The sequence below is a fragment of the Microbispora sp. H11081 genome, from assembly GCF_012999535.1.
Taxonomy (GTDB): domain Bacteria; phylum Actinomycetota; class Actinomycetes; order Streptosporangiales; family Streptosporangiaceae; genus Microbispora.
This window is the reverse complement of sequence record NZ_JABBWV010000003.1, coordinates 540,280-597,023: the sequence shown is the minus strand read 5'-3', so window position 1 is coordinate 597,023 and position 56,744 is coordinate 540,280. Positions and strand designations below refer to the sequence as shown.

Below are 56,744 nucleotides of genomic sequence, written 5' to 3'. Positions count from 1 at the left end.
TCCGCCGTATGATCGCGGCCAATCCCGCGTTCCTGCTGGGGCTGGAGGAGGAACCGGCGTGATCGACGCCGACCGTGTGATCATCAGTACGGCGGTGACGGGATCGGTTCACGTGCCGTCGCAGAGCGACCATCTGCCGATTACGCCGGAGCGGATCGTCGAGGAGTCCCTCGCCGCGGCGGAGGCAGGAGCGGCGATCATCCACCTGCACGCGCGGCATGCCGAGGACGGCCGGCCGGCGTTCGAGCCGAGCGTCTTCGAGAAGATCATCCCGCCGATCGTCGAAGGCTGCGACGCGGTGATCAACATCTCGACCGGCGGGGCGTCGTCGATGACGATCGAGGAGCGGCTCGCGGCGGCGACCCGGTTCAGCCCCGAGCTCGCCTCGCTCAACATGGGGTCGATGAACTTCGTCTTCTCCGGCATCGCGGACCGGATCACCCACTGGAAGTACGAGTGGGAGAAGCCCTACGTGGAGAACACCTACGGGCACCCGTTCATCAACTCCTTCGCGCAGATCGAGTACGCGCTGCGGGAGCTGGGCGAACGAGGCGGCACTAGGTTCGAGTACGAGTGCTACGACATCGGGCACCTCTACACGCTCGCCCACTTCGCCGAGCGGGGGCTCGCCAAGCCGCCCTTCCTCATCCAGGGGGTCTTCGGGATCCTCGGCGGCATCGGGGCCGACCACGCCAACCTCACGCACATGGTCGCCATCGCCGACAAGCTCTTCGGCGGCGACTACCACTTCTCCGCCTTCGCCGCCGGGCGTAACCAGATGCAGTTCTGCACGCACAGCGCCTGGCTGGGCGGTCACGTACGCGTCGGCCTGGAGGACAACCTCTACATCGGCAAGGGCGAGAAGGCGACGAGCAACGCGCAGCAGGTGCGGAAGGCCCGGGACGTGCTCACCGACCTGGGCAAACAGATCGCCACGCCCGCCGACGCCCGCCGGATGCTGGCGCTCAAGGGCGCGAAGAACATCACGCTGTAACGGCTACGAGAGGTAACCACATGACGATGTACGCCAAGGACGACCTCCGGTCCCAGTTGGCGAACGCCCCGGCCGCGCAGACGGCGGTCGATCCGTCCACCCCCATCCGGGCGGCCCAGTATCTGGAGTTCTCCGAGTTCGCGCCCGCCGAGACCGGCCCGGGCGGGAGCCGGACCTGGCTGGCCCGCGGGCAGAACGTCGTGCTGGCGTGGACCGACGCCGTCGCCGGCGATCGTTTCACGCGTGCGGGACAGCCCGACGAGTACGCCGTCCTGCTGTACTCCGACAGCGCCTCGATCCGGGTCATCGCCGGGGACGAGACGCGGGAGGTGGCCGAGGAGGCGTTCGTGGTGGTGCCGCCGGGGGACAGCGTCATCGAAGCGCTGACCGACGGGCCCATCATCCGGGTGTTCTCCTCCGTCGCCGAGGACCTGCGCCACGCGGCCCTCAACGCCGCCGCCTACGCCGGGCCGGACCCCCGCTGCGCCCCGCTGGTGCCGTGGCCGGACCCGGTGGACGGCTTCCGGCTGCGCGTCTACCGGCTCTCGGAGACGCCGATCACCGAGGGGCGGTTCGGCCGGATCTTCCGTACCACCAATCTGATGGTGAACTTCCTCGCGGAAGAGCCCACCCCCAGGGACCCGCTCAAGCTCTCCCCACACTCCCACGACGACTTCGAACAGCTCTCGCTGGGGGTGAAGGGGGAGTTCGTCCACCACATGCAGTATCCCTGGGGGCCGGACTCGACCCAATGGCGGCCCGAGGATCACGGCCGGGTCGGCACGCCGTCGCTGACCGTCATCCCGCCGCCGGCGATCCACACCACGCAGGGCGTGGGCCCGTACCAGCAGCTGATCGACATCTTCTCACCGCCGCGCAAGGACTTCTCCGCCCGTCCCGGGTGGATCCTGAACGCGGACGAGTACCCGGCGCCATGAGCACGGCGCGCACCAGCCGGTTCCGGGCCGCGCTGGCCCGGGCCGGCGGGCCCGCCCTCGGCACGTGGGTGAAGCTGCCGGTGATGGAGAGCGTCGAACTGCTCGCGCTGGCCGGGTTCGACTTCGTGGTCATCGACCTGGAGCACTCGGCGATGAACCTGGAGACGGCGTACCGGCTCATCGGCACCGCGAACCACCTGGGAATGGCGCCGATCGTCCGGATCCCCAACCTGGACGGCGGCATCGCCCAGCGCGTCCTCGACGCCGGGGCCGAAGGGATCATGCTGCCGCACGTGGACACGGTCGGCCAGGCGGAGGCGGGCGTGCGGGCGATCCGCTTCCCTCCGCTGGGCGCCAGGGGCGTCGGCTCGACGAGCCGCGCCGGGGCCTGGGGCGCGATGGACCGCGCCGAGTACCTGCGCTACGGCCAGGAGGAGGCGGTGTTCGTCGCGCAGATCGAGAGCGCCGAGGCGGCCCGGTCGGCGGGCGCGATCGCCGCCGTGCCTGGGGTGGACGCGCTGCTCGTCGGGGCCGCCGACCTGTCCACCTCCGAGGAGACGACGGAGGACGACCCGCATGTGGTCGAGCTGATCAGCCAGACGATCAAGGCGTGCGCCGCCGCCGGCAAGCCGATCGGCAACGCCGGGGCGGCGACCGGGCGGTCGGTGCGGGCCGCGATCGACGCGGGGTACTCCTTCACGATGCTCGGCAACGACGCCGGCCTGCTCGGGTCGGCCGCCGCGGCCGCCGTGCGCGAGGGACGGGCGGCCGGCCAGGAGGGCTGAGCCGCGCGTTCGCCGGTCCGGCGCCGACGACCACCCCTCTCGGCGGGCACTTCCCGCCACCCCGGGGTCAGCGCCGGATCGGCAGTTATGAACCATCTATCCCAATTGCGAAACGGAGAGGGAGAGATCTTGTCCGACAACCCAGGAGCGCGCCCCGCGCCCGGAACCGGGCTGCTCGCCGGGAAGGTCGTCCTCGTGGTCGGTGGGAGCACCGGCATCGGGGCCGACTCCGTGCGGGTCTTCGCCGAGGAGGGCGCCTCCGTCATGGTCGCCGCGCGGTCGCGGGACACCCTCGCCGCGCTCACCGAGGAGCTCAGCGCCGCGGGTCACGACGTCGCCTACACCGTGGGGGACGTCAGCGTCGGGGCCGACGTCGCGCGGTTCGTCGACGACACCCTCGCCCTATACGGCCGGCTCGACGGCGCGTTCAACAACGCGGGCATCAACCAGCTCGGCCGGCTCGACGAGGTGTCCGAGGAGGACTTCGACCGGATCATGGCGGTGAACGTCAAGGGCGTGTGGCTGTGCCTGCGCGAGGAGATCCGCGCCATGCGCGACAAGGGCGGGTCGATCGTCAACACCAGCAGCGTGGGCGGGTTCCGCGGCAACACGGGCCTCGGCGCGTACCAGGCGACCAAGCACGCGGTGATCGGCTTCACCCGTACGGCGGCGCACGACAACGGGCCGTTCGGCATCCGGGTCAACGTGATCGCCCCCGGCCCCACCGAGACGCCGATGTTCGTCAAGTGGCGGCAGGACGACCCCGCGGCCGTGGAGCGCCGGGTCGCCGCCGTCCCGCTGCGGAAGGCCGGCACGACGATCGAGGTGGCGAACGCGGCGGCGTGGCTGCTCAGCGACCGCGCGAGCCAGGTCAGCGGCGTCATCCTGCCGGTGGACGGCGGGTACAGCGCCTAGCCGTTGCACGTTCACGATACGGACACAGTAATTGTGATATGAACAACGGCTTGCTTTACTGACCGCCTGAGCCGTACAAGCTGGAGGGGGACGAGGATGTCCTCGAACAAGATCAGATGGCCGAGTTGGCCCCTGCTGGTACCGGCGCTCGCCCTGCTGGCGGGGATCCTGCTGGTGCCGCTGGCCGACACTTTGATCCGCAGCGTCTCGACCCCCGGGTGGACGCTAAGCAACTACAGCAACCTCTTCACCGACGGCGTGACCCTGACCGTGCTCTGGCGCACGGCGGTGACCGCCGCCACGGTGACGGCCGCCGCCCTGCTGATCGGGTACCCGTACGCGTACCTGATGACCCGGGTGAGCCCACGCGCGCGCGGCATCCTCCTGGTGATCGTGCTGATCCCCTTCTGGACGTCGGTGATGGCGCGGAACTTCGCGTGGATCATCATCCTGCAGGACGGCGGGCCGGTGCAGAGCCTGTTCGAGTTCTTCGGGGCCGACGACGTCGTCTTCTACGGCACCACCGTCGGCGTGACGATCGCGATGACCCAGGTGATGCTGCCGTTCATGGTGCTGCCGCTGTTCAGCACCCTGGGCGCCATCGACCGCAGGCTGCTGCTCGCCGCGCGGGGGCTCGGCTCCTCCCCGACCGCGGCGTTCTGGAAGGTGTACTGGCCGCTGTCCCGGAGCGGGGTGATGGCCGGGGTGATCCTGGTGTTCACGCTCAGCCTCGGGTTCTACGTGACCCCGGCGCTGCTCGGGTCGCCGCAGGAGTCGCTCGTCGCCCAGTTGCTCGCGCAGCGCACCACCCTGCTGCTCGACTTCGCCGCCGCGGGGGCGCTCGGCATCCTCGTTCTCGTCGTCACGCTCGTGCTCGTGGCGTGGGCGAACCGGATGGGTGGCACCATGTCCGCGATCGGTGTGGTCGCGGCCGGTCGAACGGAAGGCCGTCGATGACCAGCACCCCAGAGATGACCAGCAGCCCGGCGACGGCCAGTGGCCCGGCTACCGGACGCCGGCGGTACACGAAGGTCGATCCGATCCCGTGGTGGCTCAAGGCGTTCGGCGGGGTCGTCGTCATCTTCTTCATCCTGCCGACGCTGTTCGTCATTCCGATGAGCTTCAGCGACGCGGCGACGTTCGAGTTCCCGCCGCGGGGCTTCACCTGGCGGCTGTACGAGAACTTCTTCACCAACCCGATCTGGCTGGACTCCCTGGGCAACTCGTTCCTGGTCGCGACGCTCACGGCGGTGCTGGCCACGACGGTGGGGACCGCCGCCGCGGTGGCGCTGTGGCGGATGCAGGGGAGGGTGGCCCGGTTCGTCCGGACGCTGCTGATGGTGCCGATCGTTGCTCCGGCGATCGTCGTCGCGGTCGCGGTGTACATCGCCTTCCTCGGCTGGCAGCTCACCGGCACGGTGCTCGGGTACGTGCTGGCGCACACGGCGATCGCCGTGCCGTACGTGGTGGTGTCCGTCACCGGTGCGCTCGGCGGCTTCGACCTGCAGCTGCTGCGAGCCGCCTCGTCGCTCGGCTCCTCGCCGTCGCGCGCGTTCGTCCGGGTGACGATGCCGCTGATCAGCCGGGGCATCCTGACCGGCGCGATCTTCGCGTTCATCGTCTCGTTCGACGAGGTCGTGCTCGCGCTGTTCCTGCGGTCGCCGGTGTTCCAGACCTTGCCCGTGCAGATGTACAACAGCGTGACCGTCGAGATCGACCCGACGATCTCGGCGGCGTCGAGCCTGATGGTCGTGGCCGTGACCATCATCTTCCTACTGCCCCAGCTGCTCCGCGGCAGGGCTCGCCGCCGATAGGAGAACCATGACGACACCCTCGACGACGGTGAAGGCCACCGGATCGTCGCCCGGGACTCCGAGCGGCACCGAGATCCGCCTGGACCGCGTCACCAAGGACTTCGGGCTCGCGGCCCCGGCGGTGGACGACATCTCGCTGACGATCCGGCCCGGCGAGTTCATGACGTTCCTCGGGCCGAGCGGCTCGGGGAAGACGACCACCCTGAACCTCATCGCCGGGTTCGAGACGCTCACCGCCGGCACGATCGCGCTCAACGGGACCGACGTGAGCGATGTGCCACCGCACCGGCGCAACCTGGGCATGCTGTTCCAGAACTACGCGTTGTTCCCGCACCTGACAGTGGCGCAGAACGTCGCGTATCCGCTGCGGGAGCGCAAGGTCCCCAAGCGGGAGATCGCCCGGAAGGTCGCCGAGGTGCTGGAGCTCGTGCAGCTCACCGGGCGCGACGACAACCACCCCTCGCAGCTGTCGGGCGGGCAGCAGCAGCGGGTCGCGCTGGCGCGGGCGATCGTGTTCGAGCCCAGTGCGCTGCTGCTGGACGAGCCGCTCGGCGCGCTCGACCGCAACCTGCGCTCGGCGCTGCAGGCGGAGATCCGGCGCATCCACCGCGAGGTCGGGTCCACGTTCGTCTTCGTGACGCACGACCAGGAGGAGGCGATGAACCTCTCCGACCGCATCGCGCTGTTCAACAACGGGCGCATCGAGCAGATCGGCACGCCCCAGCAGCTGTACGCCGAGCCGGAGACCCTTTTCACGGCGCGGTTCCTGGGCGACTCGAACGTCTTCGAGCTCGGGCAGGCGGCTCTCGGCAGGAGCATCGTCTGGGACGGCGAGAGCTGGGGCGTCGATCCCGCCACCGTCGCCGCGCATCCCGGCGTGCGCGCGGGCAGCGCGATCGTGGTGCGGCCCGAGGACGTCGAGGTCGCGGCCCGCCGGGACGAGGTGCCGCCCGGGGCCAACGCCGTGCGGGCGGTCGTCCGGGACGTGGAGTACATGGGCTCGTACCGGACGCTGCTGCTCGCGATGGGCCGGCGGGGGCTGCCGGGCCGTACCCGGGTCAGCCCGCTGCGCGGCGACTACGCCATCGGCGACGAGATCGTGGCCTGGTGGCGGCCGGGGGCGCAGCGGATCGTCGCGGCCTGACCGCCGGGGTTTTCCGTCATTCCACTCGCCTGAAGCGCCGGGAAACGCGGCCGCCGTCGGTTTCGCGGCGCGTTTCTTTCGCATGCCCTCTGACGTCCGGTAAGGCCGCATCGTGAACTCACATCGCATCTATCGCACAAACATAAATGATCTAGATGTGGACTCTGTACCTATCGGACGCGACTCGGGTACCGTGTGCGCATCTCGGGGTCTATTGCTCGCATTGCGAACAACTTTGGCGGCTGACTCCTTCTGAGAGGTAAGATCATGAAATCTCGCTCAAGAACCGTCCTCGCGGGCGCCGGTCTCACCGCGGCCATGCTGCTGCTCGCCGCCTGCGGCGGCGGTGGCGACGCGGGCTCGGACGCGGCCGGCGGGCAGGTGCGGCTCACCTACGTCTCCTACGGCGGATCGGGCCAGGACGCGCAGATCAAGGCGTTCCAGGAGCCCTACACCGCGGCGCACCCCAACGTCACCTTCGTCAACTCCTCGCCGGCCGACGTCGCCCAGGTGAAGGCGCAGGTCACCTCCGGCGTCGTCCAGTGGGACGTCGTCTCGGTGGCGCCCGCCGCGGCGACGCAGCACTGCGGGAAGCTGTTCGAGAAGCTGAACCTCGGCGACCTGAACACCAAGGACTTCGTCCCCAACGCGATCGGCGAGTGCTACGTCGGCAACTTCGGGAACGCCAGCCCGTTCGCCTACAACGCCGACAAGTTCCCGGACCCGGCGACGGCGCCGAAGACGCTCGCAGACTTCTTCGACACGGCGAAGTTCCCCGGCAAGCGCGGCGTCATCACCAACCTGCAGAACGGCATCCTGGAGTACCCGCTCCTCGCCGAGGGCGTCGCGCCCGACAAGCTCTACCCGCTCGACGTCGACCGCGCCCTGAACAAGTGGGCCACCATCCGCAAGGACACCCTCTTCGCGCCGAACGTGGGCGCGCTGCAGCAGGCGGCCGCCTCCGGCCAGGTCGACATGTTCCTGCTGTCCGACTCGCGGCTGATCGCGCTGCTGAACGAGAAGAAGAACATCAAGATCGTGTGGGACACGACCGTGGTGTCGGTCAACGCGCTCGCCGTGCCGCTCGGCTCGAAGAACAAGGAGACCGCGCAGGACTTCCTGCGGTCGCTGGTGCAGCCCGGGCCGGTCGCGAAGATCACCGAGATGCTGGGGACCGTGCCGGTCAACCTCAATGCCAAGCCGAACCTGACCGACAACGGCAAGGCCGTGGAGGTCTACGGGCCGGGGAACACCGGCAAGACCGTGGTCCAGGACATCGAGTGGTACTCCCAGCACTGGGACGAGGTCACGACCAAGCTCAACAACTGGCTGGTGAGCTAAGAGTTGTCTCACACGCTCGCCTTGCGCCCAATTTCGAGTTCTCCATGTGAACTAGAGTTCAGCCATGACGAACATTGACGTGAGCGGCGAGGCCTCTGGCTCCGACATCCAGGCGGTCCAGCGGGTCGGGCAGATCTGCGCGCTCTTCGGCCCGCATACGACCGAGCTCACGGCGGCGGAGGTCGCCGAGCGGCTGGGGCTGAACCGGACGACGGCGTACCGGTACTGCGCCTCGCTCGTGACGGCGGGCATTCTGGAGCGTGGGCACCGCAGGGGCACCTTCGTCCTGGGCAGCCTGATGGTGCAGCTGGGGATCTACGCCCTGGGGCGGCGGCGCGTCGTGGAGATCGCGCCGCCGTACCTGGCGGAGCTCACCGCCACCGTGCGCATGACGTCGGTGCTCGGCGTCTGGGGCGCGCGGGGGCCGGTCGTGGCGCTCGTCAACGAGGACCTCAGCCGCACCCTCGTCGTGACGGTCCACTCCGGCACTCAACTCGACCACAACTCCTCGCAACTGCGCGTCTTCCTCGCCTGTAAGGACCAGCAGGCGTTCGAACGCGCCACCGAGGGCATGTCGGCCGCCAGGCGGTCGGAGCTGGAGGCGGGGGTCTATATGGCCCGGCGCAACGGCTACAGCATCACGAGCCACCCCGACGGCCTGTTCGCCGCGGCGGCGCCCGTGTACGACGAGTACGGCATCTGCGCCACCGTGGCGGTGCTCGGAGCCGACCAGATGGCCGATCTCTCCCCCGGATCGCCGGCCCTCACCAAGCTCCTTAGCACCGCCGCCATGCTCAGCGACGAACTGGGCGGCGGCCAAGAGAGGAAACGTATTGCCGAACTATGACGAGCTCGCCGAGGCCGAGGTCGCCGGGTCGAGCTGGGACGTCTTCGGACGCGACGACCAGCTCGGCACCGTCAACCTCCTGACCCCCGAGCGCGTGGCCGCGGCGGCCCGCCTGGTCCGCACCGGGCGCCGGTTCAACCTCGACTACCCGGTCAACGCCTTCGAGCCGTACCCGACCGGGACCAGGCGGCGGACCGAGCACCACATCTTCGCCAACAACGAGTTCCACCGCGACGACTGGCTCGACTCCTTCTACCTGCAGTCCACCTCGCAGCTCGACGCGCTGCGGCACATCGGGCATCCCAGGCACGGCTTCTACGGCGGGCTTCCTGCTGAGGAGAACAACGAGGGCTCGACGGCGCTCGGCATCCACAACTGGGCGCAGTCGGGGATCGCGGGGCGAGGCGTCCTGCTCGACGTACCCCGCTTCTTCGAGCGGGAGGGCCGGCCGTACGACTGCGAGCAGACGATCGCGCTCGACGACGTGGCCCTCGACGCGATCGCCGCGGCGCAGGGCGTCACCTGGCAGGGCGGCGACCTGCTACTGCTGCGCACCGGGTGGGCCGAGAACTACGTCGCCAAGTCGACCGAGGAACGCGTCGAGTTCAACCGGCGCAACAAGTCGCCGGGGCTGGCCCAGCGGGAGTCGATCCTGCGCTGGCTCTGGGACCGCCAGATCGCGCTCGTCGCGGGCGACAACCCGGCCGTCGAGGCCGACCCCGTGCTCGAGTCCGACTTCCGGTCCGAGCACGACCGGCCTCCGGAGCGGGGCGTGGACCACAGCGGAATGCTGCACCGCCCGCTCATCGCGCTGCTCGGCATGGCGATGGGCGAGCTGTGGAAACTCGACGACCTCGCCGCCGACTGCGCCGCCGACGGAGTCTACGAGTTCTTCCTCACATGCAAGCCGCTGAACCTCCTCGGCGGGGTGGGCTCGCCGCCGAACGCGCTCGCGATCAAGTAATCAGCCGGACGTAGGTGGCCGGGCTGGGAGTCCACTCGCCGGCGTCTGCTTCGGCGCGACCGGCACGCACCTTTCGCACGCCCTGCAGTACCCGATCGGCGCGTTCACCAAGACGCCGCACGGGCTCGGCACCGGGCTGCTGCTGCCGTACGTGCTCCAGGCCTGCCTGTCCGAACCCGAGGTCGTCGAGCGGATCGCCGCGGTCGGCGCCGCCCTAGGGTCCACTGCGGCCACCGACGACGGCAGGGCAGGGGACGCCATCTCCTCGATCGTCGCGCTCAACCGCGTGATCGGGGTACCGGCGTCGCTCCAGGAGATCGGGATCACCCGGGAACAGCTGCCGCAGCTCGCCGAGCTCGCGTCGCGCTCCACGCGGCTGATCGCCATCGCGCCGATACCGGCGCCATCGGCCACGCTGCTGGACATCCTCGAACACGCCTACACGGGCGACCTCACCGAACGGGGCGGCAGGGATCCGCGGCGGGTGGCCGCCCCAAGCTCGGCGGTTGCCGGTGAAGGGGCGGCCGGTGTGGCCCGCGGTGCGGCGGGGGTGTTCCGCGCCGCGGGCCACGGGTGCGGGCTACCTGTTCCAGGTCCACTTCTGGTTGGTGCCGCCGTGGCACGAGTAGAGCTGGAGCTTGGTGCCGTTGCCGGTGCCGGCTCCGGCCGCGTCCAGGCAGAGCCCGGACTGGACGCCCTGGATGCTGCCGTCGGAGTTCACGCGCCACTTCTGGTTGTCGCCGCCCCAGCAGCCGTAGATCTGAATTTTGGCGCCGTTGCCGGTGCCGGCCGCGTCCAGACACTTGTTGCCGTACACGCGGATCTCACCGGACGAGGTGGACGCCCAGGTCTGGTTGGTCTGGCCGTTGCAGTCCCACAGCTGCACCTGCGTGCCGTCCGCGGTGCTCACGCCGGTCACGTCCACGCAGCGGCCCGAGGCGACGCCCCTGATCGGCCCGCTGCCGCCGCCGGTGGTCGGGGACGCGGTCGGGCTCGGGCTTGGAGACGGGTTGCCGCCGGACGACGGGCTGGGCGACGGAGACTGGGTGCCGCCGTCGAGCGTGAGGTTCTTCTGCTGGACCTGCCACTGGGTGTTGCACAGGCCGCAGTTGGGGCCGACGAAGTTGGTTCCGGCCGTCGTGTCGCCCTTCAGCCGCCACTTGAGGTACAGCACCGCCACGCGGCCGAACTCGCCGCCGTTGTTCTGGTCGTAGGTGCCGCCGTGTCCGACGTTCAGGTTGCCCATGAACGCGGGCAGCCCCGCCGGCAGCTTGCCCCAGTCGTCCATCGCGTTCGGGTAGGCGATGTCGCTCGGCCCGCCGATGAAGTAGGCGATCGGCTTCGTCAGGCGGCGGAGCTGGTAGTCGTCGGCGTCGTTCAGCAGTCCGCTGCTGAAGATGGTGGTCGTGGTGATGCGCGAGTCGTTGGAGACGGCGTATGCCTCCACCCCGCCACAGGAGAAGCCCCCTACCGCGATCTTGCCGGTGTCGAGCTTACCGAAGTACTTGCTGCCTTGGCGGCTGTTCTCCGCGACCGCCCAGTCGATGGACTGGGTGAGCATCTGGGACGTCGTCGAGCCGGACCCGTTCGGGTTGCCGTTGGCGATGGCGAGGAACCCGTGGGAGGCGATCTCACGGAGGAAGTACTGCTGCGACAACCCGTTGGCGGAGCAGGCTCCGTTGCCCCAGACGAAGATGGGCATTTTCTCGGACGGGAGGTTTCCCGGTCGGAAGATGGTGTGGTTGGGCAGGCCCGACGAGGTCTCGTAATCAGCCGGGTAGGGGCCCGAACCGCCGACCGCGGCGGCGGCCGGCGTCGTGGTGGTGAGCGCCACTAATCCGGCGCACACCGGGGCGATCGCGGCTGCCACGACCGCGCTGATGACCGAGCGTTTTCTCACTTGCCCTCCGAAGTCTCACAACGGCGCTCTATGTGGGATATGGCATGCGCGGCGCACGCCGACGGAGCCTGGACAACGACACGACACATCGCCGCCGGGACCGGCACGGCCCGGCACCTGCGAAATCGCGCCCGCACAAGGCGGCATGACCCGCCGTGAGAGCAGCGTGCAGTTAATATCACTGCGGTGATAAAAAGTGTCAAGCGATCGCATTCGGCGCGGTGAGCGGTGAGCGCGGACCACGAACGCCCCTGCCGCGCGGGGGCCCGTCAATGGGGCTCCCGGCCTTTCCCGATGGCTCGGCCGGTGCCTGCCCCGGAGGCTGCGGCATGACCGGCCAAGGCCGTTCCCGCGCAGGTCACCCCGCCTGACCGCCCGGCACTCCGGCGGGAGCCCGGCGGGCGGCGGCCGGCCGGGAAGCCTGCGCGCCCCTGCCGTACGAGACGCGCGCCGGCGGCCGGGTGATCGCCGGCGTGATTGAAAGTTTCTTCAGCGGCCCCGGCCCGCGGGGACGGAGACCGAGTCCTCCGACACCCGGAAGTGGGTGATCCAGGACGCGGCGTCCGGCCAGTGCGGTGTCGCGACCTGGATGAGCCGCGCCTCAGCGAGCGAGCCGAGAGCGGAATGGATCTCCAGCATGAGTTCCCTTGCGGCCTGGCGGGGCCACGGGGCAGGCAGGAGGTGCTCTGGGAGGTCCGGGTCGATGTCCGCGAACTTCCGCCAGGAGTCCATCACGGAGGTCCTGGCCACCAGCGCCCGGCTCGCGTCGACCTCCCCCTCGCGGACCGCCGCCCGCAGGTCCGCGTACCGCGCGGTGAAAGCCTCGTACGTCGAGGCGAGACCGGCCAGATCGTAGGCGGCGGCCGGACCGTGCGGGCCGGCCTCCTCGGCGAACCGGGTGTGCATCACCGACCATCGGCCGCCCTCGACGTCGTCCAGGATGTCGTGCAGCGCCCGGGTCACCGGACCGGAGTCCGACCCTGGCCGGATCCAGACGCTGTCGTACAGCCGCGCGAAACCGAGCGAGCCGAGAGCCTTGCGCACCGCGTGCCGTGGGGCCTGGCCCGACTGGGGAAGCGAGAAGGAGACGGTCACCCAGTCGCCGGTCCACCGCGGCGGGCGTGCGCCGAAGCTGAGGAACTGATCCATCCGGGACCGGTGCCGGGCGATCGCCTGAGGCGTGAGGTGGTACACCGGCGGCCGTCCCGATCCCCGTACGGCGATGAGGCCACGCCTGGTCAGCCGGGACAACGCGGCCCGCGCGCTGGACTCGCTGATGCCGAACTCCCCCAGCATCGCGACCACCGCCATCGAGGGGAGGCCGGCGTCGGCGGAGTCGAGATACTCGCCGAGCAGGGTCGTCAGCAGGTGCTGCGGGTTGGGGCCGGCCTGCGCCCTCGGGGTTCCGGCATCGTCCTGAGGCAGGTGGGCAGTCACCACATCAGCTTGCCGCACGCCCACGGCGATGCCGAGCGGCTCGCGAGCCGCTCGGATCGTCCGCCGCACCCCCGGAGGCACACGGACCCCGCCCCGGATCTTCGGGTCAGAGCTCCCTGGCGGAGATCTGCTCGGCCGTGGCGAGCAGGCGTCCGGCGGTGGCCTCGACGTCCAGGTCGACCATCGACACGATGCCGAGGCTGGCGTCCAGCGGCTGGCCCGCGCTGTCGTAGAGAGGGACGGCGATGCCGACCGCGCCCGGAGTCAGGTGCCCGCGCGACACGGCGTAACCGACCTCGCGCGCCTTGGCGACCTCGTCCGGCTCACCGGCCTGACGCGGCCGGGCCAGCATGATGGCCAGGCCGCTCGCTCCCTGGTCGAGGGCGTGCCGGGCGCCGCTGCGCTGGGACAGGTGGAAGATCGCGTCGGACGGCTCCACGACGGCCAGCACCACGGCGTCGGCACCCTCCGCCACGACGCACTGCGTGGTGACGCCGAGTTCCTCGGCGAGCGCGCGGAGATAGGGCACGACCGCCCGGCGCAGTTGCGGATTGGCCTGGTGGGCGAGCTGGATCACGCCCAGCCCGAGCCGGTAGCGCCCTGAGCTGCCCTCAGCGGCCAGGCGGTGCATGCGCAGGGTCGTGAGCAGGCGGTAGACCGCCTGCCGGTGCATGCCCAGCGACGTGGCCAGCTCGGCGACGGTCATGTCGCGGTCTTCCGAAGCGAGCAGTTCCAGCAGCTTCAGGCCTCGGTCCAAGGTCTGGGACCCGTTGCCCTGACTCCCGCCGTCTGCGGCGCGATCACCAGCGCTCACGTCAAGTCATCCCTACCGCTGTCGGTGGCCTTAAGGCACACGCTGCCTACGCTGAGCAGTGCTGATCTCATGGAGTGCATGAGATTCGACTTTCGGCGGCCCGGCCGGCCGCGGCGTTGCGGCCAGCTATCCGGCCGAACGCGAGGCATTCGGCGATACTGCCGCCACCGGCCGGATAGAGCAGGCCGTGAATGGATCCTAGCTCACCGGCCGAGTACAGATTGCCGATCGTTTCACCCCGTACGGAGACGACTCGGGCACGCGCGTCGCGGCGTGGACCTCCGGCGGTGTGCGAGCCTCCGGGCCAGAGCGGGATCGCGTAGTAGCGGTCGCCGTCGAGCGGGGTCATCGTGATGGGGTCACGGCCGAAGTCGGTGTCGACGCCCGCCGCGCACTGCTCGTTGTACCGGGCGACCGTCTGCTCCAGCACGGCCGGGTCGAGCCCGCAGGCGCGGGCCAGTTCCGGGATCGAGCCGGCGCTGTGGATCCAGCCGCGCCGCAGTTCCTCCGTGTTGTCCTTGCTCCAGGTGTAGTCGCCCACCGGCCCCGCGGGGCCCGCGTACGTGGACACGAGGGGCGCCCGCTCGAAGCGGGCCTGATCGAAGATCCACCATGTCGGGATGCGCGGGTGGGTGAGCCGGTCGGCGTCCATGGCGAGGACCTCGCGGTGGGCGGCGTGGTGGCGGCCGGGTTCGCGGACGAAGCGGCGGCCCGTCCCGTCGACGAAGATCGAGCCGGGCGCCCGCTCGTCGTCCGCCGGGGCGAACCGGCCCGATCCCCACAGGTCGACGGCGGTTCCCCCGGTGTATCCCTCGCCGGGGATGCGCGCCACGAGGTGGCCCGGCCAGACGTTCATGTGCCACAGTTCCGCGCCGGCTTCGACCGCCATGGTGATGCCGTCCCCGGTGTTGTGCTCGGTGCCGTAGAAGTGCACCGGGGTGATCGGCAGATACTGGATCTTGAGCGCCTGACTGGCCTCGTAGCCGCCGGCCGCCAGCACGACGCCACGGCGCGCCCCGATGCGTCTCACCTGGCCGGCGTGCTCGGTCTCCACCCCGACGACCGCGCCCCGGGCGTCGGTGAGCAGCCATCGGGCCCTCGTCCCGTACTGGACCTCGATCCCGCGCTCGGCGACCAGGTTCAGCAGGAAGCCGTACATCGGGCAGCCGGTGTAGTCGTCGGGCGCGCCCACGGGCTTGGCCTTGTAGACCCTGACCGCGTCGTGGCCGGGCAGGCCGGGGTGCTCGCCGCGGATGTCGAGCTTCACGTATTCCCCGCCGTGGCGGTCGAGCCAGGCGGGGGTGGCCGCCGTCTCCTCGGCCCAGACCCGGATGAGGTCGGGATCGATCATGGACAGCTCGCCGTTGACGGCGTACAGGGCCGACAGGTAGTCCGCCGCCCGGTCCACGTCCTCAGAGACGAGGAAGAAGCCCGCGGCGTAGCGGCTGTTGGGCTTGTGGCCGGCCGCCTCCTGCTTCTCGACGACCAGCACCTCGGCGCCCTCGTCGTGCGCGGTCACCGCGGCGACCGCGCCGGCGTCGCCGAGGCCGAGCACGACGACGTCGGCGATCTGGTCAAAGGGGCCGGTGTAGTGCATCGGCGACCCCCTTCACGAGGACTTCCCGGTGAGCCCGAACAGTCTGGCCGCGTTCTCCTTGAGGATCTTCGGACGCACCTCGTCCTTGATGCCGATCTTGTCGAAGTCGGCCATCCAGCGCTCCGGAGTGATCATCGGGAAGTCCGAGCCGAAGAGCACCTTGTCCTTGAGCAGCGTGTTCGCGTACTGCACCAACTGCGGGGGGAAGTACTTCGGCGACCACCCCGACAGGTCGATGTGCACCCGCGGTTTGTGCATGGCGACCGCGAGCGCCTCGTCCTGCCAGGGGAAGGACGGATGCGCGAGGATGATCCGCAGGTCGGGGAAGTCGGCGGCCACGTCGTCGACGTGCATCGGGTTGGAGTACTTCAGCCGCAGCCCGCCGCCGCCGGGCGTGCCCGCGCCCGCGCCGGTCTGCCCGGTGTGGAACAACGCGGTGAGCCCGTGCTCGGCGATGACCTCGTACAGGGGGTAGGCCATCCGGTCGTTGGGATAGAAGCCCTGCGTCGTGGGATGGAACTTGAAGCCGCGGACGCCGTACTCCTCGATCAGCCGCCGCGCCTCGCGCACGCCCGCCGCGCCGCGGTGCGGGTCGATGCTCGCGAACGGGATCAGCACGTCGCCGTGCAGTGCCGCCTGCTCGGCGATCTCCTCGTTGCCGGGGTTCTGCTCCCGGCCGCTGACGTGCATGCTGTCGACGCCGAAGACGATCGCCGCCATGTTCCGCTCGCGGTAGTACTCCGCGATCATGGGGACCGTGAACTTCTGTACCGAGCCCGCCTTGAAATAGTCGGCCATCGCCGCGAAGGAGCCGCCGTCGGCGGGCTCGGGAGCGTCGTGGATGGACGTGTGCACGTGGGTGTGCACGTCGATCGCGTCGATCGCGGACACGTCGATCGTCTTCGCCTCGGTCATCGCGCCTCCTCCGCCTCGTCGGGGATGATCGCGCTGGCGGTGGCGGACAGCACCTCGACGCCGGCCGCGTTGACCGCGGAGAGGGTGAGCTCCGCGCGCCGCTGCCCGTCGACGACGTGGATCTCGGTGACCTTCGCCGTCGCGGTGATGGTGTCGCCCGGCCAGACGGACGCCTTGAACCTGGCGCGGTAGCGCCGGATGTTCTCGTGCCCGAACCAGTCGGTCAGCAGGCGGCCGGCCAGTCCCATGGTGAGCATGCCGTGGGACATGACGGTCGGGTGACCGGCGACCTGCGTGGCGAACGGCTCGTCGGTGTGCAGCGGGTTGTAGTCGCCGGACGCGCCGGCGTACATCACGATCTGCGTCCGCCGGAGGTCCTCCACGACGACCCGGCTCACCTCCTGGCCGACTGTCACGGTCATCGGTCCTCCTCCTTGACGATCATCACCGAGACGCTGGTGGAACGGGCGACGAGTTGATCGTCGGCGTCGTAGAAGTCGGTGAGCCTCTCGGTGAAGTTCAGGACACCGGACCGGCCGGACTTCTGCCAGGTCCTGCCCTGCCTCTTGCGGGCGGTCAGCGTCTCGCCGACCCGAATCGGGCGGAAATACTCGAAGTCCTGTTCCGCGTGCAGTCCGCCGCCACCGCCGGAGGACTCGCCGGGGCCTGCCCCGGAGCCGTTCCAGGGCTGTCCTGGTCTCATCCGCAACGGCCAGTCGGGGTCGAACTGGGCGAAGGCGATCAGGAAGGTGGGCTCGACCACCACCTCGTCCTCGCCCAGGGCGCGGGCGAACGCCCGCACGTGGCCTTGCTCGATCGGGAACGGCACACCGCTCACGGGGTGTCCTCCTTCATGGATTTCAGGTGGCTGGTCGCGAGGTCCCGTGCGGTCCCCCGGCTGATCTTGCCTGCCGGGGTCCTGGGGATGGCGTCCACCCGGACGATTCCCCGCGGGCGCTTGTATCCGGCGAGCCGCTCCCCCACGTGGCCGGTCAGCGCCTCGTCCTCGACCTCGGCGAGCGCGTCCGCCGGCGCGACGAGCGCGACCACGATCTGGCCCCAGCGCGGGTCCGGCACGCCGACGACGACGGCCTCGCCCACCTTCGGGTGGGTGACCAGAGCCTCCTCGACCTCCTCGGGGAAGACCTTCTCGCCGCCGGAGTTGATGACGCCGTCCCCCCGGCCGAGCAGGACCAGCTTGCCGTCGGCGTCCAGCGAGGCGAGGTCGCCGGGCACCGCGTAGCGGACGCCGTCGATGGTCCGCCACACCCGCGCCGTACGGTCCGGGTCCTTGAGGTAGCCGACGGGCTGTGGTCCCGCGCTGGCGAGGACCCCGATCTGGCCGGTGCCCGGCTCGATGTCCCGGTCGTGCTCGTCGAGCACGCGGGCCACTGGGGCCAGGGTGAACCGGCCGTCCAGCACGTCCTCCTCGGAGCTCGCGACCGCGGACCCGAACGGCCCGCCCTCCGAGGCGGAGATGTTGTCGACCAGAGTCATGGCGCCGCGGCGCAGCAGCTGACGCTTGACCTCGGGGCTCCAGACGACACCGCTGCTGGTGATATTGCGCAGGCTGCCGATGTCGTACGCCTGCCCGGCGTCCTCGGCCGCGGCCAGGGCGGCGACCAGCGGCCTGCCGAAGGCGTCGCCCACGATGACCATCTCGGTGACCCTGTGCTGCTGCACGGTGCGCCACACCTCGTCCGCGTCGAGGGAGCGTGAGGAGCAGAAGCAGATCGTGCCCCCGCCGAACAGGGTGCGCAGCCCGTGGAACAGGCCGGTGCCGTGCATGAGGGGCGACATCGGCAGCACGACGGGGGTGCCGCCGATCTCGTCCAGCGCGCGCACCCGCTCGGGCACCTCGCCCACGGTGCGCGGCGGCTCGATCCCGTGCTGGCGGAAGACCGAGCCGAGGATGCCGAGCAGGCCGTCGCGGTCCCACACGACGCCCTTCGGGCGGCCTGTGGTGCCTCCGGTGAGGAGCACGATGCCGTGCGGGGAGGGGGCGAGCTCGTGGATCGGCTCGTGCTCGGCCGCCCGTTCGAAGGCCACGGAGGGGCCGGTCGGCTCCGTCTCCGATCCGGCCTCCAGGATCAGGCGCAGCCCGGGGAGGTCGCCCGCGACCTGGCGCACCTGGGCGGCCAGGGCCGTGTCGTGGACGAGGGCGGCGGCGTCGGTGTAGTCGAGCACGTAGTGCAGCTCGGGAGCGAGGTAGCGGTAGTTGACGTTGACCGGGCGGGCGCCGAGCTTGAACGCGGCGAGGGCGGTCTCGATGTACTCGAAGGAGTTGTACAGGGCGATGGCGACGGTCGAGCCCGGGCCGACGCCGCTCGCGGCGAGCGCCCCGGCGAGCCGCGCCGCCCGCGCGTCCAGCTCGGCGTAGCCGATCGTCCTGTCGCCCTTGATCATGGCGGGGCGGTCGCCCGCGGCCTCGGCGGCGGCCTGCAGGGCGGCGGCGACGCTCATCGTCTCTTCGACCGGTTCAGGCAAGGTGACTCCCGATTCGTGTGTATCCGCGCAGCAGGTCGCGGGACAGGATGAGCCGCTGTATCTCGTCGGTTCCCTCGAAGATGCGCATCGCCCGCACCGCGCGATACCACCCCTCCAGTGGAAGGTCCTTCGTGTAGCCCATGCCGCCATGGATCTGCAGGGCCCGGTCCACGACCCGGCCCACCATCGAGGTGCAGAAGAGCTTGGCCATGGCGGTCGCGTGCCTGGCGTCGGCGCCGCGGTCGGCGTCCCAGGCGGCCCGCAGCGCGAGCCAGCGGGCCGCTTCGAGCTCGGTCTCGGAGTCGGCGATCATCCACTGGACGGCCTGGTTCTCGCCGATCTTGCGGCCGAACGCCTCACGGAGGCCGGCGTAGTCCACCGCCATCCTCAGGCACCTCTCGGCGATGCCGACGCAGTGCGCGGAGATCACGTGGCGGCCCCTGCCGACCCAGCGCATGGCCAGGTCGAAGCCGCCGCCGACGGAGCCGAGCACCTTGTCCGCCGGGACCCGTACGTCGTCGAAGAAGAGCGTGGCGGGCTGGTGCCAGCTGCCCATCGTGGCGATCGGCGTGGAGGTCCAGCCGGCCTCCCGGTCGACGAGGAACGCGGTCGAGCCGTGCCGGGCGCCCCTGTCCTTGTCGGTCACCGCGATGACGATCGCGTAGTCGGCGGTGTCGCCGTTGCTGATGAAGGTCTTCTGACCGCTGATCAGCCAGTCGTCGCCCACCCGCCGGGCGCGGGTGGTGATCGCGGCGGCGTCCGAGCCCGCGCCGGGCTCCGTCAGGGCGAAGCAGCCGAGCCGCTCGCCCTCGATGGTGGGCTTGAGGTACTCCTCCTGCTGGGCCGGGTCGGCGGCGTACAGGATGTTGTCGGCCTCCCCGCCGAAGCGGAAAGGCACGCACGTCTTGGCCAGCTCGGTGTGCACGAGCGACTGGGTGACGGCGGGAAGGTCCATCCCGCCGTACTCCTGCGGGGTGCTGAGCCCCCAGAACCCGAACGAGCGGGCCTTGGCCTGCAGGCGGCGCTCCTCGTCGCGGGGCAGCCGCGCGCCGCCGTCGCGCACGAGCCTGAGGAAGTCCTCCTCCATCGGGAGAAGCTCCTTCTCGACGAAGGCGCGCACGGTGGCCCGGATGTCGCGCTGGTCGTCGCTCAGACCGAAGTCCATGCGTCCTCCTCGGCGGCGGTGAGTGGAGAGCCGCTCATCCGGCCCTGGCCGGAAGCTCGTGGGCCCGCGCGTTGGAGATCATCGCGGCGTCCATCATCCATTCGCGGGCCCGTTGCGGGCTGGCCGCGATCTCCGACATCCGGCGCTGGAACCTGCGCCGCTCCTCCTCGTCCTGTTCCGCCATCGCCTTGGTGGTGCGGTGGGTGATCTCCTGGACCGCCTCGATCGCGGCCTTGCGCCGGCGGAGGGCCCAGGCGTCCAGCACGTCCGTGCCGGCCTCGCCGGCGACCACCGCGGCGAGCTGGACGGACAGGTCGAAGGCGTCGTGGATGCCGCCGTTCAGGCCCATGCCGCCCATGGGGCTGTTGATGTGCGCGGCGTCGCCGAGCAGCAGCACCCTGTCTCGGCGGAAGGTGTCGACCACCCGCTGGTGCACCGAGTAGATCTTCCGCTCCAGCAGCGGCAGAGGGGGATGGTCGGCGAAGATCCCGCGCAGCCGGTCGGCCACGAACCGGTCGGAGAGCGCCTCCTCGCCGGTGATGTGCGGCGGCACCGCCAGCACGAGCCGCCACACGTCGGGCACCCGCAGGATCAGCAGGTGCTCCTCGGGGTCGGCGATGTAGTTGACGTCGCAGATCCCCGGCAGGAGCGTCTCCAGCGGATAGGCGATGCTCAGCACGAGATAGCGGTGGTCGTAGGTGAGCCCTTCGAACGAGCTGCCCAGCGCCTTGCGAATGGTGCTGCGCGCGCCGTCCGCGCCGAGCACCCACCGCGCCTCGATCCGCTCGCCGGTGGCGGTGGTGAGCTGGGCCAGGTCCGCGCTCTGGCTCACGCCCACGACCTTGGCGCCCAGCCGTACGTCGACCTCGGCGTGCCGTTCGTGCAGGGCGTCCTTGATGATCTGAGCGTATTTGTACTGTTCGAGCTGCAGCCTGAAGGGGTAGTCGGTCTCGTCGGAGAGCACGCCGAAGTCGAACTCGGCGATCAGCCCGTCGCGGCGATCGCGCACCTGGTACTTCCTCGCGACGATCCCCTGTTCGAGCATCTCGGCGGCGACGCCCAGGTCGCGGGCGATCTCGATGGTGGGCGGGTGGAAGGTCGAGGCCCGCCACTCGGTGCTGAGCAGGTCGGACTCTTCGAGGACGGCGACGGACACGCCGCGCCTGGCGAGGGCGAGTGCCGCGGTGAGCCCGACCGGTCCCGCGCCGACCACGGCCACGTCGAGCACGCTCATCACCGGCTCCAGTCGGCGACGAGGTCGCACATGGTCTCGACCAGGTCGGGACGGCCCTGGAAGTAGTGGTCGGCGCCCTTGATCTCGACCATCTCGCGCCTGTCGTGGGCGATGGCCCGGTACATGTTGTGGGCGTGGCTGGGGAAGGCCGCGCAGTCCGCGGAGCCGTAGACGACCATGACGGGCGCCTCCACGTGGGCGAGGGCCTTGTAGGCGTTCGCCCGGCTGTGGTCGTAGCTCCACTGGCTCAGCCAGGAGCGCAGGCTGGTGAGGTGGCCCAGCGACGCCGGCTGGAAGTTGGCCACCCAGGGGCTGCCCCACAGGGTGCGGGTCTCGCGGTCGGACGGGTCGATGGACGGGTCGAGGAAGCGCGGGTCCGCGGCCGTGCCGTGCACGACGAAGGGCAGGTCGTCCGGCGCCTCCTTCTCCCCCGACGGCGACTCGCGGGTGTGGTCGCGCAACTCCTGGATCCGCTGGAGGGCCCAATCGCTGATCTTGCGGTTGCGGGCGATCTGCGCCGCCCGGTAGCGCCGGACGAACTCCTCGGAGTAGGCCGGTCCGTTGGCCGGGTCGAACATGTCGACCGACGGGTCACGGTCGAAGGGCCGGTGCTCGTCGACGATCGCCGGGTCGAGGCCCTCGGTGTAGACGACCGCGCGGCCGGGATGCGCCATGGCCATCACCAGCTTGTCGGCGGGCAGGAGTCCGGCGCCGGCCAGGTCGACGGGGTCGCCGGCCGGGGTGTGGGTGATCGTCGGGTTCTCCGCCTGCTCCTGGTAGAGCGCGGCGAGCCCGCCGCCGCCTGAGTTGCCGACCAGGACGACCCGCTGGTAGCCGAGCTCACGGAGGTGCCGGATCGCCGCGCCGATGTCCAGGACGCAGTTCTCCATGATGAGCGCGGAGTCGTTGCCGACGTAGCGGGTGGCGAGGCCGACGGCGGCGACCCCGCGGGCGGCGAGGCTCTCCAGCGCGTAGTGGCCCATGAAGTTGGACGCCGGATGCACGATCAGCACCGCGGTGTCCGGCGGCGGCTGCCGGTCGTCCTTCCACAGCACGGCCCAGATCTTCCCGCTCAGCCGGGCGACACCGGAGTTGATGTCCAGGCGCCCACCCGGCGGCATCGGTATGGGAAGTAGTTCGCGGGACAGCACGGGCGGCTCCTGTCGGGGTCGGGGGATGGGGAGGGACGGCGCGTCAACGGCGCGCGGTCCACTTCCGCAGCGTCTCGGCGGCGGCCTTGGCGTCGGATTCGTCGAGCTCGCGGGTCTGCAGCGTCAGCTCGATCCGTACGCCGTTCGGGTCGAAGATGTAGAGGGACTCCCAGACGCCGTCGTGGTCGACGATGCCCACCGTCTCCACGCCCTTGGCCGCGAAGTGCGCCTTCCACGCGTGGAGCTCCTCCATCGAGTCGACGTTGAGCGCGATGTGCCGCACCCACGAGGGCACCGAGTCAGGCTCGGGGCGGGGCAGGCCGTCGACCTCGAAGAAGGCGATGGCGCTCCCGTCACCCAGCCCGAAGAAGGTGTGCAGGTAGGGCGTGCGGGCGCCACTCGAAGGCACCTGGTCCAGCTGGATCGCGGCGAGCATCTCGCACTTGAGGACCTCGGTGTAGAAGTCGTGCGTCGCCTGGGAGTCCCACGTCGGATAGGCGATGTGGTTGAGCGAACGGGGTACGCGGAGATCGGCTTCAGCCATCGTCTCATCCTCAGGTGTGTCAATTATCGGACAATCAGTCCGAAATTTGAATTGATTGTCGGGCGGCGGATGTGAACTTGTCAACCGGCCTCAGAGGAGCACCACGCTGCGCGGCGCCTCTCCCGCCAGCAGCCGGTCGTAGCCGTCCTGGGCCCCGGCCAGGTCGAACGTCGCCGAGACGTACTCGTCGAGCGGGAGCCGGCCCTCCAGATAGAGCCCGGCCAGCAGCGGCAGGTCGCGGGCCGCGACGCAGTCCCCCCAGATGGAGACCCGGATCGAGCCGCCGGTCAGGAAGAGCCGTCTCAGCGGCAGCGGCGCCGTGTCGCCCTGTTTGGGCGCGCCGACGATCACCAGCCGTGAGCCGGGCGCCCGCAGGTCGTCGGCCGTCGTGAAGGTCGCCGGGCCGCCGACCGCGTCGAGGACGACGTCCGCGCCCACGCCGTCGGTCAGTTCCCGTACGCTCGCGACCGGCTCCTCCAGGGACGCGTCGATCACGTGGGTCGCGCCGAAGCGGCGGGCGACCTCGAGCTTGCGGGGATTGGTGTCGATCGCGATGATCCGCCGTGCCCGCGCGTACGCGGCCCCGGCGACGGCCGCGACTCCCACCCCACCGCAGCCGATCACCACCACGTCGTCGGACGGGCCGACCGCCCCGGTGTTGACGGCGGCGCCGAATCCGCTGGGCACGCCGCAGCCGAGCAGCGCGGCCACGCGCGGGGGCACCCGCGGGTCGATCGTTATCGCCTGCCCGGCGGGCACGACGACCCGTTCCGCCAGGCCGCCGACGCCGAGCACGGGGGTGGCCGCGGCGCCGTCGCCGAGCCCGACCTTCGGCCGTCTCGGCAATCGGGACGCGCACGCCTCCGGCCGCCCCGCACGGCAGTGTCTGCACGCCCCGCAGGCGACCATCGGCGCGACGACGACGCTGTCGCCCACCGCGACCCCCGACGCCCCCGGCCCCAGGGCCTCGACGACACCGGTCACCTCGTGGCCGACCAGATAGGGGAAGTCGGTCCCCGACGTGCCGTGCATGAAGTGCACGTCACTGTGGCACAGACCGCAGGCGGTCACCCTGATCAGCACCTCGTCGCCGACCGGGCCGCGAAGGGGGATATCCTCGACGGTCAGCGGTCCGTGGGCCTCACGCACGACGGCGCCGCGATAGGACAGGGCCATGGGCTGCTCCTTGGAGTAGGCGGAGTGTGTGGGTCAGTACCAGGGGGGCGCGTCGGCCGCGGCGGTGTCCACGATCACGGTCTTGAGCTCGGTGTACGCCTCGTGTCCGACCCGGCCGAGCTCCCTGCCGACTCCTGACAGGCCGACGCCGCCGATGGGCGCGTCCAGGGCAAGCGCCCCGTAGGAGTTGATCCAGAAGTAGCCGGACCGCACGGCTCTGGCGGTGCCCAGCGCCCGGTCGAGGTCGCGGGTCCAGCACCCGCCCACCAGTCCGTACGGCGAGTCGTTGGCGAGCGCGACCGCCTCGTCCATGCCGTCGAACCGCTGCACGGTGAGCACCGGGCCGAAGACCTCGTCGTAGACGATGCCGGGCGCCGGTGTCAGCCCGGCGGGGATCTCCAGCACGGTCGGCGCGACGAAGGCGCCGCCGGGGTGGACGCCGGGCGGCCGATCCCCTCCGGCGAGGATCCTCGCTCCCTGGTCCACGGCCGTGCCGATCATCGTCAGCACCCGGTCGGCCTCGCGCGCCGAGATCAGCGCGCCGAGCTGCGTGTCCGGCGCGAACGGGTCGCCGACCCTGATCGACCGCGCCACCTCGACCACCCTCGCGACGAACTCGTCCGCGACCGGTTCCTCCACCAGCAGCCGGGAGCCCGAGAAGCAGCGCTGACCGGCGTTGCGGAAGACGCCGCCGACGGTGGCGTGCAGGGCGGCGTCCAGGTTCGCGTCGGCGTAGACGATGTTGGCGGACTTGCCGCCCAGCTCGAGCAGCACCCGCTTCATCCCGTCCGCCGCCGCCGTCATCACCTGCCGGCCGACGGGGGTGCTGCCGGTGAACGACACCATGCTCACGCCCGGATGCCCGACCAGCCGGCGGCCGACCTCCCCGGCGCCCTGGAGCACCTGCAGCAGGCCGTCCGGCAGCCCGGCGGCGGTGAGGATCCCGGCGAACACGGGCGCCGCCAGCGGGCTGAGCTCCGGCGCCTTGATCACGATCGCGTTGCCCGCCGCCAGGGCTGGGCCCGCCTTCTGCGCCGCGAACATGAACGTGGTGTTGAACGGGATGACCGCCGCCACCACCCCCACCGGCTCCCTGAAGGTCATCCGAAGGGTGGATCCGTCCGCGGGCAGGGTGACGCCTTCGAGCGTGGCCGCCCAGCCCGCCGCGGCGCGCAGGTGGGCGGCGGCCACGAAGACGTCGCCCCGCGCCTCCGCCAGTGTCTTGCCGTTGTCCAGCGCGATGAGGTGGACGAGCCGCCGGGCCTGGGCCTCGATCAGGTCGGCCGCCGTACGCAGGACGCGGGCGCGTTCGTGGGGTGACGTGCGCGCCCAGGCCGGCTGGGCCGCGAGGGCGCCGGCGACGGCCTCGTCGACGAGTTCGTCCGTGGCCGACTCGACCTCGGCGAGCGGGGAGCCGTCGGCGGGATGGCAGGTGGTGAAAACCGGCCCGCCGCCGCCGCGCAACGCCCCGGCGACGAAACTGTGCGCCGCCGGGAGGTCCGCGACGGCGATGGGCTCGGACAGGTCAGTGGTCATCGGGGAGTCTCCTCGGGGGCGGGTCTGTGCCGTGGCCTCGTGCGCGGCGGCCGGTCCCCCGCGGAGGACCTCCTGCCGTGATCGGCGCCCTTTACCTCGCCTGCGGGCCAACGCTACCATCAAAGCTCATATATAGGACTCTAAGTCCGATAAGTGAAACTGCTAGGCTTCGGGAGCCCTCGTGGAGTACACACATCTCGGTCGCAGTGGGCTGACAATCAGCCGGCTCGTCCTCGGCACCGACAACTTCGGCACCCAGACGACCGAGGAGGACTCGTTCACGATCATGGATGGCGCCCACGAGCTGGGGATCAACATGATCGACACGTCGGACGTCTACGGCTGGCGGTTCGGCGAGGGACTGACCGAGCAGATCATCGGCCGCTGGTTCGCCACCGGCGGGGGACGCCGTGAGCGGACCGTGCTGGCCACCAAGCTCTACGGCCGGATGTCCGACTGGCCGAACGACGCCGGCCTGTCCGCCCGGCACATCCGGCGGGCCTGCGAGGCGTCGCTCCGGCGGCTCGGAACGGACTACATCGACATCTACCAGATGCACCACATCGACCGGTCGACTCCGTGGGAGGAGATCTGGGAGGCGATGGACGTGCTCAGGACCCAGGGCAAGATCGTGTACGTCGGGTCCTCCAACCACCCCGGCTGGCACATCGCGAGCGGGCAGGAGGCCGCCGCCCGGCGCGGCCACATGGGTCTGGTCAGCGAGCAGACGATCTACAACCTGCTCGAACGCACCGCCGAGCTCGAAGTCCTGCCCGCCTGCGCGCACTACGGCGTCGGCATGATGCCGTGGTCGCCGCTCGACGCCGGGCTGCTCGGCGGGGTCCTGCGCAAGGAGCGGGAGAAGACCATGGGCACGCCGCTGCCGGGGGCCAGCGTGGCCACGCTCCGGGGCAAGCGCCTGGCCAAGCTCGAACGGCACCGCGACGCCGTACAGGCCTTCGAGGACCTGTGCGACGAGCTCGGCGAGAACCCCGCCGACGTCGCGATGGCCTGGCTGCTCGGGCGGCCGGGGGTGACCGCGCCGATCATCGGGCCGCGCACGCCGGCGCAGCTCACCGCCGCCGTCCGGGCTCTGGAGGTGTCGCTGGACGACAAGACGCTGGAGCGGCTGGACGCGATCTTCCCGGGCCCGGGACCGGCGCCGGAGGCCTACTCCTGGTAGACCCCCGGCGGTCCAGGGAAGGTGGGCTCCGGCTCACCTCCCCGCGACCGCGCCCCGGGGGGAGGGACCGGAGCCCCGCTCAGCGGAACGTCTGCCGCAGGCCCAGCAGACGGCGCGCGCCCAGTTTGTCGAGATACTCCATGTGGTCGTTCACGGAGTACACGTACTTCTCCAGGTATTCCTTGGTCCGGTCCTGGGCGGCGAGATCCCGGTACTCCACCAACTGGTCCCTGTCGTAGCCGTAGTGCCCAGGCGAGGACAGCGGATGGGCGCCGTACGGCGCGTGCGCGACGCTCTCCACGATCGCGCCGGGGATGGACACCAGGCGCGGGTCGGGAGCCGGGGCGTACTCGTCCAGGATCTCGTCGGAGCTGATGATGACGTGGTCGCTGGCCTTCGCCATCACGTCCTCGAACCGCCGCTGCCCGAAGATCTGCGCGTTGCCCTTCCGGTCGGTGACCTGCGCGTGGAACAGCCCGTAGTCGGCCCGCAGGGCGGGGATCGTCGTCACCGTCCGCCCGGTGTACGGATCGATCGTGGTCCGGATGCCGTCGTTGACCTTGGGCAGGTCGGTCCCCTCGTAGAGCGCGGGGAGCGGCAGGAACGGCAGGCTGCTGGCGCCGGCCCGGAACCCGTAGACGATCCACGCCTCGTCCGCCTCGACGATCTCGATCGTCCCGTTCTCCGCGGCCCTGCGGTAGTTGGGCGCCATGCCGAGGAACTCCAGCCCGACGTAGGACACGTGCAGCCGCCGGACGCATCCGGCGGCGATGAGCATGTCCACCGGCGCGCCGGCGCTCGGCGTCGGGATGAGCTCCAGGTCCTTGACCCCGCGCCTGATGAGCGCGTTGACCAGCGCCAGCGGGCCGTTGTGCGAGTGCACGCCGCCCAGCGCGATCGTGGCTCCGTCGGGGATGCCGGCGACCGCCTCTTCCGGAGTCGTCACCTTGTTCGCGCTCATCGCCTGAACTCCTTCGCCGCACCGGCGTCCCCGCCGGTGGTCGTCTCGCCGAGCAGCCGCGGCGTCCCCGCCACGCGCTTGAGCTCGGCTCTTCTGATCTTGCCGCCCTCGTCGACCGGCAGGCCGGTCACGAACTCCACCTCGCGTGGCCGCTTGTAGCCGGCCAGCCGTTCCGCGCAGTAGTCGAGCACCTGCTGTTCCGTCAGGGCCGCGCCGGGCGCCCGCTCCACCAGCGCCTTGACCGACTCGCCGAACCGCTCGTGCGGCACGCCGATCACCGCGGCGCGCGCGACGCCCGGGCAGGCCTGCAGGACGGCCTCGACCTCGCCGGCGTACACGTTCTGCGCTCCCGACCTGATGACCCCCTGGGCGCGGTCGGCGAGATAGATGTAGCCGCGCTCGTCCCGCCAGGCCATGTCACCGAGCCTGAGCCAGCCGTCCTTGAGCACGGCGCGGGTCACCTCGGGCTGGCTCCAGTAGCCGGAGAACACGCTGGAGGCGCGGATCCGCATCTCACCCGTCTCGCGGACGGCCACCTCGCGGTCCTCCGCGTCGAGGATCTTGACCTCCGCGAACGCGGCCGGCCTGCCGACGGGGACGATGGAGTCGGTGGGGGTGGCCAGGAAGTTGCGATGGTCGTCGGGGGTCAGCAACGCCACGAAACCACCCGCCTCCGTCGCGCCGAAGGCATGGTAGAACTCCAGGTCCAGCGCCTCGGCCAGGGACCGGATCAGGGTCCACGACACCGACGCGCCGCCGTAGCCCACCAGTTTGAGCGCGCCCGCGCGGGCGAGGTCGAGCTCGGGCAGCGCTCGCACCAGGTCGACCAGCATGGTCGGCACCAGGAACGCGTGCTCGACCCCGAACCTGCCGACGTCGTCGACGAACGCGGCCGGGTCGAACCGCCTGCGCAGCAGCAGCGGGACGCCGAGATAGGCGGTGGTCGTCACGAACGACGCGCCCACTCCCAGCGTCAGCGGCACCGAGATCCAGGTGGGCCCGCCGCGCGGGACGTCGACCTCGCACAGGTAGTTGGCGGTGCTGGCGAGCTGCTGGTCGTGCGTGGCCATGCAGCCCTTGGACGCGCCGGTGGTGCCGCTGGTGTAGCGCAGCGAGCGCAGCTCGCTCCCGACACCCGTCTCAGGGACGTCCGCCGGGCTGCCCGAGGCGACCAGCTCCTCGAACGAGCCGGGCTCGCCTCCGCCGGACTTGTCGTCCAGGCCGATGGTGTAGATGCCGCGGATGCCCGGCACCCCCATGGCCGCCTCGACCGCCGCGGCGGTGTCGCAGATGATCACGGACGCGCCCGAGTGGGTGAGGATCCGGGCGATCTCCGGCGCGGTGAGCCGGGTGTTGACGCCGACGGTGACGAGGTTGGCCTTCCACGCGCCGTAGAAGGCGGTCACGATGTGGTGGCAGTTGGACAGGACCAGCGCGATCCTCTCCTGCGCGCGATAACCGAGGCCGATCAGCGCGTTGGCCAGGCGGTTGGACTCGGCGTCAAGCTCGGCCCAGGACAGCTGGGTCTGGTCACAGATGACCGCGGGCAGCGGGCCTCGACGGACCGCGTTCTGCCGCAGCAGGTTCTCGATTCGCATGGGTGGTGGTCCGGCTCCGTTCGTCGGGTCGTCAGCGGGCGAGCGCCGGCTCGACCAGGTCGGCGATGAGGTCAGGGCGATCGATGTGCACGTTGTGCCCCGCGCCTGGGAGCACGGTGACGGGGTGCCCGAGCACCTCGGCCATGGCGGCCGGGTCGATGCCGGGGTCCTGGTCGCCGCAGGCGAGCCGGACCGGGCAGGTCACCCGGCGCATGCGGCCGGCGAGCTCGGGGCCGGTGGCGGGACCGGCCCTGGTGATGCCGGGGTCGCCGGACAGCCGGTAACCGTCCGCGTAGCGCGCGACCCCGCTGCGGAGATCCTCCTCGGTGAACTCCGGCCCCCGGATGCCCGAGACCCGGCGGAACCGCTCGATCGCCTGCTCCTCCTGGGGGAAGACCCGGGGCGGCCGGGTGGCCGCCTCTGCCCGCCGAGCCAGCTCGTCGGCCGTCCAGGCGACCTTCATAGCGATCACCGTAAGAGAACGGACCTCGACGCCATGGGTCCCGTCGGCGAGGGTCATCCCCACCAGCCCGCCGAGCGAGTGCCCGACCACGGTCAGCGGCGCTCCATCGCCCAGGAGGCCGGTGACCGCGGCGGCGACCGCGCCGGCGTAGCCCTCCGGCGAGTAGTCGTCACCGTGGGCGGAGCGGCCGTGCCCCGGCAGGTCGGCGACCAGCCACCGGCACCGGGCACCGCGGTCGCGCAGCCGGGTGAGCACCGGCCGCCACACCGCGCCGGACGCGCCCGAGCCGTGCAGGAACAGCACCGCGGGGCCGTCGCCGCCGGATTCGAGGTGGACGCCGGACGCGCCTGGGCGCCCGGCCATCACTCCTCGCCCCCTGACGCGTCCTTGAGGAAGCCCAGCACGGCGTCCACGAACTCACCGGCGCGCTCGATCTGCGGATAGTGGCCGCTGCCGTCGATCGTCACCGTACGGGAGCCGGGGATCTGCGCCGCCAGCTCCTGCCACGTACGCGGCGGCACCAGCTGGTCGTACCGGCCCCGGATGAGGCAGGTGGGCACGCGGATCCCCCGGTAGTCGCGGGCGGGCGGGCGGACGTGCGGCCGCCCCTCCCCCGCGCGCGCCGGCGCCCGCAGGGATCCCGCCGTCGCGGTCTCCCAGGCCCCGGGCACCATGCAGGACTCGTAACGGCGGAGCAGGTACTCCTCGCTGATCTTCCAGCGCGGGTCGTGGAAGAGGACGTCCATCGACGGGCGCAGTCCGTCGACGGTGCCGTCGAAGTCCTCGAGCACGGCGCGGCCGACCGCCGCGGGGGCCGCGAGGCCGATGCCCGCCACGACCATGGCGCGGATGGGCCACTCGGGGTCGCGCCGGTTGGCCACGTCGAGCAGCATCCGGCCGCTGAGCGAGGTGCCGACGAAGTCCGCGGACTCGATCCGCAGGGTGCGCAGCACCGCGGCGATCTGACGCCGCATCAGCCTGCGCTGGCCGCCGAAGTCGCGGACCTTGTCGCTGCGGCCGAACCCGACGAAGTCGATCGCCAGCACGCGGCGCCGCTGTGCCAGCTCGGAGATGCAGTTCTCCCAGGTGAGCTCGGCCGAGGCGCCGTACTCGCCGCCGTGCAGGAGAACCAGCGGGGGGCCGTCACCGGCCTCCAGGTAGTGGGTGGTCAAGCCGTCGGCGAGGACGTACCGATCGGCCCATCGGGGGTGGGAGCCCATGGCGACCGTCTCAGGCCGTGGCCGGGTAGCGGCGCAGGACGCCGTCACGATCGACCTGGGTCCGCAGCAGGTGCAGCTCCTCCGCTGGAGGCGCCTCGACGATCTGCACGTCGTCGGCGACCAGCAGCTCGAATCCGGTCGCCGCCTGGATCTTCTCGACGGTGGTCCACGGATGGACCTTGATCAGGCGCATCCGCTTGGTCACCGGCTCGAAGTCGAACACGCCCAGGGGGGTGAACACCCGCCGTGGCCCGTCGGACTCCGGGCGGAAGACCTTGCTCCTGGCGTCGCCGCCGTCGAGCCAGCCGGCGCCGCTGATGAAGTCGACCTTGTCGACGAAGATCTTCGGCGAGTGGTGCTCGGTGTAGATGTAGCTGGTCTTGAAGCCGCCGAGGAAGATGAGGCCGACCGTGCCCGGCCCGCGCACCTTCGGCTTGTTCCAGTCGCCGATCATGGCCATGTTCAGGTTGCCGTGCTTGTCGATCTGCATCCCGCCGAGGAAGGCGAAGTCGAAACGCATGGCCGTCTCGAAGTCGACGACGTCGTCGAGACTGAAGTGGTATTCGCTGGTCACCAGGTTGCGGTAGTCGGCCGACGACTCGGTCAGCCGCTGGATCTTCGGGTTCATGGCGCCGCTGCCGCCGCAGAAGAAGGACAGATTGGGCGCGTGGGTGAGCTGCGCCAGGCGCAGCGCCGCCGCGGGGATGTGCGACGCGGCGCCCACGGACCCGAAGTCGCCGTCGGCCATCTCGTGGGAGATGGAGATCGCCATCATCTCCGCCCAGGTATAGCTCGTCTCCGGCACGTGGCCCCCAATCGGGTTCGAAATGTCGAGCCGCCGCAGGTCATCGCACTGGTACGGCTCGGGAGAAACACTACTTGCCAGAACATCGTTGTCGCAATTATCGTACATTAAGTCCGTAATTCGTTACGATGCTCTGGTGGCGGTGTCTTTGTCAAGGGTCGTCGCACGCATCCGGGCGTCCCCTCAGGAGGTACCGACACGATGACCCGCCCCGCTATCGAGCGCATCCTCCACGGCCTCGTGGACCTGCACTGCCACTCCGGGCCCAACCCGCTGCCGCGCAGGTTCGACCACGCGCAGGCCGCCCAGGACGGCGCCCGCCTGGGCATGCGGGCCTTCCTGGCCAAGTCGCACCACCACAACACCGTGATGGACATCCTCGCGATGGGCGATCGGCTCTCCGGGCTGAAGACCGAGGTGTACGGCGGGATCGCGCTGAACAACCAGGTCGGCGGCATCAACCCGTACGCGGTCGAGCTGTGCCTGCGCATGGGAGGACGATGCGTGTGGTTCCCCACCATCTCCTCAAGCGCGCACGTCGACCATCACAACTCGGGCGGCGGCTTCCCCAAGCCGACGATCCCGCTGAGCATGGCCCAGGTCGACGTCCGCGGCCCGGACGGCGCGCTGCTCCCCGAGGTCGGCCGGGTCATCGAGATCATCGCCGAGACCGGAGCCCTGCTCTCCGCCGGGCACATGGCCCCCGACGACATCCGGGACGTGTTCCAGGCGGCCAAGGAGGCGGGAGTCAGGCGGCTGGTGGTCAGCCACCCCAACTTCGTCATCGGCGCCGACCCCGCCGGCTGCCGGGAACTCGTCGAACTCGGCGCCTACATCGAGCACGAGACCAGCATGTACGACCCCGAGGTGGCCAACGTGCGCTGGTCGCCCGAGGTGCTGATGGACTGGATCGAGCAGGTCGGGCCCGAGCACACCGTCCTCGCCTCCGACCTCGGCCAGGTCGGCCGCCCGATGCCGGTCGACTCCTTCATCCGGGTCGGATCCGCCCTGCTGGATCTCGGCCTGCCGGAGAAGGACCTGCGCCAGATCGTCCGCGTCAACCCGTCGTACCTGCTCGGTCTGGACGACTGACAGAACCCCCCGAAGGACGGATCGCATGTACAGCTCCACCGACCCCCGCGCCGCGCTCAACGCGACCACGCCCGCGAAGAACGCGGACGCCCCGATCGCCGCGCTGGCCACCTACGAGTTCCCCGCGCTGCCGCCCGACGAGGTGGGCGCGCTCGGCAGCGAGACCTGGTACGTCCGCGCCCAGAACTTCGTGCTCGCCTTCACCCGCCTGGTCTCCGGGGAGACGCTGACGCGCGACGCGTCCGCCCAGCGCGAGGAGTACGTCCTCGTCCTGCCCCACGACGGTCTCACGATCGACGTCAAGGCGGGAGGCGAGAGCCGGACGGTGACCGGGGCGGGCGTGGTCATCGTGCCGCCGGGCGACAGCGTCGTCACCGCGCACGGCGACGGCGACCTGGTCCGCCTGTTCGACGTCCGGACGGCCGACCTCCTCGCGCGCTGCGGCAACGCCCGGTCGTACGAGCAGCCGCACCCGCGCGTCGCCCCGCTGACGCCGTGGCCCGACCCGCCCGCCGGGCACCGCCTGCGCGTCTACCTCAACGCCGACCACCCGCTGCGGCCCGGCCGGTTCGGCCGGATCTTCCGGTCCAGCAGCTTCATGGTCAACTTCGGCGACGCCAAGGACGGCCCGCGCGATCCCGAACGGCTCTCCCCCCACCACCACGACGACTTCGAGCAGTGCTCGCTGACCGTCGTCGGCGACTACGTCCATCACGTGCGCACGCCCTGGACGTCGAAGATGTCGCAGTGGCGCGACGACGAGCACGCGGCCGTGGGCAGCCCGGCCGTCGCGATCATCCCGCCGCCGACCGTCCACACCAGCCAGGCCGTGGGCGAAGGACCGCACCTGCTCATCGACATCTTCAGCCCGCCGCGCGCGGACTTCTCCGCCAAGGCCGGATGGGTGCTCAACGCCGACGAGTACCCCGCCCCCGAACACGTCACGACCGGCTGACGGCCCGGGATGGGATTCTTCGAGACCGCCTCCGCGACGGCGCCGCGGCTGGGCACGTGGATCAAACTGGCGACCACGGAAAGCGTCGACATCATGGCCAGCGCCGGCTTCGACTTCGTGGTCATCGACCTGGAGCACGCCCCGCTCGATCTCACCATCACGGCGCGGATGATCGCCACCGCCCTGGCGTACGGCGTGGATCCCCTGGTCCGCGTGCCCGACCAGCAGGCCACCACGATCCAGCGGGTCCTCGACGCAGGCGCCAAGGGCGTCCTGGTGCCCCACGTGGACTCGGCGGCCGAGGCCGAACGCGCCGTGGCGGCCACCCGCTTTCCCCCGCTCGGCACCCGGGGAGCGGGCGGGACCAGCCGCGCCGGCAGGTGGGGGCTGCTGCCCAGGGCCGAATACATCAGGACCGGCAACGAGGAGATCGTCTGCATCCCGCAACTGGAGAGCCCGGCCGCCATCGACGCCGCCGCCGCAATCCTGGCGGTGCCGGGGGTGGACGCGGTGTTCCTGGGGGCCGGCGACCTGTCGCTCACGCTCGGGGTCGAGATGGGCGACCCCGTCGTCAGGCAGTCACTCGACCGGGCCAGGGCCGCGGCCGCCGCCGCGGGCAAACCCTGCGGCGCCGCCTGCGTGGACGGCCCGTCGGCCGTACGGGCGGCGGGGCTCGGCCACCAGTTCCTGATCATGGGCAACGACGCCACCATGCTCGCCCGCACGGCCCACTCCATGACGCGGGCGTTCCGCGAGCAACTCCCCGCACCACCGAAGGCGGAGGCCACACCATGATCACCGGCACCTGGCGGCTGGCCGACTACTTCATGGAGGGTGGGGCGGCCGAGGGGGCGCGGCCACTCGGGGACACCCCCCTCGGCCGGCTGCTCTACGGCGCCGACGGGCACATGGCGGTGCAGTACATGGACGGCGACCGCCCGCTCATGCGCTCGGCCAGCTGGCGCGCGAGCACCGACGAGGAGAAGCTCGCCGCCGTTCGGGCCTTCGGCGCGTACGCCGGACGCTACGAGTGGCTCGGCGACCGCGTCGTCCACCACGTCGAGGCCGGCGTCTACCCCAACTGGATCGGCGCCAGGCTGGTCCGCCTGGCCGTCCTGGACGGGGACCGGCTGACCCTGCGCGCCGACCGGTCCCCCGCCCAACCGCCCACCCCCGTACTCGTCTGGGAACGCATCCGATGAACCTCGCGAGCGTCATGCCGATCGACGCCCACGCCCACCTGGTCACCGACGACCCGGCCTACCCGTTCAACCCGCCCGGCGGCTCGGTGAGCGACGCCGTGCGCAACGACCCGATGACCGCCGAGCGGCTGCTCGGCGCGCTGGACGCCACCGGCCAGGCGGCGGCCGTCGCGGTGCAGCGAGCCCAGGTGTACGGCTACGACAACAGCTACGTCGTGGACTCGGCGGCGCGCCATCCCGGCAGGCTCGCCGCCATGTGCGTCGTCGACGCCCAGGCGCCGGACGCCGCGCGGACGGTGCGCCACTGGGCCGAGCGCGGCGCCGTGGCCGTACGGCTGACCTCGCCGGGCGGCAACCAGCACGGCGGCACGCCGGGCACCGGCTGGTTCGCCGGCGCCCCGGCGCGCGAGGTGTGGCGGGAGGCGGCCGGCCTCGGCCTGTCGATGTGCCTGCACCTCTACCGCTGGAACCGCGAAGAGAGCCTGGAGGCGCTGCCCGCGGTCGCGCGCGAGTTCCCCGGCACGCCGGTCGTCCTCGACCACGTCGCGAGCGTCGAGGTCGACCGCGGCCGCCCCTACCCCGGGGAGGACGCGCTGCTCGCGCTGGCCGACCTGCCCGAGATCCATGTCAAGGTGACGACGCTCAACTTCGCCCGGGTCATCGCGGCGGGCCGCGAGCCGTCCGCCGTCGTCGAATGGCTGGTGTCCAGGTTCGGCGCGGACCGGGTGCTGTGGGGATCCGACGTCACCCAGACGCCCGGCGCGTACGACGACATGGTGCGGATCGCCCGTGAGTCGGTCGCCGGCCTGTCCCCGCAGGACGCCGCCAGGGTGCTCGGCGGTACGGCCGCCGCGCTCTACCGGCTCCCGGCGGCCAGGCCGTGAGCGCGGCGGGGAGCGCGGCGGGGAGCGCGGCGGAGAGCGCGGCGGAGAGCGCGGCGGAGAGCGGGGCGAGCGATCCGCTCCGCGACGACGCCGTGCCGCTCGTCGACACCCACGTCCATCTGTTCACCAGCGCGCTGCCGCTCGCGGCGCGCGCGTGGACGCGGCCGGAGGGCGATCTCCCGGCCGGGACGTTCCTGGCGATGATGGACGAGCACGGGGTCGGATACGGCGTGGTCTCCGCGATGAGCCTGCTCGGCGACCTGAACGACTACACGATCGAGGCCCTGCGCGAGCACGAGCGGCTGCGCGGGACCGTCATCGTCGAGCCCAACGTCGACCGCTACGTGCTGGAGCGGATGAGGTCCGACGGCGTGGCCGGGGTCAGGTTCCAGTGGCGCCGCCGCCCGGACCTGCCGGATCTCCAGGACCCGGCGTACCGCCGGCTGCTGTTCCGGATCGCGGACCTCGGCTGGCACGTCGAGCTGAACATCGAGGGCGAGCGGCTGCCGCCGGTGCTCGACGGGCTGCTCTCCTCGGGGGTGCGGGTCGTCGTGGACCACTTCGGCGACCCCGGCAGGGACACGGGCTACGCGAGCGCCGGCGGCGCGGCGCTGCTGCGGGCGCTCGGCACCGGCCGGGTGTGGGTGAAGCTGTCGGCGGGATACCGCTTCGACGTGAGCGAGGACACGCTGGCCGGATACGCGGCGACCCTGCTGGAGGCCGCCGGTCCCGAGCACGTCTTCTGGGGCAGCGACGCGCCGTTCGTCGGCGCGCGCCGGCCTGTCGCCTACCGCGACGCCGTCGAGTCCTTCGCCCGGCTGGTGCCCGATCCCGCGCTGCGCCGGCGGATCTCGCTGGCTTCGCACGCGTTCTATTTCGGCTGACGGCCGTTCACGGCGAACCGCCCCGCCCCGGCTTGTGGCCGGGTGCGGGGCGGTCGCGGTTCTCACCGGCCTGACGGCGTATGGGTCTGCAGGTGTTCCGAGAACCCGGGGAAGTCGGCGGCGAGTTGCTCCGCCGTCCAGCCGCCGTCGCGGTGCGTGACGAACGCCTCCTTCGGATGCGCCCAGATCGCGAACCTGTCGCCACCGAACCCGATGTACTGCCCGGTGACCCCGGCCGACTCGTCCGAGGCGAGATAGACCACCAGCGGAGCCACGTCCTCGACCAGGCCGATTCCGCGCCTGCGCAGGTCGGCGGGGACCGGGGCGCCGGCCTCGACCGCGGCGACGACCTCGGTCAGCGACGGGATGGTCGCGGCCATCCTGGTCAGCGCCGTCGGCACGATCGCGTTCACGGTCACGCCGAGCTTCGCCGTCTCCACCGACCACACCCGGACCATGGCGATGATGGCCGCCTTGGACGCGGCGTACGCCGTCTGCCCGAACGAGCCGTACTGGCCCGCCGGGGAGCCGACCAGGATCAGCCGGCCGCCCCCGCCCTGCTCCCGGAACCGGCCCACCGCCGCGCGGGCGCAGGTGAAGGTGCCGCGCACGTGGCTGTCGACGACGAGGTCGAACTCCTCGTCGGTGACCTTGAGCAGCGTCCGGTCCCGCAGCGCGCCGGCGTTCGTGCACATCACGTCCAGGCGGCCGAACTCGGAGACGGCCCGTGCCACGAGGGCGTCCGCCGACTTGGCGGTGCCGACGGCGCACACCTCGGCGACCGCGCGGCCGCCGGCCTTCCTGATCCCGGCGGCGGTCTCCTCGGCGACGTCGGCGTCGATGTCGTTGACCACCACGGCGGCGCCCGCCGCGGCGAGCGCCTCGGCGTAGGCACGGCCGAGGCCCCGCCCTGATCCGGTGACGACGGCCACCTTGTCGTTGAGGCGCACGGCCTTCCTCTCTGTCATGTCGCTACTTGCTCATCTTCACGGTGGCGAAGTCGTAGTCGCCGACCACCGACGGCTCCAGCCCGGTGACGCCCTTGCGGAAGGCCGCCATGTAGGTGACGCCGCACACCGGGATCACCGGCGGCCCCGCCTCCAGCACCTTCGTGACGATCTCGTGCATCGGCTCGGCACGCGCCGTGCTCTCCTCGCTGGCCCGGGCCTCCGTCAGCAGGTCGCCGATCCCCGCCAGGGAGAAGCCGCCGGGGTTGTAGGCGCCGCCCTTGATGTAGAAGTCCTGGACGAACTGGCTCGGGTCGGGCCGCCCGGCCTGCAGCAGCGACACCGTCGCGGTGAACTGGCCGTTCCTGCGGGCGGTGACCATCTGCTGGAACTCCAGCACCTTGATGGAGACCCTGATCCCCACCTTCGCCAGCTGCGCCTGCAGCGCCTGGGCCAGCACCTGGTAGGAGGTGTTGGGGCCGACCTCGAACGTCAGGTCCACGCCGTCCTTCAGACCGGCCTCGGCCATCAGCTTCTTGGCCTTCTCCGGGTCGTAGTAGGAGGACACGTCGTTCAGCTGGGGCACGTTCGCCCAGAAACCCTTCTGGAACGGCTGCACCGACGGCGAGCAGGTGCCGGCGTACAGGTTCTTGCTGATCGACTCACGGTCGATGGCGTACAGCAGCGCCTTACGGAACTCCGGCTTGGCGAGCGCGGGCACGGAGGTGTTCAGCAGGATGGCGTTGAGCGTCGTGTTGGGGGCCTGGATGACGGTCATGCCCGCCGCCTCGGCCTCCTTGAGCTGGTTCGGCGTGATCGTGCTGCCGTCGGCCTGCCCCGACTTCACCGCGCGCAGGCGCGTCGGCTCGTCGTTGAAGACCGGCATCTCCACGCCGGCGATGGTCGTCGCCGCCGCGTTCCAGTGGCCCTCGAACTTCTTGAACGTGATCTTGCCCTGCTGCAGCGAGGTGAGCTCGAAGGGCCCGGTGCCGACCGGCTTCGTGGGCAGGTCAGGGGCGTCGAGCGCGCCGGGCGCGACCACGATGCCGGCCTCGCCCGCGAGCACGTTGACCATGTAGCCGGACGGATGGGCGAAGGTGAGCTTCACCTCGTCCGGGGCGACCACCTCGACCTTGTCGAGCACCGCCAGCGTCGTCACGAGGGCGCCGCTCTTCTTGTACGCCTCCAGCGACTTCTTGACCGCCTCCGCGTTGAGCTCCTCGCCGTTGTGGAACTTCACCCCCTGCCGCAGCTTGAGGGTCAGCACCTTGTTGTCGTCGGAGAACTGCCACTCGGTCGCCAGGCCCGGCTTGATCTCGCCCGAGGGCATCCGCCGGATCAGGCTCTCGTAGACCAGGCTGAGATAGACCGGGTCGAGCGGCGCGGACTTGCGGGGGTCGAAGGAGGTGGGCATGCCCGGGGAGGCCCACCTCAGGATGGCCCCGCTGTCGGTGGGGCCCGAGGTCTGCTCAGAAGCTGTCGTCCCGCTCCCGCACCCGGCGAGGGCGAGACCGGCGGTCAGCATTACACCGGCCGTTATATGAATTGATCTTCTCACGGCGTTTGCCTCCATGGTTCAGAAGCTGAATTGACTGGTTCGGCCGGCGACTCCCGGCGTGCACCGGCTCCCTCGCCTGTGCCGGGTCGCACCCGTGGTCTCCTGGCGCTCGGTGATGACCTGTCTTCAGCCGTGACGCTGAACGAGCCCCGCCAGGTCAGTGGTGTTTCGTCGTCTTCGTCGTCTTTGTCGTCATCGCGGGCTCGTGCGCCCGCGTTCGTGCGCGCGCGGCCACCGGCTCACGGCCGAGAACTCGCGGCCGGAAGCCAGGGGTCGTGCGTTCAGTGGTCGTGTGCCAGTGGTCGTGTGTCAGTGGTCGTGTGTCAGTGGTCGTGTGTCGGCGATCGTTCGCCGATGTCGTGGACTACCGGGCCCACAGCCGGCGGCTGGCGATCGCGGCGCCTTCCGCGAGAGCGGTGAGCTTCGCCCAGACGATCTCCTCGTGGCCCACGCGGGATCCGATCCCGCAGTCGGTCCCGGCCTGGAGGTTCTCCCTACCGACCACGCTGGCGAAGTTCGTCAGCCGCTCGGCCACGAGCTCGGGGTGCTCGACCAGGTCGGTGGCGTGGCTCACCACGCCGGGGATGAGGATCTTGCCTTCCGGCAGCTTCACGTCCTCCCACACCCGCCACTCGTGCGCGTGGCGGACGTTGCCCGACTCGATGGCGTACGCCTGGACGTCCACCTTGATCAGGAGGTCCGCGATGTGCTCAAGGCCGATGTCCTGAGTGTGCGGCCGGTGGCCGCTGCCCCAGCACGTGTGCATCCTGATCTGCTCGCCGGGCAGCCCGTCGATGGCGTGGTTGATCACCTCCACGGCGAACTCCAGATAGCGCCGGAGGTCCTCGACCGTCCAGGTGGGGTGGAACTGCCAGGTGGTGGCGAACTCGGGCTCGTCGATCTGCAGGGTCAGACCGGCGTCGGTGACCGCCCGATACTCCTCTCGCAGCGCCTCGGCGACCGCGAACATGTACTCTTCCTCGCTCGCGTAGTAGGCGTTCCTCGCGCCCGCGCCAAGGCTGAGCGGTCCCAGCGCCGCGATGAAGCCGTCGGCCTCCCTGTCCCGCAGCGCCGTCCGCAGCGCCGCGACGTCGGCCGCGATGGCGTCCTGGCCGATGTAGGTGATCGGGCCGGTGCACACCCGCTCCGTCGTGGGCATCCTGGGCACGGCTCCCGGGGTCGAGAAACCGGGCCGGACCGGCCCGCCCGATCCCGCGAGCCACAGGCCGGACGCGTACGTGCCGGGGAACTCGGCCTTGTCGCGGGCGGCGACGTACTCGCGCTTGGGCGGCACGCTCGGGTCGATGGGCAGGGTCTCCCAGCCGGTCACCCTGGCGTGGATGTAGCCGCTGTACCCGGCCATGTTGGCGGCCTTGACGTACTCACCGTCGTTGACGGTGTCGAGGCCGCACCGGATCTGCCGGTCGACGACCTCCTGCACGGCGCCCGGCAGGCGGGCCTCCACGGCGTCCCGAGCGGATTCGCCCTCGGCGATCAGCTCGTCCAGATCGTTCGGGCGCGGCAGGTTGCCGCCGTGGGTGGTGAGAATCCGGTCGCTTCCGCGCCTCATACGCGTCTCCTGGTCGAGGTCTCGTCTCCCGCGCCGGCGCGCAGGAACTTCTGGAGCTGGTGTCCGCCACATGACGGCGCGACCCAGCCGGGCCTGATGGCGAAGCTGTAGGTGACCTCCGCGACGTACAGGTCGCCGTGGGAGTCCAGCGCGATCCCGTGCGGGGCGATGAAGTTGCCCACCGCCTCGCGGTCGGTCGTGGAGTCGCCCCACCGCTCGATCACCGCGCCGTGCGGGTCGAGCACCGACAGCCGGGCGGGCTGGTCGGCGAGCGCCTCTCCGTGCACGAAGGAACGCTTGCCGCGGGGCCGCCACAGCTCGACGACGTACACCGTGCCGTCGGGGGCGATGGTGAGGTCGCAGGGCCGCCTGATGTCGGTCCACTCCTCGATGAACCGTCCGTCGGGAGTGAAGATCTGGATCCGGTCGTTCTCCCTGTCCGCGACGAACACCCGGCCGTCCGCGGCGATGTCCAGGGAGTGCGGGAGGTGGAACTGCCCGGGGCCGGTGCCGGGTTCGCCCCAGGAGCCGATCAGGTCGCCGGCGGCGGAGAACCTGTGCACGCGGCAGTTTCCGTACCCGTCGGTCACGTAGAGGTCGCCGTCCGGCGCGACGGCCAGATTGGTGCACCGGTTGAACGGCGGCCCGGCGTACCCGACCCCCTCGACGCTGTGCACGCGCACCGGGCGCCCGGACACGAACCCGGTGTCCGAGGGCACCCCGGGCGTGCCCAGCGTCATCAGCAGCTCGCCCTCGGGGGTGAACTTGCGCACGGTGTGGTCGCCCGCGTCCACGCAGTAGACGGCGCCGTCCGGGCCGACGGTCAGGCCGTGCGGCGTGGTGAACAGGCCCTTCCCCCAGGACCGTACGAACGTGCCGTCCCGCTCGTACACGATGACCTGGCCGTCGAAGCGGGTGAACAGGTAGACGCGGTCGTCGGCGTCGACGTCGACCGCCGTCACGTCGTCGTGACGCAGATCGCCGGGCAGCCGCTCCCAGTCTCCGACGGCCTCGAACCCGCCACGCCTGACCCTCGTCACGACGACGCCGATCGCGGCGCGGGCAGCCAGCCCCACGGGTGGGTTCCCCACACCGGCGGGACCAGCGCGCCGGCCCGCACGGTCTGGACGGGCCGCAGCCCGTAGCCGCCGTGGAAGACCTCCTGTTTCGTGTCGACGAACTCGAAGTCGCCCTCGACCAGGTCGATCACCGTCAGGTCGGCCTCCCTGCCGACCGCGATCGCGCCCAGCTCGTGCTCCACGCCGATCGCCCTGGCCGCGTTCGCGGTGGTCATCGAGATCACCTCGGGCAGGCTGTATCCCACGGCCATGAACTTGGCCATGCACTCCAGCAGGGAGTGGAAGGTCTGCCCGGCCGCGGTCAGGTCGCTGCTGATCGTGTCGGGGGCCAGGCCGAGCTCGCGTTGCCGCCGCGCGACCCGGTAGCCGAAGTTCCCTCTGCCCAGGGCCGAGTCGAGGACGACCCCGCGGTCCCTGGCGGCCAGCAGTCCCGGCATCAACCGGTCCGCCGCGTCCATCACGCCACCGTGGTTGGGTGTGCACAGGTGGGTGAGGATGTCCCCGGGGTCGAGCTGTTCGATCGCGAAGGCGGTGGCCGGCGCGAGCAGGTGCGGGTCGGGGCGGCGCCGCGCGGACAGGTCGCCGATGTGCACCATGAGGGGCAGCCCGTGCTCCCTGGCCACCTCCTTCGACGCGAGGACGATCTGCTTGCCGTGTTCCGCGATCAGCGGCCCGACCAGCCGCAGCTTGATGCCCTTGACCAGCCCGGGGTTGGCGGCGACGCATTTCGCGATCGCGACGGGGTCGATCTCGTCAAGGTCGTTGACGTCGACCAGGGTGGGCATGGTGTGGGCGTAGCTGCCGATGTTCAGGAAGGGGATGACCCGCGTCCTGGCTCTCGGCTGGATGTAGGCGGAGAACACCCCGATGTTCGCCACCCCGACCGATCCCGCGTCAACCAGAGTGGTGACGCCGGAGCCGACGCCGATGACGTCCGGGTCGCAGCCTTCCATGCCGACGCCCGGGGTGATCGCCCCGTGCGCCACGTGCGTGTGGATGTCGATCAGCCCGGGGACGACGTACCGTCCCGCGCCGCTCGCGTCGATCACCCGGCGGGCCGAGTCCGCCGCGATGTCGTTCCCGATCGCGGCGATCCGGCCGCCGGAGACGGCGACGTCCATGACGCCGTCCAGTCCCTGCCCCGGGTCGAGGACCCGCCCGCCCCTGATGACCAGGTCGTACGGGGTCGTCGAGTCGTCCATCAATCCTCCATGTCGGTGCCGGGGGTCAGAAGTGGTCCCAGCCGGCGGGCAACGCGGTCGTCTGGAGCACCCAGGCCCGCTCCAGGGTGTCGGCCGAGTCGGAGAGCCCGATCTCGCGCAGCACGTCGTGGGCGTCGGCGCCCGGCCTGCGTACCGGATGGCCCAGGCGGGGCGGGTTGCCGTGCACCCGGATGGCGATGCCGGGCATCACCACCTCACCGGCCTCCTCGGAGACCTGGGTGACCGCGAGCCCGCGCGCGTGGACGCGCGGGTCGCTCATCAGTTCCGCGAGCGGCGTGACCGGGTGCGCGCCCACGTCCGCCGCGGTGAGGCGCGCGGTCCACTCGCCGGCCGTGGCGGTGCGGAACGCGGTCTCTAGGACCTCGGCCACCGCGGCCTCGTCCGATCCGTCGACGCCGGACAGCGCCTCCAGGCCGGGGACCTCGCGGAGAACCGGCAGCAGGTCCGGGGACGCCCCGAGGAAGAACCATCCGTCGGCGGCCCGGTAGAACCGGTGCCACGCGCCGGTCCCGAGCGCCGTGGGCCCCTGCGGCTCGGCGGGGCCGTCCGCGGCGGGACGCAGCGCGTATCTCGCCTGCTGGTAGGTGCCCGTCTGGGTGAGCGAGGCGCGTACGTGCTGGCCCGCGCCGGTCAGCTCCCGGTGGTGAAGGGCCAGCGCGGTGGCGAATGCGGCCATGACGCCGGTGCCGTAGTCGAGCAGGTTGTAGGGGCCGAGCACGGCCGGCGCGCCCTCGCCGCCCGTGCGGCTCATGATCCCGGTCGCGGCCTGTCCCTGGGTCTCGTATCCGCGGCGGCCCGCCCACGGCCCGCCGGATCCGTAGCAGGTGACCGACACGTAGACGATGTCCGGGCGGCGGGCCCGTACGTGCTCGTACCCGAGCCCGTAGCGTTCTGCGGTCCGTTCGGGGAAGTTGCAGGTCAGGACGTCCGCGTCGGCGAGGAGCCGCCACAGGAGCCGCTGGCCCTCGCCGGTCTTCACGTCCAGGAGGACCGTCCGCTTGCCGCGGTTGACGAAGCCGTGCGCGCCGACGCGCCGCTGCGGCACGTTGATCTTCACGACGTCTGCGCCGAACTCGACCAGCATCCGCCCCGCGCTCGGCCCGGCCAGGATCTGGGTCAGGTCAACGACCCTGAGGCCGGCGTACGGAAGCGCGGCGGCCGGATCGCCCGCGGCCTCCGGCGGCCCGGCGGGACTCGCGCCGAGTTCCGCGAGGATCTCGGCGCGGTCCGCGTCCGGCAGGCGCCGCGGACTGGCGGGCGGCTCTGGGGCCGCCGACAGCCACACGGCGGAGCCGGGCATCGCCACCTCGCCGAGCAGCGGATCGTCGAGCACGACGACCTGCCCGGACGCACGGGCATGCGGCTCGTCGAGCCACTCGGCGGTGGTCCTGACCGCCGCGAGCGGCACGCCGGCCGCGTTGGCCAGCTCCTCCCACTCCCGGGCGGGCCGGGTGGCGAACAAGGCGGTCAGCCGCTCGTGCAGCACCCGCCGCAGCTCCGGCTCGCGATCCATGCGGGCGCGGTCGGTCAGCCCTTCGCCCGCCCACGCCGTCGCCCCGGCCGCGTCGAGGAACCAGGTCAGGAACCGGGTCGTCGCGCCGATCGGGTTGAACTGCACGTGGCGGCCGTCCGCGCAGCGGTAGGTGCCGCTGCCGTTGGCGCTGATCGCGCGCTCCGGCGGCAGCCCGCGCGCGACCGGGTAGGCGCCGCTCCCGCCGATGGCCTCGAACATCGCGTCGAACAGGGGGACCTCGACGCGGTCGCCGCGCCCGCTGCGGTGCCGGGCGGTCAGGGCCGCCACGATCGCGAAGGCGCCGCAGAACGCGGCGAAGTTGGACGCGACGGGGATCGCCGTGTAGGTCGGCCGGGTCTCGTCCCAGCCGTCCGGCACGTAGCCGGGCCGGATCCGGCAGTTGCCGGTGGCCGCCGCGATGACGCCCTCCCAGCCGGGGACGCCGGCCCGGGGGTCGTCGGCGGAGAAGCCGGGCATCGAGCAGTAGACGAGCCGCGGGTTGGCGGCCCGCGTCTCCTCCCAGCCGAGCCCGAGCCGGTCCATCACCCCGGGACGGAAGTTCTCGACGAGGACGTCGGCCCGCCGGACGAGGTCGCGGGCGACGGCCAGGTCCGCCTCGGTCTTCAGGTCGAGCGCGATGCGCCGCTTGCCCCGGTTGAAGAACGCGTCGTCGGCGGCGGGCACGCTGCCGGGCCGATCGACGTGGATCACGTCGGCGCCCTGGTCGGCGAGCATCAGCGCGGCCAGCGGGCCGGCGACGTGGTGGCCGAAGTCGACGACCCTGACCCCGTCGAGCACCCCGGCGGCCCGTCCACGGTCGCTCATCTCGCCGCCTCCCTGCTCTCCTCGATGACGCGCGCCGCGGGAGGCGGGTCGTCCGCCGGCCTGTGCAGCACGCACGCCACCTTGTGCTCCGCGCTGATCCGCAGCAGCGGCGGATCCACGTGCGCGCACTCGTCCGTGGCGAGCGGGCAGCGGGTGCGGAAGCGGCATCCCGACGGCGGGTTCGCCGGGTCGGGCAGGTCGCCCCGCAGCACGATGCGGCGGCGCGACCGCTGCGCGTCCGGGTCCGGCACGGGCACGGCCGACAGCAACGCCTTGGTGTACGGATGCCGGGGGTCCTCCGCGATCTGCTCGGCGGTGCCCTCCTCGACGATCCGGCCCAGGTACATCACCGCGATGCGGTGCGACAGGTGCCGTACGGTGGCGAAGTCGTGGGACACCAGCACCACCGCCTGCCCGGTGTCCTGCTGGATCGACAGCAGCAGGTTGAGGATCTCCGAACGTGTGGACAGGTCCAGCGCGGAGGTCGGCTCGTCGGCGACGAGCACGCTCGGCGAGAGCGCCAGCGCGCGGGCGATGCAGACCCGCTGCCGCTGCCCGCCGGACAGCTCGTCCGGATACCTGTCGACGAGCGCGGGGTCGAGCGTGACCCGGGCGAGCAACTGGGCCGCCCGCTCCCGCATCTCGCCCCGGCCGATCCTGCCGTGGACCAGGAGCGGCTCCGCGATGGCGTGGCCGATGGTCTTGGTGGGGTCGAGCGCGCCGTACGGGTCCTGGAAGATGACCTGGAGCCGGCCGCGCATCTCCTTCAGCTCGCGGCCGCGCGCCCGGCTGACGTCCTTGCCCTCCACCTCGATCGTGCCCTGGTCCGGCTTGAGCAGCCGGGACATCAGACGGCCCACCGTGGTCTTGCCCGAGCCCGACTCCCCGACGATGCCGACCGTCTGGCCGGCGAGCACGTCGAGGTCGACTCCGTCGACGGCGCGCACGCTCTCGAGCGGCCGGCCCAGCATGGTGCGGCGCAGCGGGAACGACTTGGTCAGGCCGCGCACCCGCACGACCACACGGTCCTCAGCCACGGACGGCCCCCTCGAGAATCAGGTCGCCGGAGGCGACGCGTCCGCACCGGGTGCGGTGGCCGTCGTCGACGGCCGTGTCGGCCTGCGGCAGCCGGCAGACGGACTCGACGCTGTGCTCGCAGCGGGGCTCGAACCGGCAGCCGCCCGGGAACTGCCCCGCCGAGGGGACACGGCCCGCGATCACGTTCAGCTTGGTCCTCGCCCGGCCGGACTGCGGCACGGAGGCCAGCAGCGCGCTGGAGTAGGGGTGTCGCGGCCGGTAGAACAGCTCGTCTACGGAGGTGCGCTCGGCGATGTGACCCGCGTACATGACGACCACGTCGTCGCAGAAGTCCGCGACCACCCCGAGGTCGTGCGTCACCAGGAGCACGGCCAGTTCGAGGCTGTCGCGCAGGTCCCGCAGGAGTTCGAGGATCTCCGCCTGGATCGTGACGTCGAGGGCGGTGGTCGGCTCGTCGGCGATCAGCAGCTTCGGCTCGCAGGCGATGGCCGCCGCGATCATGACCCGCTGCTGCATGCCGCCGCTCAGCTCGTGCGGGTAGGACCGGAGCCGGCGGTCGGCGTTCGGGATGCCGACCCGGGTCAGCAGCTCACGGGCCTGCCTGAGCGCCACCGAGCGCCGCTCCTTCAGGTGCAGCCGCCGCACCTCGGCGATCTGGTCGCCGACCGTCATCGTGGGGTTGAGGCTGCTCATCGGTTCCTGGAACACCATGCCGACCGGCCCGCCGCGGATCTGGCGGAGCTGACGGGCGGAGCAGCGGAGCAGGTCGACGCCGTCGAAGCGGATCGCGCCCGCGGAGACCCTGACGGCGGGGGGCAGCAGGCCGAGCACCGCCATGGAGGTCAGCGTCTTGCCGCAGCCGGACTCGCCGATCAGCGCGACCGCGCGGCCCTTGCGCACCTCGAACGTGACGTCCTGGACCAGCCCGGGTTGCCGTCCCGGCAGGTCGATGGTGAGACCCTCCACGGCCAGCAACGGCTCGCCGACCGGCTGTCCCTGTCCGGTGGTCATGTACGCCTCCTGAGTCCGACCGCATCGCGGATGGAGTCACCGATCGTGTTGAACGCGAGAACGGTCAGCACCATCGCGATCCCGGACGGCACCACCGAGAAGGGGGATTCGAACTGGTTGTTGTACGCGGACTTGAGCATCGATCCCCAGCTCGCGTCGGGCGGCTGCACCCCGAGGCCGATGAAGCTCAGGCTGGCCTCGGCCAGCAGCGCGACGCCCATGAGGATCGTGACCTGGACCAGCAGCGGAGCGGCGATGTTGGGCAGGATGTGCACCCAGAGAGTCCGCCGGGTGGACGAGCCGATCGCCTCGGCCGAGTCGACGAAGGTCTCCTCCGCGACCGAGAGCGTCGCGCCGCGTACGACGCGGAACAGTCCGGGCGAGAAGATGATGCCGACGGCGAGCATGGCGTTGACCAGCCCGGGGCCGAGCACCGCGACGATGGCCAGCGCCCCGACGAGGGCGGGCAGGCTCAGGATCGTGTCGGCCAGCCGGCCGGCGATCGCGTCCACCGCGCCCCGGCGCAGACCGGCCCACAGCCCGAGCGGCAGGCCGATGAGCAGCCCGACGCCCACCGCGATGAGCGGGGCGACGATGGCGATGCGGGTGGCCTGGATGATGCGGCTGGCGACGTCGCGGCCGAACTCGTCGGTGCCCAGCAGGTGGGTCGAGCTGAGCCCGGCGAACCTGTTGCCGAGGTCCTGGGTCTCGGGGTCGTGCGGGGAGACGAGCGGGCCCGCGATGGCCAGGAAGACGAGGAGGGCGACGAACCCGATGGCGGCCGCGCTGGCCGGGCGGCGCAGGAGCGACCTGGCGACGTGGCGCGGGCGTTTGCTGACGGTGGTGCTGATGGTGGCCGTGGTCATGCGGTGCGCACTTTCGGATTGATCCAGCCGTAGGCCAGATCCACGATGAGGTTGATCGCCACCACGACGACGGCGCTGAACAGGACGTAGCCCTGGATCATCGGGTAGTCCCGCTGCAGCACCGAGTTGATGGCCAGGGAGCCGAGCCCGGAGATGCCGAACACCGCCTCCACCACGATGGCTCCGCCCAGGAGCCGGCCGGTCTGCAGGCCGAGCACGGTCACGACGGGGATGGCCGCGTTGCGCAGGATGTGCCGGCGGATCAGCCAGACGCCCGACGCGCCCCTGGCACGTGCCGTGCGCACGTACGGGCGGGTCAGCACGTCGGCGACACAGCCTCGGGTGTGCCGGGCGAGTTCGGCGGCGGTGGCCAGCCCGAGCGCGGTGGACGGCAGGATGACGTGCGAGAGCCAGACGCCGAAGCCGCTCCTGACGTCGACGTATCCGGTCGCGGGGAGCCAGGGGTTGGTCAGCGCGAACACCGAGACCAGCACCATCGCCAGCCAGAAGCTGGGCATCGCGATGCCGAGAGTGGCCGCGGCCGACACTGCCCGGTCGATCCAGCTTCCCTGGGTGAGGCCGGCGGCGATTCCGGCCGTCACGCCGATCACGACCGCGACCAGGATCGCCATCGTGGTGATGACCACGGTCGGCGGCGCCGCCTCGGCGATCGTCGTCGCGACGGACCGGTTGGTGAACAGCGAGTCGCCCAGGTCTCCGCGCAGGATGCCGGAGAACCAGTTGAGGTACTGCTCGAGCACCGGCTGACCCAGCCCGAGTTCGGTGCGGATCCGGGCGACCTCTTCCACCGTGGCGTTCTCACCCGCGATCACCTCGGCGGGATCGCCGGGGATCAGCTGTACCAGCAGGAAGGTGAGTATCGACACCAGCCACAGAACCAGCAGGCCGCCGCCGAGCCGGCGTAAGACCATACGAGCGCTCACCGTCACCTCCGTCCACCGATGGGCGGAAACGAAGCTGCCCGGAGCGGGCACATGCCGGCTGCCTCCGACCACTTCGATCCACATGACCCTTGTCCGATAATGGGACAAAATGTGTAATAGTTGTAAACGCAATGCTGCACTGCGGGTAAGTTGACGTCAAGAGGGGGGCGGTCGGGTAAATGAGCGGTTTCGTGATTGTTACCGGAGGCGCTGGGGCGACCCCCCGTCCAAGCAGGACGAGGGCCCAGAGGGGTGCCAGGGATCAGAGAGCCACCACGTATAAACCCGCGCCGCGCACGAGCGCTGTGGTCCGCGGCACAGGATGAGGCCCTTCTCTTTGGCCTCCGGCACATGGCAACACCGGCACTCGACCCTAGGATTCACACATGGCCGCAGAGTCCCATTTCACCGGCCTGAGCAGCGTCGCCCGTGACTTCACCGAGACGACTCAGGAGAGCCGCACCCTCCGCCACCTGGTGGAGATCTACCGTCAGCTCTCCGGCCTCGCCCTGCAGGACGCCGACATCGGCACGGTCGTCCAGATGGTGGCCCACCGCACGAACGTGACGGTGACCGTGCTCAGCCAGAAGATGGGGATCCTCGCCGCCGCGTCACCGGGCGAAACCTACGAAAGCGCGGTCCAGTACGTCCACGACCACCTGATACACCCCCGGCTGGCGCACATGCTCACCACCGTGGGCAAGGACCGCCGCCCGCGCAGGTTCCCCGACCTGGCACGGAACGGCGCCCGCGTCGTCGCCCCGATCCTCGTCGGCGACACGGTGCCCGCCTATCTCGTCTCGCTCGTCGGCGCGGCCCCCGACCGGGGCGAGGACACCGACCTCATGATCGCCGAGCACGCCGCGACGATCTGCGGCGTCATCCTGGCCCGCGAGCGGGTCATCTTCTCGGCGGCCAGCCAGGTGCGCGACGACCTCATCGAAGGGCTGCTTTCCGGGTCGGGCCGGGACAACGACGAGGTCGTACGCTGGGCCCAGCATCTCGGCTACGACGCGGAGCGCGACCACCGCGTCCTCTCCGTCATCCTGGAGCCGCCCGCGGGCGACACCGGACGCCGCGCCGTCATCGCCGAACGCGCCGCCATGGCGATCGCCCGGCTGTTCGTCGCCCAGGCACCGGACGCGATCACCTCCGTACGGACCGACGAGGTGGTCGTCGTGCTGACCGAGAACGCCACCGGCGGGTCGCCCGGCCGTGCCCAGCAACTCGGCAACCTGTGCGTGCAGCGACTGGGGGCGCTGTTCCCCGACGTCGCCGTGTCCATCGGCGTCGGCGGCGCGTTCCGCGAGCCCGCGCACATCGCCCGCTCGTACGAGGAGGCGCGGCGGACCAACGAAGTGATCAAGCGGCTCGGCCGGCGCGGCGCCGTGGTCGAGTTCGACACGCTGGGCATCAGCAGGCTGCTGCTCCAGGTGCCGGACATCGAGACGCTGCGCGAGTTCGCCTCCGACGTCCTCGGCGGGGTGCTGCGCCACGAGAAGAAGCACCACTCGGAGTACACCTCCACGCTGCAGTGCTACTTCCAGGAGAACAACAGCCCGCGGCGGGCCTCCAAGCGGCTGCACGTCCACCCGAACACCGTCACCTACCGGATCCACCGGGTCGAGGAGCTCACCGGGCTCGACCTGAACACCTACCGCGACCGCCTCGCCGCGCAGGTGGCGCTGGAGATCCTCGAAGCCCTCGGCGGGTTGGACGGGTGAGAGCCGCCGTCAGTGCGTGACGTCCGCGGAGGGAGCCGCGCCCCCCGCCGTCACGACGGCGGCGGCGGAGTAGACGATGCCGCCCGACGAGGAGTCGATGTACCGCGGGATCCAGTTCTCCTCGTCCTCGACCGGGGTCGCGCCCCAGCCGTAGCAGACGTGGAACCCGGTCGAGGTGCGCACGCGGAACATGAACATGTTGTCCGACAGCCGGCGCCCCGGGCTGACGAAGGCGTCCATCTCCCGGCGCGCCAGGTCCCAGGCGACCTCCACCTCCTCCAGGGTCTCCGCCTCGATCATCACGTGTTCGAGCCGGAGCGTGTCGTCACCCTGGAGGAGGGCGATGCTGTGATGGCGGGGATTGCACCGCAGGAACCACATCTCCCCCAGCCCCCGGCCGAGGTTGATCGCGTCGGACACCTTCATGCCCATCACGCCGGTGTAGAAGTCGAGGCCCCGCTGCAGGTCGGGCACCCGCAGCACGACGAAGCCCAGACCGAGCTCGCCGGTGACGGCGCGCGAGGTCGGCCGCTGCCCGCGGTAGGAGCCGGGCGTCTCCTGCTGGCCGGTGAAGAACTCGTGCCGCAGGCCGAAGGGGTCCTCGAAGGAGATCAGCCGCTCGACGGAACGCGCCGCGGCCAGACTCGCGCCGCCCTCGGTGACGGCGAAGCCCGCCGCGGTCAGGCGCGCCGCCACGTCGTCCGGCGACTCGTCCGCGCCGACCTCCCAGCCGAGGTACAGCAGCCGGTCCGTGTCGCCGGGGTGGATCGCCAGGCGGTGCGAGCGGTCGCACCAGCGCACCCGCACCGTGCCGTCCTGGAGAAGGCGGGTCTCGAAGCCGAAGACGCGCGGGCCGAAGTCGAGCCAGTCCGCCGCCGCCGCGGACTGCACGCCGACATACCCGATGCTTCGCATACCCACGACTCCTCGCGCTCAAGGCCCGTCCAGCGCGCCATCGCAAGGATACGTGGCGGACCTCCAGCGAAGTCGTCCAGGGCTCTCCCGCTCAGCTCAGGGCGGCACGCAACACCGGCTCGATCTCGGCCGCGGCCTGCGCGCCGTAGGCGGCGCGCAGGCGGGCCAGGTCCGCGTCGGCGTCGACGGCCCACTCCTGGGCGCCCTCGCTCTCCAGCACCAGCGTGGCGACGAGCGCACCGAGCTGGGCGGCCCTCTCCGGCCCGAGCCCGCCGTTGCGGCCGGCCAGGAACCCGGCGCGGAACCCGTCGCCGACGCCGGTCGGGTCGGCGATCCTGACCGCGGGCACCACCCCGACGCGCAGGGCGGTGCCGTCACGGCCGGCGATGTCGACGCCGCGGTCGGACAGCGTCGTCACCCGGAGGCCGACCCGCCTGGTGATCTCCGCCACGTCCCAGCCGGTCTTTCGGATCAGCAACTCCAGTTCGTACTCGTTGGTGAACAGGTAACGGGCGCCGTCGACCAGGGCGCGGCACTGGTCGCCGTCGAGGCGGGGCAGCTGCTGCGAGGGGTCCGCGGCGAAGGCCACGCCCAGTGACCTGGCCTCCTCGGTCTGCGCCACCATCGCGTCGGGGTCGCTCGCGCCCACCAGCACCAGCTCGACGCCGTACGTCTCCACGATCGGAGCGAGCGCGATGTTCTTCGTCTCCGTCATCGCGCCCGCGTAGAAGGACGCGAGCTGACACTGGTCGTCGTCGGTCGTGCAGGTGAACCGCGGCGTGTGGGCCCCCTCCACGACGAGGACGCCGCCGCACTCGACGCCGTGCCGTTCGAGGAACGACCTGTGGTCGGCGAAGTCGGCGCCGACCGCTCCCACGAGCACCGGCCGCTGGCCCAGGACGCCCATGCCGAAGGCGATGTTCGCGCCCACCCCGCCCCTGCGTACGACGAGGTCGTCGACGAGGAAGCTCAGCGACACCCGGTTGAGCCGGTCGGCCACCAGGTGATCGGCGAAGCGTCCGGGAAATCGCATCAGGTGGTCGAGCGCGATCGATCCGATCACGGCGGTGGTTCCGGAAGGCACTGTTACTCCTCGGCAGGTTCAGAAGACGATCGTGGTGCGGCCGTTGACCAGGACGCGGTCCTCGCAGTGCCAGGCGACGGCACGCGCCAGCACGGTCCGCTCGATGTCGGCGCCGCGCCGCGCCAGCTCCCCGACGCTCGCCCGATGGGACACCCGGATGACGTCCTGCTCGATGATCGGGCCCTCGTCGAGGTCCTCGGTGGCGTAGTGCGCGGTCGCGCCGATGAGCTTCACGCCGCGCTCCTTCGCCCGCTCGTACGGGCCCGCGCCGGGGAAGGCCGGCAGGAAGGAGTGGTGGATGTTGATCACCGGTACTCCGGCGCGCTTGAGGAAGCTCCCGGAGAGGATCTGCATGTACCTGGCCAGGACGATCAGGTCGACGCGGCCGCGCAGCAGGTCGAGCTGGCGCTGCTCGGCCTCCTCCTTCGTGTCCCCGGTCACCGGGATGTGCTCGTACGGGACCCCGAACGAGGCCACAGTGCCGGCGAGGTCGGGGTGGTTGGAGACCACCTGGCACACCTCGACGGGCAGCTCCCCGCGGCGTGTCCGCCACAGGAGGTCGAGCAGGCAGTGGTCGTACCGCGACACGAACAGCGCCACCCGGGTGGGCGCGGAGGCGTCGCGGAACCGGAACTCCGCGCCGAGTCCGGCCGCCACCTCCGCGTGGAACTCCCGCTCCAGCCGCGGCAGCTCCGCGCGGAGGCCGGCCAGGTGGAACACGACGCGCAGGAAGAACCGGCCGCCCGTCGGCCCGGTGGAGTCCTGGTCGGACTGCACGATGTTGGCGCCACGCCGGTGCAGGAACGACGACACGCGGGCGACGATCCCCGGCTGGTCGGTGCAGGACACGACCAGCCGGCCGAGGTCGCCGGAGACCGTAGTGGTCACCGCAGCGGTCACAGCGTGGCGGGGACGGCGTCGGCGGACAGGCCCGCCGCGCGGCGCAGCGCGTCCGCCCGGTCGGTCCGCTCCCACGGCAGGTCCAGGTCGGTGCGCCCGAAGTGGCCGTAGGCGGCGGTCGGCCCGTAGATGGGCGCGTGCAGCCCGAGGTACGCCCGGAACGCGGCGGGCCGCAGGTCGAACTGCTCGGTCACCAGCGAACGCAGCAGCGCGGGGCTCACCCGCTCCGTGCCGAACGTCTCGATGTGCACGGACACCGGCCTCGCCACCCCGATGGCGTACGCCACCTGCACCTCCACCCGGCGGGCGAGGCCCGCGGCGACCACGTTCTTGGCGACGTGGCGGGCGGCGTAGGCGGCGGAGCGGTCGACCTTGGACGGGTCCTTGCCGGAGAACGCGCCGCCGCCGTGCCGGGCGAACCCGCCGTACGTGTCAACGATGATCTTGCGTCCGGTGAGTCCCGCGTCGCCGACGGGCCCGCCGACCACGAAACGGCCGGTGGGGTTGACCAGCAGGCTGCGGTGGAGCGCGGCGGCGTCGTACAGCTCGGCCGGCAGTTCCGGGACGACAACGTGGGTCCACAGGTCCTCGCGGATCTGCTCGGTGACGGCCTCCTCGGCGTGCTGGGTCGAGATCAGCACCTGCTCCACGCCGACGGGCACGTCGCCCTGGTAGCGCACCGTCACCTGGGTCTTGCCGTCCGGGCGCAGGTAGCCAAGCGTCCCGTCCTTGCGCACCGCGGCGAGCCTGCGCGACAGCCGGTGCGCGAGCGCGATCGGCATCGGCATGAGCTCGGGGGTCTCGTCCGTGGCGTAGCCGAACATCATGCCCTGGTCGCCCGCGCCCGCGCGGTCGAGCTCGTCGCCCGACAGGTCGCTGCGATGCTCGTGGGCCAGGTCGACGCCGCGCGCGATGTCGGGCGACTGCTTGCCGACCGCCACCAGGACGGCGCACGCGTCGCCGTCGAACCCGTACGCGGGGTCGTCGTACCCGATCCCCTTGACGGTGTCCCTGACGATCCGCGAGTAGTCGAGGAGCTCGGGGGTGGTGATCTCCCCGGCCAGCACGACCATGCCGGTGGTGACCAGGGTCTCGCAGGCGACCCGGGAGTGCGGGTCGGCGCGCAGCGCGGCGTCCAGCACGGCGTCGGAGATCGCGTCGGCGATCTTGTCTGGGTGTCCCTCGGTCACCGACTCCGAGGTGAACACGCGGTCGTCGTTGTCACGCGGCGAGGTCATCGGTAAGGCTCCTCATGATGTGGGGGGTCTCATCTGGTGTGGGGCTAGAGCTCGGCCCGTACGGCGGCGGCGCCCGCGACCATGGCCGCGAGCTTGGCCCGCGCGACGGCGCCGGAGAGGTTGCGCAGCCCGCAGTCGGGGTTGACGAGCAGCCGGTCGGCGGGGACGAGGTCGAGCGCCCTGCGGATCCTGGACGCGACCAGTCCCGCGGACTCCACCTCGGGCGACTTGACGTCGATGACGCCGAGCCCGACGGCGCGGTCCCAGCCGAACTTCTCGATCACCGGCAGGTCCTCGTAGCCCTTGCGGGCGAACTCGAGGACGAGCTGATCCACGTGGGCGTCCAGCACGGCCGGGAACAGGAAGTCGTAGTGCCCCTCCCACGAGGGGCGCGCGTAGCGGTTGCCGTAGCAGACGTGCAGGGCCCAGGTGACGTCGACGCCCGCGGTGACGATGTTGACGGCCTCGATCGCCGTCTCCACCTCGCCGGGGTAGCCGGCCAGGAAGGGCTCGTCGATCTGCAGGAGCCACGCGCCACGCGCCGCCAGCGCGCGGGCCTCGGCGTTGAGCGTCCGCGCGATCGCGCGCACCAGCTCGCGGGGGTCGTCGTACGCGTCGTTCGCGACCCGCCGCGACAGCGAGAACGGCCCGGTGAAGGAGAACTTCACCGGATCCGAGGTGTGCGCCGCGGTGAAGGCGTAGTCGTCGGCCAGGCGCAGCGGCACCGCCTCGTCCGGGGGCGGCAGCGGGGCGGTGACCCTGGCGTCGTAGTAGTCGAAGTAGAAGTCCTTCGAGGTCCTGGGCAGGTGGATGCCCGGCATCCTGGCGAGGAAGTAGTCGATGTCGTTGTCGCGGCGCAACTCGCCGTCGGACACGATGTCGATGCCGGCGATCTCCTGGTCGCGGAGCGCCGCCTTGATCGCCATCTCGTGCACGTCCTGGAGCTGGGCGTGGCTCATCCGGCCGCGGTAGTAGTCGGTCTTCAGCCGCTCCATCCACTCGGGGACGGGATAGGAGCCGACGACGCTGGTCGGAAGCGGCGGCAGGCCGGTCGGGACGGCGGGCATCAGTCCCTCACCTGCGCGGTCATCGTGACGATGTTCCCGCCCGAGCGGTGGGCGAACGGCGCGTAGTGCACGTCGAAGCCGTTGCGCCGGCCGACGTGGGCGAGCAGCGGCCCGTTCACCCAGTTGACGACGGACCCCTCGTACTTGCCCGGCCCACGGAAGTGGGTCCGGTAGGACTGGACGTCGGTGACGAAGATGTCGTGGCAGACGAGCCTGCCGTACGGGTGCAGCAGCCGCAGGCTGTCGACGAAGCTCGCCACGGCGCCGTTGCTGACGTGCATGCGCAGGTCGGCGCCT

General features: G+C 71.2%; 54 protein-coding genes and 1 pseudogene (2 of these 55 only partly in view). 20 read left to right on the top strand and 35 right to left on the bottom strand.

Annotated elements, in window-relative coordinates; all coding sequences use genetic code 11:
- The 12 genes and pseudogenes from HHX31_RS12320 to HHX31_RS35935 form a co-directional block, all read left to right on the top strand.
- Positions 1-62, top strand: partial view of a DUF6282 family protein gene (locus tag HHX31_RS12320; protein WP_169948266.1) — the final stretch only. 865 nt of this gene lie to the left of the window's left edge; 62 of the gene's 927 nt are visible here — the last part of the coding sequence; its start codon lies off the left edge, out of view; it ends in the stop codon at positions 60-62.
- The gene (locus tag HHX31_RS12315; RefSeq protein ID WP_169948264.1) at positions 59-994 is read left to right on the top strand and encodes a 3-keto-5-aminohexanoate cleavage protein; all 936 of its coding nucleotides are present in this window, start codon (positions 59-61) and stop codon (positions 992-994) included. Before HHX31_RS12320 ends, HHX31_RS12315 begins: the two co-directional genes overlap by 4 nt.
- A 20-nt stretch (positions 995-1,014) precedes the next feature.
- Positions 1,015-1,932, top strand: coding sequence for a hypothetical protein (locus HHX31_RS12310; protein ID WP_211589584.1), 918 nt, complete (start codon positions 1,015-1,017; stop codon positions 1,930-1,932).
- Positions 1,929-2,717: an HpcH/HpaI aldolase/citrate lyase family protein gene (locus tag HHX31_RS12305; protein WP_169948262.1), complete on the top strand. Its 789-nt coding sequence runs from the start codon at positions 1,929-1,931 to the stop codon at positions 2,715-2,717. The genes HHX31_RS12310 and HHX31_RS12305 overlap by 4 nt, the downstream gene beginning before the upstream one ends.
- A gap of 129 nt (positions 2,718-2,846) precedes the next feature.
- Positions 2,847-3,632, top strand: a complete 786-nt coding sequence (locus HHX31_RS12300; RefSeq protein WP_211589583.1) for an SDR family NAD(P)-dependent oxidoreductase — start codon at positions 2,847-2,849, stop codon at positions 3,630-3,632.
- A gap of 96 nt (positions 3,633-3,728) precedes the next feature.
- On the top strand, positions 3,729-4,589 hold the full coding sequence (locus HHX31_RS12295; RefSeq protein WP_169948258.1) for an ABC transporter permease: 861 nt from the start codon (positions 3,729-3,731) through the stop codon (positions 4,587-4,589).
- Positions 4,586-5,446 carry an ABC transporter permease gene (locus HHX31_RS12290; protein ID WP_211589582.1) on the top strand — a complete coding sequence of 287 codons (861 nt, stop codon included), beginning with the start codon at positions 4,586-4,588 and terminating at the stop codon, positions 5,444-5,446. The genes HHX31_RS12295 and HHX31_RS12290 overlap by 4 nt, the downstream gene beginning before the upstream one ends.
- Before the next feature lie 7 nt (positions 5,447-5,453).
- Positions 5,454-6,590: an ABC transporter ATP-binding protein gene (locus HHX31_RS12285; protein ID WP_169948255.1), complete on the top strand. Its 1,137-nt coding sequence runs from the start codon at positions 5,454-5,456 to the stop codon at positions 6,588-6,590.
- Positions 6,591-6,857: 267 nt separating this feature from the next.
- Positions 6,858-7,931 carry an extracellular solute-binding protein gene (locus HHX31_RS12280; protein ID WP_169948253.1) on the top strand — a complete coding sequence of 358 codons (1,074 nt, stop codon included), beginning with the start codon at positions 6,858-6,860 and terminating at the stop codon, positions 7,929-7,931.
- A 64-nt stretch (positions 7,932-7,995) separates the two neighbouring features.
- Positions 7,996-8,778: an IclR family transcriptional regulator gene (locus tag HHX31_RS12275; RefSeq protein ID WP_169948251.1), complete on the top strand. Its 783-nt coding sequence runs from the start codon at positions 7,996-7,998 to the stop codon at positions 8,776-8,778.
- On the top strand, positions 8,765-9,742 hold the full coding sequence (locus tag HHX31_RS12270; RefSeq protein ID WP_169948249.1) for a cyclase family protein: 978 nt from the start codon (positions 8,765-8,767) through the stop codon (positions 9,740-9,742). Before HHX31_RS12275 ends, HHX31_RS12270 begins: the two co-directional genes overlap by 14 nt.
- A gap of 40 nt (positions 9,743-9,782) precedes the next feature.
- Positions 9,783-10,133 (top strand): annotated as a pseudogene (locus HHX31_RS35935) (iron-containing alcohol dehydrogenase); the annotation flags it as partial.
- 189 nt (positions 10,134-10,322) lie between these two features.
- Here HHX31_RS35935 and HHX31_RS35610 read toward each other — a convergent pair.
- The 14 genes from HHX31_RS35610 to HHX31_RS12195 form a co-directional block, all read right to left on the bottom strand.
- The gene (locus HHX31_RS35610) at positions 10,323-11,642 is read right to left on the bottom strand and encodes an RICIN domain-containing protein (protein ID WP_169948248.1); all 1,320 of its coding nucleotides are present in this window, start codon (positions 11,640-11,642) and stop codon (positions 10,323-10,325) included.
- A gap of 489 nt (positions 11,643-12,131) precedes the next feature.
- Complete coding sequence (locus HHX31_RS12255) at positions 12,132-13,079, bottom strand: PaaX family transcriptional regulator C-terminal domain-containing protein (RefSeq protein WP_211589581.1); 948 nt, start codon at positions 13,077-13,079, stop codon at positions 12,132-12,134.
- Positions 13,080-13,185: 106 nt separating this feature from the next.
- Positions 13,186-13,893, bottom strand: coding sequence for an IclR family transcriptional regulator (locus HHX31_RS12250; protein ID WP_169948246.1), 708 nt, complete (start codon positions 13,891-13,893; stop codon positions 13,186-13,188).
- A gap of 67 nt (positions 13,894-13,960) precedes the next feature.
- Positions 13,961-15,490, bottom strand: coding sequence for an FAD-binding protein (locus HHX31_RS12245; RefSeq protein ID WP_169948244.1), 1,530 nt, complete (start codon positions 15,488-15,490; stop codon positions 13,961-13,963).
- A gap of 12 nt (positions 15,491-15,502) precedes the next feature.
- Positions 15,503-16,405 carry an amidohydrolase family protein gene (locus HHX31_RS12240; RefSeq protein ID WP_169948242.1) on the bottom strand — a complete coding sequence of 301 codons (903 nt, stop codon included), beginning with the start codon at positions 16,403-16,405 and terminating at the stop codon, positions 15,503-15,505.
- Complete coding sequence (locus HHX31_RS12235) at positions 16,402-16,827, bottom strand: MaoC/PaaZ C-terminal domain-containing protein (protein WP_169948240.1); 426 nt, start codon at positions 16,825-16,827, stop codon at positions 16,402-16,404. The genes HHX31_RS12240 and HHX31_RS12235 overlap by 4 nt, the downstream gene beginning before the upstream one ends.
- Positions 16,824-17,243, bottom strand: a complete 420-nt coding sequence (locus HHX31_RS12230) for a MaoC family dehydratase N-terminal domain-containing protein (RefSeq protein ID WP_169948238.1) — start codon at positions 17,241-17,243, stop codon at positions 16,824-16,826. Before HHX31_RS12230 ends, HHX31_RS12235 begins: the two co-directional genes overlap by 4 nt.
- Entirely contained in the window at positions 17,240-18,892 is a 1,653-nt protein-coding gene (locus HHX31_RS12225) for an AMP-binding protein (protein WP_169948236.1), read from the bottom strand. Before HHX31_RS12225 ends, HHX31_RS12230 begins: the two co-directional genes overlap by 4 nt.
- Positions 18,885-20,057, bottom strand: coding sequence for an acyl-CoA dehydrogenase family protein (locus tag HHX31_RS12220; protein WP_169948234.1), 1,173 nt, complete (start codon positions 20,055-20,057; stop codon positions 18,885-18,887). The genes HHX31_RS12225 and HHX31_RS12220 overlap by 8 nt, the downstream gene beginning before the upstream one ends.
- Before the next feature lie 34 nt (positions 20,058-20,091).
- The gene (locus tag HHX31_RS12215; RefSeq protein ID WP_169948232.1) at positions 20,092-21,291 is read right to left on the bottom strand and encodes an NAD(P)/FAD-dependent oxidoreductase; all 1,200 of its coding nucleotides are present in this window, start codon (positions 21,289-21,291) and stop codon (positions 20,092-20,094) included.
- Positions 21,291-22,442 carry an alpha/beta fold hydrolase gene (locus HHX31_RS12210; protein ID WP_169948231.1) on the bottom strand — a complete coding sequence of 384 codons (1,152 nt, stop codon included), beginning with the start codon at positions 22,440-22,442 and terminating at the stop codon, positions 21,291-21,293. The genes HHX31_RS12215 and HHX31_RS12210 overlap by 1 nt, the downstream gene beginning before the upstream one ends.
- 43 nt (positions 22,443-22,485) lie before the next feature.
- Positions 22,486-22,986 carry a VOC family protein gene (locus tag HHX31_RS12205; RefSeq protein WP_169948229.1) on the bottom strand — a complete coding sequence of 167 codons (501 nt, stop codon included), beginning with the start codon at positions 22,984-22,986 and terminating at the stop codon, positions 22,486-22,488.
- Between the two features lie 90 nt (positions 22,987-23,076).
- The gene (locus HHX31_RS12200; RefSeq protein WP_169948227.1) at positions 23,077-24,162 is read right to left on the bottom strand and encodes a zinc-binding dehydrogenase; all 1,086 of its coding nucleotides are present in this window, start codon (positions 24,160-24,162) and stop codon (positions 23,077-23,079) included.
- Between the two features lie 33 nt (positions 24,163-24,195).
- Positions 24,196-25,698 (bottom strand): aldehyde dehydrogenase, encoded by a 1,503-nt coding sequence (locus HHX31_RS12195; protein WP_169948225.1) that lies wholly within the window; start codon positions 25,696-25,698, stop codon positions 24,196-24,198.
- A 181-nt stretch (positions 25,699-25,879) separates the two neighbouring features.
- Here HHX31_RS12195 and HHX31_RS12190 point away from each other — a divergent pair, with 181 nt between their 5' ends.
- Positions 25,880-26,881 (top strand): aldo/keto reductase, encoded by a 1,002-nt coding sequence (locus tag HHX31_RS12190; RefSeq protein WP_169948223.1) that lies wholly within the window; start codon positions 25,880-25,882, stop codon positions 26,879-26,881.
- 79 nt (positions 26,882-26,960) lie between these two features.
- Here the strand turns inward: HHX31_RS12190 and HHX31_RS12185 are convergent, their stop codons facing one another.
- The 5 genes from HHX31_RS12185 to HHX31_RS12165 are packed head-to-tail and all read right to left on the bottom strand — an operon-like array spanning position 26,961 to position 31,928.
- The gene (locus tag HHX31_RS12185; protein ID WP_169948221.1) at positions 26,961-27,842 is read right to left on the bottom strand and encodes a CoA transferase subunit A; all 882 of its coding nucleotides are present in this window, start codon (positions 27,840-27,842) and stop codon (positions 26,961-26,963) included.
- Complete coding sequence (locus HHX31_RS12180; RefSeq protein ID WP_169948219.1) at positions 27,839-29,440, bottom strand: class I adenylate-forming enzyme family protein; 1,602 nt, start codon at positions 29,438-29,440, stop codon at positions 27,839-27,841. The genes HHX31_RS12185 and HHX31_RS12180 overlap by 4 nt, the downstream gene beginning before the upstream one ends.
- Positions 29,441-29,471: 31 nt before the next feature.
- On the bottom strand, positions 29,472-30,266 hold the full coding sequence (locus tag HHX31_RS12175) for an alpha/beta fold hydrolase (RefSeq protein ID WP_169948217.1): 795 nt from the start codon (positions 30,264-30,266) through the stop codon (positions 29,472-29,474).
- Positions 30,266-31,123, bottom strand: coding sequence for an alpha/beta fold hydrolase (locus HHX31_RS12170; protein ID WP_169948215.1), 858 nt, complete (start codon positions 31,121-31,123; stop codon positions 30,266-30,268). Before HHX31_RS12170 ends, HHX31_RS12175 begins: the two co-directional genes overlap by 1 nt.
- 10 nt (positions 31,124-31,133) lie before the next feature.
- Positions 31,134-31,928, bottom strand: a complete 795-nt coding sequence (locus tag HHX31_RS12165; protein WP_169948214.1) for a CoA-transferase — start codon at positions 31,926-31,928, stop codon at positions 31,134-31,136.
- A gap of 201 nt (positions 31,929-32,129) precedes the next feature.
- On the opposite strand from HHX31_RS12165, the gene HHX31_RS12160 reads away from it, so the two are divergent.
- Genes HHX31_RS12160 through HHX31_RS12135 form a run of 6 tightly spaced genes read left to right on the top strand, consistent with a single transcriptional unit; the run spans position 32,130 to position 36,945 of the window.
- Positions 32,130-33,020 (top strand): DUF6282 family protein, encoded by an 891-nt coding sequence (locus tag HHX31_RS12160; protein ID WP_169948212.1) that lies wholly within the window; start codon positions 32,130-32,132, stop codon positions 33,018-33,020.
- Positions 33,021-33,045: 25 nt separating this feature from the next.
- The gene (locus tag HHX31_RS12155; protein ID WP_169948210.1) at positions 33,046-33,975 is read left to right on the top strand and encodes a hypothetical protein; all 930 of its coding nucleotides are present in this window, start codon (positions 33,046-33,048) and stop codon (positions 33,973-33,975) included.
- A 9-nt stretch (positions 33,976-33,984) separates the two neighbouring features.
- Positions 33,985-34,770 (top strand): HpcH/HpaI aldolase/citrate lyase family protein, encoded by a 786-nt coding sequence (locus HHX31_RS12150; RefSeq protein WP_169948208.1) that lies wholly within the window; start codon positions 33,985-33,987, stop codon positions 34,768-34,770.
- The gene (locus tag HHX31_RS12145; protein ID WP_169948206.1) at positions 34,767-35,177 is read left to right on the top strand and encodes a lipocalin-like domain-containing protein; all 411 of its coding nucleotides are present in this window, start codon (positions 34,767-34,769) and stop codon (positions 35,175-35,177) included. The genes HHX31_RS12150 and HHX31_RS12145 overlap by 4 nt, the downstream gene beginning before the upstream one ends.
- The gene (locus HHX31_RS12140; protein ID WP_211589580.1) at positions 35,174-36,061 is read left to right on the top strand and encodes an amidohydrolase; all 888 of its coding nucleotides are present in this window, start codon (positions 35,174-35,176) and stop codon (positions 36,059-36,061) included. The genes HHX31_RS12145 and HHX31_RS12140 overlap by 4 nt, the downstream gene beginning before the upstream one ends.
- The gene (locus HHX31_RS12135; protein ID WP_211589579.1) at positions 36,058-36,945 is read left to right on the top strand and encodes an amidohydrolase; all 888 of its coding nucleotides are present in this window, start codon (positions 36,058-36,060) and stop codon (positions 36,943-36,945) included. Before HHX31_RS12140 ends, HHX31_RS12135 begins: the two co-directional genes overlap by 4 nt.
- A gap of 62 nt (positions 36,946-37,007) precedes the next feature.
- Here HHX31_RS12135 and HHX31_RS12130 read toward each other — a convergent pair whose 3' ends face one another.
- From HHX31_RS12130 to HHX31_RS12085, 10 genes are all read right to left on the bottom strand, one after another.
- Complete coding sequence (locus HHX31_RS12130) at positions 37,008-37,913, bottom strand: SDR family NAD(P)-dependent oxidoreductase (RefSeq protein ID WP_169948201.1); 906 nt, start codon at positions 37,911-37,913, stop codon at positions 37,008-37,010.
- A 4-nt stretch (positions 37,914-37,917) separates the two neighbouring features.
- Positions 37,918-39,306, bottom strand: coding sequence for an ABC transporter substrate-binding protein (locus HHX31_RS12125; RefSeq protein ID WP_169948199.1), 1,389 nt, complete (start codon positions 39,304-39,306; stop codon positions 37,918-37,920).
- A gap of 508 nt (positions 39,307-39,814) precedes the next feature.
- A complete protein-coding gene (locus tag HHX31_RS12120; protein WP_169948197.1) occupies positions 39,815-41,020 on the bottom strand; it encodes a cobalamin-independent methionine synthase II family protein in 1,206 nt (401 codons plus the stop codon).
- On the bottom strand, positions 41,017-42,096 hold the full coding sequence (locus HHX31_RS12115) for a peptidyl-alpha-hydroxyglycine alpha-amidating lyase family protein (RefSeq protein WP_169948195.1): 1,080 nt from the start codon (positions 42,094-42,096) through the stop codon (positions 41,017-41,019). Before HHX31_RS12115 ends, HHX31_RS12120 begins: the two co-directional genes overlap by 4 nt.
- Positions 42,057-43,301 (bottom strand): amidohydrolase/deacetylase family metallohydrolase, encoded by a 1,245-nt coding sequence (locus HHX31_RS12110; RefSeq protein WP_169948193.1) that lies wholly within the window; start codon positions 43,299-43,301, stop codon positions 42,057-42,059. Before HHX31_RS12110 ends, HHX31_RS12115 begins: the two co-directional genes overlap by 40 nt.
- A gap of 25 nt (positions 43,302-43,326) precedes the next feature.
- Positions 43,327-45,660, bottom strand: coding sequence for a CaiB/BaiF CoA-transferase family protein (locus HHX31_RS12105; RefSeq protein ID WP_169948191.1), 2,334 nt, complete (start codon positions 45,658-45,660; stop codon positions 43,327-43,329).
- On the bottom strand, positions 45,657-46,697 hold the full coding sequence (locus HHX31_RS12100) for an ABC transporter ATP-binding protein (protein ID WP_211589578.1): 1,041 nt from the start codon (positions 46,695-46,697) through the stop codon (positions 45,657-45,659). The genes HHX31_RS12105 and HHX31_RS12100 overlap by 4 nt, the downstream gene beginning before the upstream one ends.
- On the bottom strand, positions 46,690-47,709 hold the full coding sequence (locus tag HHX31_RS12095) for an ABC transporter ATP-binding protein (RefSeq protein WP_169948189.1): 1,020 nt from the start codon (positions 47,707-47,709) through the stop codon (positions 46,690-46,692). The genes HHX31_RS12100 and HHX31_RS12095 overlap by 8 nt, the downstream gene beginning before the upstream one ends.
- Entirely contained in the window at positions 47,706-48,575 is an 870-nt protein-coding gene (locus HHX31_RS12090) for an ABC transporter permease (protein WP_169948187.1), read from the bottom strand. The genes HHX31_RS12095 and HHX31_RS12090 overlap by 4 nt, the downstream gene beginning before the upstream one ends.
- Positions 48,572-49,519 carry an ABC transporter permease gene (locus HHX31_RS12085; RefSeq protein ID WP_211589577.1) on the bottom strand — a complete coding sequence of 316 codons (948 nt, stop codon included), beginning with the start codon at positions 49,517-49,519 and terminating at the stop codon, positions 48,572-48,574. Before HHX31_RS12085 ends, HHX31_RS12090 begins: the two co-directional genes overlap by 4 nt.
- Positions 49,520-49,905: 386 nt before the next feature.
- Here HHX31_RS12085 and HHX31_RS12080 point away from each other — a divergent pair, with 386 nt between their 5' ends.
- On the top strand, positions 49,906-51,243 hold the full coding sequence (locus tag HHX31_RS12080; protein WP_169948183.1) for a CdaR family transcriptional regulator: 1,338 nt from the start codon (positions 49,906-49,908) through the stop codon (positions 51,241-51,243).
- Positions 51,244-51,252: 9 nt separating this feature from the next.
- Here HHX31_RS12080 and HHX31_RS12075 read toward each other — a convergent pair whose 3' ends face one another.
- The 6 genes from HHX31_RS12075 to HHX31_RS12050 form a co-directional block, all read right to left on the bottom strand.
- Positions 51,253-52,158 carry a VOC family protein gene (locus tag HHX31_RS12075; RefSeq protein WP_169948182.1) on the bottom strand — a complete coding sequence of 302 codons (906 nt, stop codon included), beginning with the start codon at positions 52,156-52,158 and terminating at the stop codon, positions 51,253-51,255.
- A gap of 91 nt (positions 52,159-52,249) precedes the next feature.
- A complete protein-coding gene (locus HHX31_RS12070) occupies positions 52,250-53,191 on the bottom strand; it encodes a carbohydrate kinase family protein (protein WP_169948355.1) in 942 nt (313 codons plus the stop codon).
- 69 nt (positions 53,192-53,260) lie between these two features.
- Positions 53,261-54,130 (bottom strand): formyltetrahydrofolate deformylase, encoded by an 870-nt coding sequence (gene purU / locus HHX31_RS12065; protein WP_311931743.1) that lies wholly within the window; start codon positions 54,128-54,130, stop codon positions 53,261-53,263.
- Positions 54,131-54,138: 8 nt separating this feature from the next.
- Complete coding sequence (gene metK / locus HHX31_RS12060) at positions 54,139-55,380, bottom strand: methionine adenosyltransferase (protein WP_169948179.1); 1,242 nt, start codon at positions 55,378-55,380, stop codon at positions 54,139-54,141.
- Between the two features lie 44 nt (positions 55,381-55,424).
- Positions 55,425-56,447: a hypothetical protein gene (locus HHX31_RS12055; RefSeq protein WP_169948177.1), complete on the bottom strand. Its 1,023-nt coding sequence runs from the start codon at positions 56,445-56,447 to the stop codon at positions 55,425-55,427.
- Positions 56,447-56,744 carry the final stretch of a hypothetical protein gene (locus tag HHX31_RS12050; RefSeq protein WP_169948174.1) on the bottom strand. It continues 1,181 nt past the right edge of the window, so the window shows 298 of its 1,479 coding nt (coding positions 1,182-1,479); its start codon lies beyond the right edge, outside the window; its stop codon occupies positions 56,447-56,449. Before HHX31_RS12050 ends, HHX31_RS12055 begins: the two co-directional genes overlap by 1 nt.

Bases quoted from the DNA above. Each gene is read 5' to 3' on its own strand.
- HHX31_RS12160 (WP_169948212.1), top strand. From the start codon at position 32,130: ATGACCCGCCCCGCTATCGAGCGCATCCTCCACGGCCTCGTGGACCTG.
- HHX31_RS12180 (WP_169948219.1), bottom strand. From the start codon at position 29,440: ATGCGAATCGAGAACCTGCTGCGGCAGAACGCGGTCCGTCGAGGCCCG.
- HHX31_RS12310 (WP_211589584.1), top strand. From the start codon at position 1,015: ATGACGATGTACGCCAAGGACGACCTCCGGTCCCAGTTGGCGAACGCC.
- HHX31_RS12280 (WP_169948253.1), top strand. From the start codon at position 6,858: ATGAAATCTCGCTCAAGAACCGTCCTCGCGGGCGCCGGTCTCACCGCG.
- HHX31_RS12235 (WP_169948240.1), bottom strand. From the start codon at position 16,827: ATGACCGTGACAGTCGGCCAGGAGGTGAGCCGGGTCGTCGTGGAGGAC.
- HHX31_RS12055 (WP_169948177.1), bottom strand. From the start codon at position 56,447: ATGCCCGCCGTCCCGACCGGCCTGCCGCCGCTTCCGACCAGCGTCGTC.
- HHX31_RS12305 (WP_169948262.1), top strand. From the start codon at position 1,929: ATGAGCACGGCGCGCACCAGCCGGTTCCGGGCCGCGCTGGCCCGGGCC.
- HHX31_RS12175 (WP_169948217.1), bottom strand. From the start codon at position 30,266: ATGGCCGGGCGCCCAGGCGCGTCCGGCGTCCACCTCGAATCCGGCGGC.
- HHX31_RS12080 (WP_169948183.1), top strand. From the start codon at position 49,906: ATGGCCGCAGAGTCCCATTTCACCGGCCTGAGCAGCGTCGCCCGTGAC.
- HHX31_RS12090 (WP_169948187.1), bottom strand. From the start codon at position 48,575: ATGACCACGGCCACCATCAGCACCACCGTCAGCAAACGCCCGCGCCAC.
- HHX31_RS12220 (WP_169948234.1), bottom strand. From the start codon at position 20,057: ATGGACTTCGGTCTGAGCGACGACCAGCGCGACATCCGGGCCACCGTG.
- HHX31_RS12095 (WP_169948189.1), bottom strand. From the start codon at position 47,709: ATGACCACCGGACAGGGACAGCCGGTCGGCGAGCCGTTGCTGGCCGTG.
- HHX31_RS12290 (WP_211589582.1), top strand. From the start codon at position 4,586: ATGACCAGCACCCCAGAGATGACCAGCAGCCCGGCGACGGCCAGTGGC.
- HHX31_RS12120 (WP_169948197.1), bottom strand. From the start codon at position 41,020: ATGAGGCGCGGAAGCGACCGGATTCTCACCACCCACGGCGGCAACCTG.
- HHX31_RS12240 (WP_169948242.1), bottom strand. From the start codon at position 16,405: ATGACCGAGGCGAAGACGATCGACGTGTCCGCGATCGACGCGATCGAC.
- HHX31_RS12070 (WP_169948355.1), bottom strand. From the start codon at position 53,191: ATGCGATTTCCCGGACGCTTCGCCGATCACCTGGTGGCCGACCGGCTC.
- HHX31_RS12130 (WP_169948201.1), bottom strand. From the start codon at position 37,913: ATGACAGAGAGGAAGGCCGTGCGCCTCAACGACAAGGTGGCCGTCGTC.
- HHX31_RS12075 (WP_169948182.1), bottom strand. From the start codon at position 52,158: ATGCGAAGCATCGGGTATGTCGGCGTGCAGTCCGCGGCGGCGGCGGAC.
- HHX31_RS12125 (WP_169948199.1), bottom strand. From the start codon at position 39,306: ATGCCCACCTCCTTCGACCCCCGCAAGTCCGCGCCGCTCGACCCGGTC.
- HHX31_RS12140 (WP_211589580.1), top strand. From the start codon at position 35,174: ATGAACCTCGCGAGCGTCATGCCGATCGACGCCCACGCCCACCTGGTC.
- HHX31_RS12295 (WP_169948258.1), top strand. From the start codon at position 3,729: ATGTCCTCGAACAAGATCAGATGGCCGAGTTGGCCCCTGCTGGTACCG.
- HHX31_RS12185 (WP_169948221.1), bottom strand. From the start codon at position 27,842: ATGAGCGCGAACAAGGTGACGACTCCGGAAGAGGCGGTCGCCGGCATC.
- HHX31_RS12275 (WP_169948251.1), top strand. From the start codon at position 7,996: ATGACGAACATTGACGTGAGCGGCGAGGCCTCTGGCTCCGACATCCAG.
- HHX31_RS12205 (WP_169948229.1), bottom strand. From the start codon at position 22,986: ATGGCTGAAGCCGATCTCCGCGTACCCCGTTCGCTCAACCACATCGCC.
- metK (WP_169948179.1), bottom strand. From the start codon at position 55,380: ATGACCTCGCCGCGTGACAACGACGACCGCGTGTTCACCTCGGAGTCG.
- HHX31_RS12145 (WP_169948206.1), top strand. From the start codon at position 34,767: ATGATCACCGGCACCTGGCGGCTGGCCGACTACTTCATGGAGGGTGGG.
- HHX31_RS12200 (WP_169948227.1), bottom strand. From the start codon at position 24,162: ATGGCCCTGTCCTATCGCGGCGCCGTCGTGCGTGAGGCCCACGGACCG.
- HHX31_RS12170 (WP_169948215.1), bottom strand. From the start codon at position 31,123: ATGGGCTCCCACCCCCGATGGGCCGATCGGTACGTCCTCGCCGACGGC.
- HHX31_RS12110 (WP_169948193.1), bottom strand. From the start codon at position 43,301: ATGGACGACTCGACGACCCCGTACGACCTGGTCATCAGGGGCGGGCGG.
- HHX31_RS12155 (WP_169948210.1), top strand. From the start codon at position 33,046: ATGTACAGCTCCACCGACCCCCGCGCCGCGCTCAACGCGACCACGCCC.
- HHX31_RS12285 (WP_169948255.1), top strand. From the start codon at position 5,454: ATGACGACACCCTCGACGACGGTGAAGGCCACCGGATCGTCGCCCGGG.
- HHX31_RS12195 (WP_169948225.1), bottom strand. From the start codon at position 25,698: ATGACCACTGACCTGTCCGAGCCCATCGCCGTCGCGGACCTCCCGGCG.
- HHX31_RS12245 (WP_169948244.1), bottom strand. From the start codon at position 15,490: ATGCACTACACCGGCCCCTTTGACCAGATCGCCGACGTCGTCGTGCTC.
- HHX31_RS12150 (WP_169948208.1), top strand. From the start codon at position 33,985: ATGGGATTCTTCGAGACCGCCTCCGCGACGGCGCCGCGGCTGGGCACG.
- HHX31_RS12215 (WP_169948232.1), bottom strand. From the start codon at position 21,291: ATGAGCGTGCTCGACGTGGCCGTGGTCGGCGCGGGACCGGTCGGGCTC.
- HHX31_RS12105 (WP_169948191.1), bottom strand. From the start codon at position 45,660: ATGAGCGACCGTGGACGGGCCGCCGGGGTGCTCGACGGGGTCAGGGTC.